The organism is Curtobacterium sp. Arg-1 (assembly GCF_025643395.1).
GTDB classification, from domain to species: domain Bacteria; phylum Actinomycetota; class Actinomycetes; order Actinomycetales; family Microbacteriaceae; genus Curtobacterium; species Curtobacterium poinsettiae.
In genome coordinates, this window is record NZ_CP095731.1 from 3,638,929 (window position 1) to 3,685,167 (window position 46,239).

Annotated in this window: 54 protein-coding genes (1 of these 54 only partly in view); 18 read left to right on the forward strand and 36 right to left on the reverse strand. The window is 69.4% G+C overall.

Going from position 1 to position 46,239, the window contains the following annotated elements; all coding sequences use genetic code 11:
- A protein-coding gene (locus MXD64_RS17475; RefSeq protein WP_159556161.1) for a (R)-mandelonitrile lyase crosses the window boundary here: on the reverse strand, positions 1-23 show its start. It extends 376 nt beyond the left edge of the window; only the first 23 of its 399 coding nucleotides appear in the window; it begins with the start codon at positions 21-23; the stop codon falls past the left edge of the window.
- 110 nt (positions 24-133) lie between these two features.
- Between MXD64_RS17475 and MXD64_RS17480 the strand changes: the two genes are divergently transcribed.
- Positions 134-1,147, forward strand: a complete 1,014-nt coding sequence (locus tag MXD64_RS17480) for a PQQ-dependent sugar dehydrogenase (protein WP_317629842.1) — start codon at positions 134-136, stop codon at positions 1,145-1,147.
- A gap of 255 nt (positions 1,148-1,402) precedes the next feature.
- Here the strand turns inward: MXD64_RS17480 and MXD64_RS17485 are convergent, their stop codons facing one another.
- Positions 1,403-2,287: an aldo/keto reductase gene (locus MXD64_RS17485; RefSeq protein ID WP_214518525.1), complete on the reverse strand. Its 885-nt coding sequence runs from the start codon at positions 2,285-2,287 to the stop codon at positions 1,403-1,405.
- Positions 2,288-2,373: 86 nt separating this feature from the next.
- On the opposite strand from MXD64_RS17485, the gene MXD64_RS17490 reads away from it, so the two are divergent.
- From MXD64_RS17490 to MXD64_RS17500, 3 genes are all read left to right on the forward strand, one after another.
- The gene (locus tag MXD64_RS17490; protein WP_081612321.1) at positions 2,374-3,294 is read left to right on the forward strand and encodes a helix-turn-helix transcriptional regulator; all 921 of its coding nucleotides are present in this window, start codon (positions 2,374-2,376) and stop codon (positions 3,292-3,294) included.
- Positions 3,291-3,494 (forward strand): hypothetical protein, encoded by a 204-nt coding sequence (locus MXD64_RS17495; protein WP_017887867.1) that lies wholly within the window; start codon positions 3,291-3,293, stop codon positions 3,492-3,494. Before MXD64_RS17490 ends, MXD64_RS17495 begins: the two co-directional genes overlap by 4 nt.
- A 154-nt stretch (positions 3,495-3,648) precedes the next feature.
- Positions 3,649-4,842: an MFS transporter gene (locus tag MXD64_RS17500; protein ID WP_194589934.1), complete on the forward strand. Its 1,194-nt coding sequence runs from the start codon at positions 3,649-3,651 to the stop codon at positions 4,840-4,842.
- Positions 4,843-4,851: 9 nt separating this feature from the next.
- Here MXD64_RS17500 and MXD64_RS17505 read toward each other — a convergent pair whose 3' ends face one another.
- Together MXD64_RS17505 and MXD64_RS17510 are read right to left on the reverse strand one after the other, a co-directional pair.
- Positions 4,852-5,823 (reverse strand): NAD-dependent epimerase/dehydratase family protein, encoded by a 972-nt coding sequence (locus MXD64_RS17505; RefSeq protein WP_263136884.1) that lies wholly within the window; start codon positions 5,821-5,823, stop codon positions 4,852-4,854.
- A 252-nt stretch (positions 5,824-6,075) separates the two neighbouring features.
- Complete coding sequence (locus MXD64_RS17510) at positions 6,076-6,561, reverse strand: DUF4126 family protein (protein ID WP_017887863.1); 486 nt, start codon at positions 6,559-6,561, stop codon at positions 6,076-6,078.
- A gap of 125 nt (positions 6,562-6,686) precedes the next feature.
- Here MXD64_RS17510 and MXD64_RS17515 point away from each other — a divergent pair, with 125 nt between their 5' ends.
- Positions 6,687-7,337 carry an NAD(P)H-binding protein gene (locus MXD64_RS17515; protein WP_042539941.1) on the forward strand — a complete coding sequence of 217 codons (651 nt, stop codon included), beginning with the start codon at positions 6,687-6,689 and terminating at the stop codon, positions 7,335-7,337.
- An 87-nt stretch (positions 7,338-7,424) separates the two neighbouring features.
- On the opposite strand, the gene MXD64_RS17520 is transcribed toward MXD64_RS17515, so the two are convergent.
- Together MXD64_RS17520 and MXD64_RS17525 are read right to left on the reverse strand one after the other, a co-directional pair.
- Positions 7,425-8,408 carry a matrixin family metalloprotease gene (locus MXD64_RS17520; RefSeq protein WP_159556166.1) on the reverse strand — a complete coding sequence of 328 codons (984 nt, stop codon included), beginning with the start codon at positions 8,406-8,408 and terminating at the stop codon, positions 7,425-7,427.
- Between the two features lie 121 nt (positions 8,409-8,529).
- Positions 8,530-9,231 (reverse strand): SDR family oxidoreductase, encoded by a 702-nt coding sequence (locus tag MXD64_RS17525; RefSeq protein ID WP_042539945.1) that lies wholly within the window; start codon positions 9,229-9,231, stop codon positions 8,530-8,532.
- A 95-nt stretch (positions 9,232-9,326) separates the two neighbouring features.
- On the opposite strand from MXD64_RS17525, the gene MXD64_RS17530 reads away from it, so the two are divergent.
- On the forward strand, positions 9,327-9,722 hold the full coding sequence (locus tag MXD64_RS17530; RefSeq protein WP_017887859.1) for a MerR family transcriptional regulator: 396 nt from the start codon (positions 9,327-9,329) through the stop codon (positions 9,720-9,722).
- On the opposite strand, the gene MXD64_RS17535 is transcribed toward MXD64_RS17530, so the two are convergent.
- The 3 genes from MXD64_RS17535 to MXD64_RS17545 all read right to left on the reverse strand — a co-directional run bounded on the left by MXD64_RS17535 (position 9,652) and on the right by MXD64_RS17545 (position 12,431).
- A complete protein-coding gene (locus tag MXD64_RS17535) occupies positions 9,652-10,776 on the reverse strand; it encodes a LacI family DNA-binding transcriptional regulator (protein ID WP_259553163.1) in 1,125 nt (374 codons plus the stop codon). The genes MXD64_RS17530 and MXD64_RS17535 overlap by 71 nt on opposite strands.
- A gap of 142 nt (positions 10,777-10,918) precedes the next feature.
- Positions 10,919-11,611: a DUF6766 family protein gene (locus MXD64_RS17540; RefSeq protein WP_263136885.1), complete on the reverse strand. Its 693-nt coding sequence runs from the start codon at positions 11,609-11,611 to the stop codon at positions 10,919-10,921.
- Between the two features lie 97 nt (positions 11,612-11,708).
- Positions 11,709-12,431 carry an SDR family NAD(P)-dependent oxidoreductase gene (locus MXD64_RS17545; RefSeq protein WP_263136886.1) on the reverse strand — a complete coding sequence of 241 codons (723 nt, stop codon included), beginning with the start codon at positions 12,429-12,431 and terminating at the stop codon, positions 11,709-11,711.
- Positions 12,432-12,570: 139 nt separating this feature from the next.
- Between MXD64_RS17545 and MXD64_RS17550 the strand changes: the two genes are divergently transcribed.
- A complete protein-coding gene (locus MXD64_RS17550) occupies positions 12,571-14,016 on the forward strand; it encodes a hypothetical protein (protein ID WP_263136887.1) in 1,446 nt (481 codons plus the stop codon).
- Between the two features lie 29 nt (positions 14,017-14,045).
- Here the strand turns inward: MXD64_RS17550 and MXD64_RS17555 are convergent, their stop codons facing one another.
- On the reverse strand, positions 14,046-14,402 hold the full coding sequence (locus MXD64_RS17555; protein WP_140448609.1) for a hypothetical protein: 357 nt from the start codon (positions 14,400-14,402) through the stop codon (positions 14,046-14,048).
- An 85-nt stretch (positions 14,403-14,487) separates the two neighbouring features.
- Between MXD64_RS17555 and MXD64_RS17560 the strand changes: the two genes are divergently transcribed.
- On the forward strand, positions 14,488-14,823 hold the full coding sequence (locus tag MXD64_RS17560; protein WP_017887855.1) for a DUF4190 domain-containing protein: 336 nt from the start codon (positions 14,488-14,490) through the stop codon (positions 14,821-14,823).
- An 89-nt stretch (positions 14,824-14,912) separates the two neighbouring features.
- On the opposite strand, the gene MXD64_RS17565 is transcribed toward MXD64_RS17560, so the two are convergent.
- The 4 genes from MXD64_RS17565 to MXD64_RS17580 form a co-directional block, all read right to left on the reverse strand.
- Positions 14,913-15,482 (reverse strand): manganese efflux pump MntP, encoded by a 570-nt coding sequence (locus MXD64_RS17565; RefSeq protein WP_017887854.1) that lies wholly within the window; start codon positions 15,480-15,482, stop codon positions 14,913-14,915.
- A gap of 230 nt (positions 15,483-15,712) precedes the next feature.
- Entirely contained in the window at positions 15,713-16,570 is an 858-nt protein-coding gene (locus MXD64_RS17570) for a LamG domain-containing protein (protein ID WP_071250004.1), read from the reverse strand.
- Positions 16,567-17,451: a S26 family signal peptidase gene (locus MXD64_RS17575; protein WP_214584699.1), complete on the reverse strand. Its 885-nt coding sequence runs from the start codon at positions 17,449-17,451 to the stop codon at positions 16,567-16,569. Before MXD64_RS17575 ends, MXD64_RS17570 begins: the two co-directional genes overlap by 4 nt.
- 105 nt (positions 17,452-17,556) lie before the next feature.
- Positions 17,557-18,210 (reverse strand): hypothetical protein, encoded by a 654-nt coding sequence (locus MXD64_RS17580; RefSeq protein ID WP_017887851.1) that lies wholly within the window; start codon positions 18,208-18,210, stop codon positions 17,557-17,559.
- A 174-nt stretch (positions 18,211-18,384) separates the two neighbouring features.
- Between MXD64_RS17580 and MXD64_RS17585 the strand changes: the two genes are divergently transcribed.
- Complete coding sequence (locus tag MXD64_RS17585; RefSeq protein ID WP_317629843.1) at positions 18,385-18,831, forward strand: MarR family winged helix-turn-helix transcriptional regulator; 447 nt, start codon at positions 18,385-18,387, stop codon at positions 18,829-18,831.
- A gap of 23 nt (positions 18,832-18,854) precedes the next feature.
- Here MXD64_RS17585 and MXD64_RS17795 read toward each other — a convergent pair whose 3' ends face one another.
- Genes MXD64_RS17795 through MXD64_RS17605 form a run of 5 tightly spaced genes read right to left on the reverse strand, consistent with a single transcriptional unit; the run spans position 18,855 to position 21,370 of the window.
- The gene (locus tag MXD64_RS17795; protein ID WP_317629844.1) at positions 18,855-19,472 is read right to left on the reverse strand and encodes a reductase; all 618 of its coding nucleotides are present in this window, start codon (positions 19,470-19,472) and stop codon (positions 18,855-18,857) included.
- A gap of 42 nt (positions 19,473-19,514) precedes the next feature.
- The gene (locus tag MXD64_RS17800) at positions 19,515-19,823 is read right to left on the reverse strand and encodes an NAD-dependent epimerase/dehydratase family protein (RefSeq protein WP_317629845.1); all 309 of its coding nucleotides are present in this window, start codon (positions 19,821-19,823) and stop codon (positions 19,515-19,517) included.
- Positions 19,823-20,383 (reverse strand): MOSC domain-containing protein, encoded by a 561-nt coding sequence (locus MXD64_RS17595; RefSeq protein WP_017887848.1) that lies wholly within the window; start codon positions 20,381-20,383, stop codon positions 19,823-19,825. Before MXD64_RS17595 ends, MXD64_RS17800 begins: the two co-directional genes overlap by 1 nt.
- A gap of 48 nt (positions 20,384-20,431) precedes the next feature.
- Positions 20,432-20,851: a DoxX family protein gene (locus tag MXD64_RS17600; RefSeq protein ID WP_017887847.1), complete on the reverse strand. Its 420-nt coding sequence runs from the start codon at positions 20,849-20,851 to the stop codon at positions 20,432-20,434.
- A 54-nt stretch (positions 20,852-20,905) separates the two neighbouring features.
- Complete coding sequence (locus MXD64_RS17605; RefSeq protein WP_263136890.1) at positions 20,906-21,370, reverse strand: hypothetical protein; 465 nt, start codon at positions 21,368-21,370, stop codon at positions 20,906-20,908.
- A gap of 283 nt (positions 21,371-21,653) precedes the next feature.
- Between MXD64_RS17605 and MXD64_RS17610 the strand changes: the two genes are divergently transcribed.
- The 3 genes from MXD64_RS17610 (at position 21,654) to MXD64_RS17620 (ending at position 24,408) form a co-directional block, all read left to right on the forward strand.
- Positions 21,654-22,088, forward strand: a complete 435-nt coding sequence (locus MXD64_RS17610; protein ID WP_263136891.1) for a hypothetical protein — start codon at positions 21,654-21,656, stop codon at positions 22,086-22,088.
- Positions 22,089-22,912: 824 nt separating this feature from the next.
- Positions 22,913-23,380: a tetratricopeptide repeat protein gene (locus MXD64_RS17615; protein ID WP_017887842.1), complete on the forward strand. Its 468-nt coding sequence runs from the start codon at positions 22,913-22,915 to the stop codon at positions 23,378-23,380.
- 209 nt (positions 23,381-23,589) lie between these two features.
- Positions 23,590-24,408 (forward strand): hypothetical protein, encoded by an 819-nt coding sequence (locus MXD64_RS17620; protein WP_263136892.1) that lies wholly within the window; start codon positions 23,590-23,592, stop codon positions 24,406-24,408.
- Positions 24,409-24,477: 69 nt separating this feature from the next.
- Here MXD64_RS17620 and MXD64_RS17625 read toward each other — a convergent pair whose 3' ends face one another.
- Together MXD64_RS17625 and MXD64_RS17630 are read right to left on the reverse strand one after the other, a co-directional pair.
- Positions 24,478-24,852, reverse strand: coding sequence for a DUF3021 family protein (locus MXD64_RS17625; RefSeq protein WP_017887839.1), 375 nt, complete (start codon positions 24,850-24,852; stop codon positions 24,478-24,480).
- A gap of 134 nt (positions 24,853-24,986) precedes the next feature.
- Complete coding sequence (locus MXD64_RS17630; protein ID WP_017887838.1) at positions 24,987-25,556, reverse strand: GNAT family N-acetyltransferase; 570 nt, start codon at positions 25,554-25,556, stop codon at positions 24,987-24,989.
- Positions 25,557-25,624: 68 nt separating this feature from the next.
- Between MXD64_RS17630 and MXD64_RS17635 the strand changes: the two genes are divergently transcribed.
- Complete coding sequence (locus tag MXD64_RS17635) at positions 25,625-26,110, forward strand: GNAT family N-acetyltransferase (protein ID WP_017887837.1); 486 nt, start codon at positions 25,625-25,627, stop codon at positions 26,108-26,110.
- A gap of 280 nt (positions 26,111-26,390) precedes the next feature.
- On the opposite strand, the gene dnaB is transcribed toward MXD64_RS17635, so the two are convergent.
- From dnaB to MXD64_RS17665, 6 genes are all read right to left on the reverse strand, one after another.
- Entirely contained in the window at positions 26,391-27,755 is a 1,365-nt protein-coding gene (gene dnaB / locus MXD64_RS17640) for a replicative DNA helicase (RefSeq protein WP_031260130.1), read from the reverse strand.
- Positions 27,756-28,323: 568 nt separating this feature from the next.
- On the reverse strand, positions 28,324-28,776 hold the full coding sequence (gene rplI, locus MXD64_RS17645; protein WP_017887835.1) for a 50S ribosomal protein L9: 453 nt from the start codon (positions 28,774-28,776) through the stop codon (positions 28,324-28,326).
- A 14-nt stretch (positions 28,777-28,790) separates the two neighbouring features.
- Positions 28,791-29,048: a 30S ribosomal protein S18 gene (gene rpsR / locus MXD64_RS17650; protein WP_017887834.1), complete on the reverse strand. Its 258-nt coding sequence runs from the start codon at positions 29,046-29,048 to the stop codon at positions 28,791-28,793.
- Positions 29,049-29,148: 100 nt separating this feature from the next.
- Positions 29,149-29,718, reverse strand: coding sequence for a single-stranded DNA-binding protein (locus MXD64_RS17655; protein ID WP_017887833.1), 570 nt, complete (start codon positions 29,716-29,718; stop codon positions 29,149-29,151).
- 3 nt (positions 29,719-29,721) lie between these two features.
- Complete coding sequence (gene rpsF, locus MXD64_RS17660; protein ID WP_056072707.1) at positions 29,722-30,111, reverse strand: 30S ribosomal protein S6; 390 nt, start codon at positions 30,109-30,111, stop codon at positions 29,722-29,724.
- Between the two features lie 176 nt (positions 30,112-30,287).
- Positions 30,288-31,745, reverse strand: a complete 1,458-nt coding sequence (locus tag MXD64_RS17665) for a CCA tRNA nucleotidyltransferase (protein WP_194589903.1) — start codon at positions 31,743-31,745, stop codon at positions 30,288-30,290.
- 127 nt (positions 31,746-31,872) lie between these two features.
- Here MXD64_RS17665 and MXD64_RS17670 point away from each other — a divergent pair, with 127 nt between their 5' ends.
- From MXD64_RS17670 to MXD64_RS17690, 5 genes are all read left to right on the forward strand, one after another.
- Positions 31,873-36,006 (forward strand): murein biosynthesis integral membrane protein MurJ, encoded by a 4,134-nt coding sequence (locus MXD64_RS17670; RefSeq protein ID WP_263136893.1) that lies wholly within the window; start codon positions 31,873-31,875, stop codon positions 36,004-36,006.
- A 94-nt stretch (positions 36,007-36,100) separates the two neighbouring features.
- The gene (gene trxB, locus MXD64_RS17675; RefSeq protein ID WP_017887829.1) at positions 36,101-37,099 is read left to right on the forward strand and encodes a thioredoxin-disulfide reductase; all 999 of its coding nucleotides are present in this window, start codon (positions 36,101-36,103) and stop codon (positions 37,097-37,099) included.
- 66 nt (positions 37,100-37,165) lie between these two features.
- On the forward strand, positions 37,166-37,492 hold the full coding sequence (gene trxA / locus MXD64_RS17680; protein WP_017887828.1) for a thioredoxin: 327 nt from the start codon (positions 37,166-37,168) through the stop codon (positions 37,490-37,492).
- A 150-nt stretch (positions 37,493-37,642) separates the two neighbouring features.
- On the forward strand, positions 37,643-38,947 hold the full coding sequence (locus MXD64_RS17685; protein WP_263136895.1) for an aminotransferase-like domain-containing protein: 1,305 nt from the start codon (positions 37,643-37,645) through the stop codon (positions 38,945-38,947).
- A gap of 60 nt (positions 38,948-39,007) precedes the next feature.
- Positions 39,008-39,970: a D-alanine--D-alanine ligase family protein gene (locus MXD64_RS17690; RefSeq protein ID WP_263136897.1), complete on the forward strand. Its 963-nt coding sequence runs from the start codon at positions 39,008-39,010 to the stop codon at positions 39,968-39,970.
- 111 nt (positions 39,971-40,081) lie between these two features.
- Here the strand turns inward: MXD64_RS17690 and MXD64_RS17695 are convergent, their stop codons facing one another.
- The 9 genes from MXD64_RS17695 to rpmH all read right to left on the reverse strand — a co-directional run bounded on the left by MXD64_RS17695 (position 40,082) and on the right by rpmH (position 45,725).
- Positions 40,082-40,570, reverse strand: coding sequence for an RES family NAD+ phosphorylase (locus MXD64_RS17695; RefSeq protein WP_263136899.1), 489 nt, complete (start codon positions 40,568-40,570; stop codon positions 40,082-40,084).
- A 164-nt stretch (positions 40,571-40,734) separates the two neighbouring features.
- Positions 40,735-41,703 carry a ParB/RepB/Spo0J family partition protein gene (locus tag MXD64_RS17700; RefSeq protein ID WP_263136901.1) on the reverse strand — a complete coding sequence of 323 codons (969 nt, stop codon included), beginning with the start codon at positions 41,701-41,703 and terminating at the stop codon, positions 40,735-40,737.
- On the reverse strand, positions 41,703-42,596 hold the full coding sequence (locus MXD64_RS17705) for a ParA family protein (RefSeq protein WP_017887823.1): 894 nt from the start codon (positions 42,594-42,596) through the stop codon (positions 41,703-41,705). Before MXD64_RS17705 ends, MXD64_RS17700 begins: the two co-directional genes overlap by 1 nt.
- A gap of 81 nt (positions 42,597-42,677) precedes the next feature.
- Positions 42,678-43,337 carry a 16S rRNA (guanine(527)-N(7))-methyltransferase RsmG gene (gene rsmG, locus MXD64_RS17710; RefSeq protein ID WP_071249963.1) on the reverse strand — a complete coding sequence of 220 codons (660 nt, stop codon included), beginning with the start codon at positions 43,335-43,337 and terminating at the stop codon, positions 42,678-42,680.
- On the reverse strand, positions 43,334-43,834 hold the full coding sequence (locus tag MXD64_RS17715; protein ID WP_017887821.1) for a Jag family protein: 501 nt from the start codon (positions 43,832-43,834) through the stop codon (positions 43,334-43,336). The genes rsmG and MXD64_RS17715 overlap by 4 nt, the downstream gene beginning before the upstream one ends.
- A complete protein-coding gene (gene yidC, locus MXD64_RS17720; protein ID WP_017887820.1) occupies positions 43,835-44,803 on the reverse strand; it encodes a membrane protein insertase YidC in 969 nt (322 codons plus the stop codon). It lies immediately after the preceding gene.
- A gap of 8 nt (positions 44,804-44,811) precedes the next feature.
- The gene (gene yidD / locus MXD64_RS17725; RefSeq protein WP_017887819.1) at positions 44,812-45,192 is read right to left on the reverse strand and encodes a membrane protein insertion efficiency factor YidD; all 381 of its coding nucleotides are present in this window, start codon (positions 45,190-45,192) and stop codon (positions 44,812-44,814) included.
- Positions 45,189-45,539, reverse strand: a complete 351-nt coding sequence (gene rnpA, locus MXD64_RS17730; RefSeq protein ID WP_017887818.1) for a ribonuclease P protein component — start codon at positions 45,537-45,539, stop codon at positions 45,189-45,191. Before rnpA ends, yidD begins: the two co-directional genes overlap by 4 nt.
- Before the next feature lie 48 nt (positions 45,540-45,587).
- The gene (gene rpmH / locus MXD64_RS17735; protein ID WP_022889115.1) at positions 45,588-45,725 is read right to left on the reverse strand and encodes a 50S ribosomal protein L34; all 138 of its coding nucleotides are present in this window, start codon (positions 45,723-45,725) and stop codon (positions 45,588-45,590) included.
- Between the last annotated feature and the right edge of the window lie 514 nt (positions 45,726-46,239).

The following is a 46,239-nucleotide window of genomic DNA, read 5'->3' on the forward strand; positions in this document are numbered from 1 at the left end:
GGCTGCTTCGGTTCGATCTGCATGCCGACGACGGTAGGCCGCTGTGCGCACCGTCGAGAGGTGCCGACAGACCCCCTCAGGGGTTTCCCGAACGCAGCGTGTGTGATCGACCCACGACCCCGGGAGGATCATCGTGGACACACCCGCCGGAACACCCCGCAGCCGCCGCCTCTGGTCGGTGGCCGGCCTCGCCGCGGTCGCCGCCCTGGTCCTCTCCGCTTGCACGAGTGGCGACGGAGCAGAGCGGGACGGATCCGGCAGCGGCGGCGCACCGACGGCGCGCGCGTCCGCACCCGCCGATCTGGCGGCCGGTCAGGTGGCGCTCGACGGTGACACCACCGACGTGGTCACCGGCCTGGAGGCCCCCTGGTCGGTGGTCCTGACGGGTGACGACGGCGACGCGCTGGTCAGCGAGCGCGACTCGGCCCGGGTGCTCGAGCTGCGGTCCGACGGCACCACCCGCCAGGTCGGCACCGTCGACGGTGTCAGCCACGGCGGCGAGGGAGGACTGCTCGGGCTCGCACTGCACGACGACGACCTGTTCGTGTACTCCACGGCCGACGACGGCAACCGGATCCAGCGGTACGAGCTGACCGGGGACACCGGGTCGTGGGGGCTCGGCGAGGCGACGACGATCATCGACGGCCTGCCGAGGAACTCGTTCCACGACGGCGGCCGGATCGCGTTCGGCCCGGACGACATGCTCTACGCGAGCGTCGGGGACGCCGGTGCGAGCACGGACGCGCAGGACGAGGACTCGCTCGCGGGCAAGATCCTGCGGCTCACGCCGGACGGCGACGTCCCCGCCGACAACCCGATCAACGGGTCGCCGGTGTGGAGCCTCGGGCACCGCAACGTGCAGGGCATGGGGTGGTCGTCGGACGGCACGATGTTCGCGTCGGAGTTCGGCGAGAACACGCACGACGAGCTCAACGTGATCGAACCGGGATCGAACTACGGCTGGCCCGAGGTCGAGGGCACCGGCGGCGAGGACCAGGGCTTCGTCGACCCCGTGCAGCAGTGGTCCACCGATGAGGCGTCCCCGAGCGGCCTCGCCGTCGTCGACGACACCGTGTTCGTCGCGAACCTGCGGGGCGAGGTGCTCCGGGCGGTCCCCGCCGACGAGCCCGGCACCGCGACCGAGTAGCTTCGCGGGTGACTTCGGCCGCATCCGGACGGTGCTCGAGGGGCCGTCGGACACGCTCTGGTTCGTCACGAACAACACCGACGGCCGCGGGACGCCGTCGAGCGGGGACGACCGGATCGTCTCCGTCCCGTTCACGCGCACGTGAACGGGAGGCTTGTGGCCCTTCGTTCGCACCAGGTCGCCTGACGCGGAGGTGGCGACCACCGCACGGCCGAGCGCGGCCCGCACCGCGCCTCCGGGCCGCTCGTGGTCGCGTCAGGCCTCCGGGATCACCCGGTCGAACCGGCTCGTGTCCGCCCCGTCCGGGTCCGGGCCGTTGCGACGGCCGGTGTCCAGCGCATCGAGCCGCGTGAGCTCGTCATTGGTCAGCGCGAAGTCGAAGACGTCGAAGTTCTCGGCGATGCGACCGGGGTTCGTCGACTTCGGGATCGCGTTCCGCCCCTGCTGCACGTGCCAGCGGAGCATCACCTGCGCCGGCGTCCTGCCGTGCGCCTCGGCGATCGACCCGATCGTCGGGTCGTCCATCACGCTGACCCGCTCGTCACCCCAGCCCGGGTAGAACGTGATGCCGCCGATGGGGGACCACGCCTGGTCGAGGATGCCGTGCGCAGCGTCGGCGCGCTGGACGTCCGGCTGGGTGAAGTACGGGTGCAGCTCGACCTGGTTGAGCGCCGGGATGACGTCGGACTGCTCGAGCAGGGAGCGCAGGTGGTGCGGCATGAAGTTGCTCACACCGATCGCGCGGACCCGGCCGTCGGCGTACAGGCGCTCGAGCGCCCGGTACGCCTGTACGGTCTGCTCGAAGCGGTCCGGCGCGGGCTGGTGCAGGATCAGCACGTCGATCGTGTCGAAGCCGAGCTTGCCGGTGGCCTTGTCGAAGGCGTGCAGGGTCTCGTCGAAGCCGTAGTCCGAGACCCAGATCTTGGTCTCGACCACGATGTCGTCACGGTCGACGCCCGAGGCACGGATGCCCTCGCCGACCTCGCGTTCGTTGCCGTACGCGGCGGCGGTGTCGATGTGGCGGTACCCGGTCTCGAGGGCGGTGCGGACGGCGTCCACGGTCTCCTCCGGGGCGCTCTGGAACACGCCGAAACCGATGGCGGGGATCTCGAGGCCGTTGTTCAGGGTGACTGTCTCCATGCCGACGACGCTACGACCGCCGGGCGCCACCTGACGGGTACCAGCAGCCCCTGCTTCCGCCACCCTGCCGGCCGTACCGTGGACGCATGGACACCAGGAGCGAAGTGCGTGACTTCCTGCGCACACGCCGCGAGCGCGTCACGCCGCAGCAGGTCGGGCTGCCCGACTTCGGCGGGGTCCGCCGCGTCAAGGGACTGCGTCGTGAAGAGCTCGCACTGATCGCGGGGATGAGCGTCGACTACTACGTCCGCCTCGAGCGCGGGAACCTGACCGGTGTGTCCGAGGGCGTCCTCGAAGCGCTGTCCCGCGCGCTCCGTCTCGACGACGCCGAGCACGCGCACCTGTTCGACCTGGCCCGCCTGCAGAACGCCTCGGGGGCCTCGCGCCGGACGACCCCGACGTCGAAGGTGCGGCCGAACGTGCAGCGGGTGCTCGACTCGATCAGCGCGCCCGCCTGGGTCCGCAACGGACGCTTCGACTTCCTGGCCGGCAACAGCCTCGCCCGAGCGGTGTACTCGCCGCTGTTCCTCTCGCCCTCCGGTACCCCGAACACCGCGCGCTTCGCGTTCCTCGACCCGCGGGGGCAGCAGTTCTGGCGCGACTGGGACTCGGTCGCCGGGGACGTGGTCGCCGCGCTGCGCGCCGAGGCGGCCCGCTCGCCGTACGACAAGGGGCTGACGGACCTGATCGGGGAGCTCTCCACCCGCAGCGACGAGTTCCGGCGACGCTGGGCCGCGCACGACGTGATGCGGCACCGGAGCGGCGTGAAGCGGGTGCACCACCCGGACGTCGGCGACATCGACATGACCTACGAGACGATGGAGCTCGTCACCGACTCCGGACTGACCATGGTCGTGTACGGCACCGAGCCCGGGTCGTCCTCCGAGGAACGGCTGCAGCTGCTGGCGAACCTCGCTGCGACGAGCGCGACGGCCGTGTCGACGGACACCATCTCCGCTGGTGCTGCTGGCGCTGCCGCCGCTGCTGCTGCCGGGGAGGACGCGTGAACGAGACCGAGTCCGTCGAGACCGTCGTCCAGGCTCCGACGACCGGGTTCCTCGGTCGACTGCGGTTCCGGTGGCGTGCCGAGCAGGAGATCCACGAACTCACCCGCGACCGCGAACTCGAGGAACGGGTCCGAGCCGAGGCAGCGGTGCGGCTCGCGCCCGGGCCGTGGCACCTGGGGGAGCTGTTCCGGCGGCGGTGACGGCTGAGGGGGAAGACAGCACCTGTCACGGCCCCGCGGTCGGCCCTAGCGTCGAGGTCATGCCGTTCGTCGACACCGACCCCGAGTTCACCCGGAACCACGCCGACTTCGTGGACGAGACCCTGCGGAACGCCTCGCTCGGAGCACCCGGAGCATGAGCACGGAGCACTCGATGTCGACGGGCCGGACACTGCTGTTCGCCGTCGCCGGGGGAGCGGCGGTCGGCAACCTGTACTGGTCGCAGCCGCTGCTCGACGACATCGCATCGTCGCTCAGCACCTCGGCGTCGCTCGCCGGACTGCTCGTCACGCTGACCCAGGTCGGCTACGCCCTCGGCATCCTGCTCGTCGTGCCGCTCGGGGACGTCCTCGACCGCCGGCGCCTCATCCCCTGGGTGCTCGTCGCCTCCGCCGTCGCGCTGCTGCTCGCCGCGATCGCTCCGACCTTCGCGACGCTCCTGGTCGCCCTGGCGCTGGTCGGGCTGACCACGGTCGCCGGGCAGCTCCTCATCCCGCTGGCCGGGGACCTCGCCGACCCCGCACAGCGCGGACGCGTGGTCGGCACGATCGCGTCCGGGGTGCTCACCGGCATCCTGGTGTCGCGGACGATCAGCGGCCTGGTCGCGGACGCGTTCGGGTGGCGTGCGATCTACGTGCTCGCCGCTGTCGTCGCGATCGTCCTCGCCGTGCTGCTGCGCCGCGCCATCCCGGAGCTCGAAGCCCGCGGCGGGGTGCGGTACCCGCAGCTCATCCTGTCGGTGTTCCGTGCCATCGGGACCCACCGGACCGTGCAGGTCACGCTCGTGATCAGCTCGTCGGTCTTCGCCGTGTTCACGATGTTCTGGACCGCCCTGACGTTCCTGCTCAGCAGCGACCCCTACGACTTCTCCACCAGCAGCATCGGGCTGGTCGGCCTGGTGGGGCTCGCGGGTGCCGTGGCGGCGCAGCGGGTCGGGCGACTGCACGACCGGGGGCTGTCGGTACCCGTCACCGGGGGAGCGATCGTGCTCCTGCTCGTCTCCCTGGTCGTCGCCGGGATCGGTGCGCACTCGATCGTCGTGGTGCTGCTCGCCGTGCTGCTGCTCGACGTCGCCGTGCAGGCCGCGAACGTGCTCAACCAGACCCGGCTGTTCTCGGTCGACCCGGCCGCGCGGAGTCGGCTCAACACCGCCTTCGTCACCTCGAACTTCATCGGCGGGGCGATCGGCTCCGCGCTGGCGTCGGTGCTGTGGAACGCCGGGGGCTGGACAGCGGTCACGATCGGCGCCGCGGTGCTGACCGGGTTCGCGGCGACGGTCTGGGTCGTGCACCGGAACCGCGGGCTCGTGGTCGAGCCGGAGCGGGTGTGACCACGGTGCTCAGCGGACCAGGGGGTTCGCGACCTCGAGCTCCCCGTGGTCGACGAGCCAGCGCACGGCGTCGAGCACGGTCTCCTCGGCGGTGAACGCCGGGCCGTAGCCGAGCAGCCGGTTCGCCTTCTCGGTGCTGAAGACCTGGCTGCGGGACAGGTGCTCCCAGCTGGCGTCAGCGTGCTCCGGAGCCGTGGTCTCGCGGAACCGGTCCCACGTGACGGAGTCGAGCCGGGCCTCCTGGCCGAACCAGGACGCTGCCAGGTGGGCGTACCCGCGCGCGGTGAGCGCCGTCGGGGCCGTGATGAAGAAGTCCTCGCCGGCCGCAGCGTTGCGGTGTTCGACCGCCAGCTGGAACGCCTGCGCGACGTCGTCGGCGTGCACGTGTGCCATCGTCTCGGCACCGAGCCCGGGGACCTCGAGCGGTTCGCCGGCGGACAGCTTCGTCAGCACCGACGTGTCGAGGTTGCCGAGCGGACCGATCGGCGTCCAGCCCGGCCCGCTGATGTGCCCGGGGTGCAGGGACGTCGTGACCAAACCGCCTGATGCAGTTTCTTCCTTGAGCATCCGCGCGATGGCGTCCTTCTGGACGCCGTAGTCGCCGAACGGCTGGGTCGCGTTCTGCTCGGTGATCGGCAGCACGTGCGACACACCCGCGCGCCAGATCGAGCCGCAGTGCACCAGGTGCGTGCCGGTGCCACGAAGCGCGTCGACCATCGCTGCGGCCGAGGACTCGGTGAAGCAGACGAGGTCGACGACGGCGTCGGCACCGAGCGCGGCGATGCGGCTGCCGAAGGTGCCGTCGCGGTCCTCCTGCTCGCGGTCGGCGGTGATCCGCTCGACCTGCTGCCACTCCGGGGCATCGACGTACGGGTTGCTCGTGCCGCGGGTGACGGCGACGACCCGGTGACCCGAGCGGACGAGACGGGGGACGAGGAACGAGCCGATGTGGCCGGTGGCTCCGATGACGACGATGTGCATGGGGCCACCGTAGGCCGCGACCTGCGGATCGTGAGCAGGAACGGTCGGGTGTGGCGATCGGGAAGGCCCGTGGCGGTCGGGCACCGTGCCTACCGCTGTCGGGATGTCGGTCGGCCGGTCGGTCGGCGGGTCACGACACGTCGCGAGGCGAACGCCGACCGGTCACGAACTGTCGGCCACCGACCCGGCGACCGACAGATCGCGACAACCCCACGGGCCTGAGCGGCACGTCCTGACCGCCGCTCCCACCCCTCAGTCGGCGGTGATGACCTTCACCGAGCCCGCGACGACCGCGGCGTCCTCGGCGAGCGCGACGACCGGGTCGGGAAGTCCCGTGCTCCCGACGAGCTTGCGCACGCCCCAGCCGACGAAGCTGCCGACGAGGGCGCCGACGCCACCGAGGATCGCGCCCTCGATGCGCAGGTCGCGCTTGCCGGTGGTGCCGAGGGCCGCACCGGCGAGGGCACCGGACGCGACGCGACCGAGCAGCGCAGAGGGGGCGATGCGGTTCGGGGTCTTCGGCAGCTTGTCGCCGATGAGCTCACCGACCGCGGACGCCACGAGCAGCCCACGGCCGAGCGGGGTGCTGAAGACCTTCCACTGCTGCCACGACCCCTTCAACGAGGACCGGTCGTGGTTCAGTGCGAGGACGGCGAGCGGGGTGGCGCTCCGGCCGCCGCTCATGATGCCGAGGACCAGGGTGCGGACCAGGGTGTGCTGCTCGTGCTGCTTGCTCATCGTGACTCCTGTCGTGTTGCCCCCGACGGTACGCACGGTGCCCCCGGGTGTTCCGAGCATCGCGGGCGACTGGTCGACGTCCCGCGTTCCCCGGGTACGGAGCCGCCCCGAGTAGCGTCCGGACCATGAGCAACGTCATCGTCTTCGGCGGCCACGGCAAGGTCGCACTCCTCGCCACCCGCATCCTGTCCGAGCGCGGGCACACCGTCACCTCCGTCATCCGGAACGCCGATCAGTCCGACGAGATCCGGGCGCACGGCGGCGAACCGCACGTCGCGGACATCCAGCAGCAGTCCCTGAACGACTTCGCCGAGCTCGTGCGCGGGCACGACGCGGTGGTGTGGTCGGCCGGTGCCGGTGGCGGTTCCGTCGACCGCACCTGGGCCATCGACCGCGACGCCGCGGTGCTCTCGATCCAGGGGGCGGAGCAGGCCGGGGTCGACCGCTACGTGATGGTGTCGTTCTCCGGCTCGCAGCTCGACCACGGGGTCCCGCAGGACCAGGACTTCTTCGCCTACGCGCAGTCCAAGATGATCGCCGACGCCGTGCTCCGCGACTCCGGGTTGCAGTGGACGATCGTCGCCCCGAGCACCCTGACCGATGACGAGCCGACCGGGTCCGTCGACTGGGACGGCACGTCGAGCCAGGTGCCGCGCGGTGACGTGGCGCACGTGGTCGCGGACGTGGTCGAGAACCCGGGCACGGCCGGCAACACCTTCCGGTTCAACGAGGGGTCGACCCCGGTGGCGGAGTTCCTGCGCGCCGACGCGGTCTGAGCAAGACCTCCAGCCCCACAGACAGACGAACGGGGTCGCGGCGGTTCTCCGCCGCGACCCCGTCGTTGTCCCAGGAGCGCATCGAGCTCAGTAGAGCGTCGAGATGCCCGTCATGTCGCCGCGGCCGAGCGTGCGGCCGCCGAGCTCGCAGTAGCCGCCGGACGGCTCCATGACCTGACCGGTACCGGTGGCGACGTGGTCGAGCCCGTACAGGTGGCCCCACTCGTGCGTCGCGACGACCTGGGTGTCGAAGCGGGCGCCCGAGCAGGTGGCCGTCGAGCTCCACTTGAAGCCGGTGGCGTAGCGCTGGTCGGCCTCACGGGCGTTGCCGTTGCCGTCGAACCAGACGCACGTGACCCCGAGGGTGCCGGTGGGGAGCTTGCCCCAGCCCATCACGTTGTACCCGTTGTTGCGCGAGCAGCCGCCCTGGTCGGTGAGGTTCGGCTTCTGGGTCGCGAGGCGCAGGTAGTCGTTCTTCGCCGTCGACGTCACCGTGCGGTCGCAGGCCGAGATGGTGCCGTTCCACGCGTTCGCGCCCTTGCGCAGGGCGTCCTTGGCGTAGGTCGACTTCTGGCCGGTCTGGTTGTAGTACCACTTGACCGTGCTCGCCCAGCTGTAGCCGGACGCCTTCCACGCCGTGCTCGTGCACTTCGTGGTCGCAGCGGTCGTCGCGGCGGGCTCCTGCGCGGTCGCGGCCTGGCTCTGCGCACGTTCCTGCTGGACGGCGGGAGCGGACCCGCGCCATGCCTCGTCCACGCGGACGGCGACGCCGGCGGAGCCGTTGTTCGCGATGAGGACGTCGGCGAGCTCGGGCGCGCCCGGCGCCGAGGTGCTGCTCGCCATCACGCTCTCACCCGGTGCGGGGAGCGCGAAGGTGCGGCCGTCGGGCGTGACGACCGTGCCGGACGTCGCGGTGCAGCCGCTCTCGAGGGTCTGCACCGACAGGGTCCCCGGGGCGCAGCTCGCGCCGGTCCCCGGGGTCGCCGCCTGGGCGGGTGCTGCGGTGATGGTGAGCCCGGCGAGGATCGCGACGATCGCCCCGGTGCTGAGTGCGTTCCTGACAGGACGCATGGTTCCCTTCCAGCGGCGGGCGACGTGCCCCCCGTTCCTGATCCGGGTCCATGGTCGCTGATGACCCAGCGCCGGGTCCAGGACTGCGCTGCGGGGACATGCCCCCAGTCAGGGGCGACGCTCAGGCGAACTGCGCGTAGAAGCGCTCCGGTGCATCGGCGAGCGATGCCTTCACCATCCGGCTCCAGTCGTCGACGACGACCTCGGCCGCACCGCGCTCGACGCCGTCCAGCGCGGCCCGCGCCACGTCGGCCGGGTCGACCTTCGGCCCCTCGTAGCCGTCCATCATGTCGGTGTCCGCCGCCCCGAGGTGCAGCCCCTGCACGCTGATCCCCTTGCCTGCGAGCTCCAACCGGACGGCGTTCGTCAGGTTCCACTCGGCAGCCTTCGCCGCCGCGTACGCGCCGGATCCCGGGTAGACGAACCAGGACAGTGCGGACAGGACGTTCACGATGCCGCCGCCACCGTTCCGCTCGATCACCGGCGCGAACGCCCGGATCATCGCGAGGTTCCCCCAGTAGTGCGTGTCCATCTCGCGGCGCGCATCGGTGAGGTCGTCGGTGAGCAACGAGCCCGTCGTCGAGATGCCGGCGTTGTTCACGAGCAGGGTGACGTCGCCCGCGGCGGCGGCCGCCGCCTCGACCGATGCCTGGTCGGTGATGTCGAGCGGCAGCGCCACGACGCCCTCGATGTCCACGAGCTCGGGTCGACGTGCGGTCGCGTAGACCTTGGTGGCGCCGCGCTCCAGCAGCTGCAGCGCGAAGCGGCGTCCGATGCCCCGGTTCGAGCCCGTGACGAGTGCGACCGATCCAGCGATGTCCATGGTGTCTCCTCCTGCCGCGCGGGTGTCTCCCGCAGCGGCTCGGCTACGCTAAGACCTCACATTCATGTCAGGGGCAAGCCCGGATCGGAGTCCACATGCGCATCGGTGACCTCGCAGCCGCGACCGGCGTCAGCGTCCGCTCGCTGCGGTACTACGAGGAGCAGGGACTGCTCACCGCGTCGCGCACCGCGAGCGGGCAGCGGATCTACACGGACGCAGCCGTGGAGCGGGTCCAGCTCGTGCAGCAGCTGTTCGCCGCCGGGCTCGCGAGCCGCACGATCGTGCAGCTCTTGCCGTGCGTCGACCGCGGGGAGTCGACGCCGGAGTCGTTCGCGCTCCTCCTCGCGGAGCGGGACCGGATCACCGCGCAGCTGGCCGAGCTCGAGGCGGTCCGCGGGCGCCTCGAGCAGGTCATCGCGATCACCGAGCACCCCACCGCCGAGCACTGCCCGGCACTGCGTGACCGACCTGCGGAGCCGGTCGCGGCCTGAGACACCACCCCAGGACGGACGGGAGGCCCGTGGCGGGTCCGCCACGGGCCTCCCGTCCCGAACGGGTCGCTGACGACGCCCGCACCACCAGCGCGTGGCGCGAGCGCAGCACCCCGGGTGTCGCCGGGGCACCCTCCTCGAGCTGGGCGACGAGCACCCCGACGGCCGTCGCCGCCGTGCGGTCGAAGTCGGCCGACACCGTGGTCAACGCCGGGGTGGAGTACGCCGACTCCTCGATGTCATCGAACCCGACGACCGCGACGTCATCCGGCACGGTCCGGCCCGCCAGCTGCAGCGCGCTCATCGCCCCGAGCGCCAGCGCGTCGTTGCAGCAGACGATCCCGTCGACCGGCACGTCGGCTTCCAGGAGCTGTCGTGCAGCCGCCGCCCCCTCGGCCCGGTGCCACAGCGCGGTCGGCACCACGCGGTCGGGCGCGAACGGCACGCCGTGGTCGTCGAGCGCCTCGCGGTAGCCCCGCAACCGCTCCTGCGCCGTGCGCACCGGGCCCGCCGGATCGGAACCGATGAACGCGATCGAACGACGACCGGCGTCGAGCAGGTGGGTGGTCGCGTCGCGCAGGGCGTCGGCGTTCGACATCGCGATGAACGGCACGGGGGCGTCCGGGATCGGCTCACCGAGCACGACGAGGGGGAACTTCACCTCGAGCGCGGCGGCGTCGCTCGGTCGGACGGTCAACGGGCTGTAGATGATGCCGTCGATGGAGTGCTCGCGCATCCGGGTGATCGCGTCCGCCTCGCGCACGCCGCTCGCGGTCTGCTCGATCAGCACCGTGTAGCCCACGGCGCCGGCAGCGCGGATGACGGCATCGGCGAGTTCGGCGAAGTACGCCTGCCGCAGCTCCGGCACCGCGAGGCCGAGCACCTTGGAGCGTCCGGCGCGGAAGTTGCGGGCCGAGACGTTGAGCTCGTAGCCGAGCTCGTCGACGGCGGCCATCACGCGGTCACGGGTGCGGACGGAGACGTGTTCGTAGCCGGACAGCACGTTCGAGACGGTCTTCTTCGAGACACCTGCAACGGCGGCGACGTCGCTCATCGTGGGTGGAGAGCGGTGCCCCTGCGCCATCGAGCGCCCCCTCTCACGTGTGCGGACTGCGTTGGGCAGGACGCTACCGCACCAGCGTGGTGCGGACCGGACGGGAGGCCCGTGGCGGGCCCGCCACGGGCCTCCCGTCCGGTCAGGCGCCGGTCTGCTCCGTCGGCGCGGCCACGGGCTTCGACTGGCTCGACCCTCGTTGCCGCAGGGACACGGTGGCGATCACCATCACGGAGATGACCAGGAACTCCGACTGCCAGTTCTGCATCGACTCGAACCAGAACTGGCTCGTGCCCAGGTAGCCCCACGCCGAGACCACGCTGTCACCGTGTTCGAGCTGCTCCTCGTTGTAGGCCGCAGCGCCTCCGATCACGTGCCCGACGACACTGCCGAGGAACAGCACCGCGAACAGGATCAGCAGGGAGTTCTCGTACAGCACGAGCACGATCCCGCCCCGGCGCACCGGCCACGGCGCCTTCGGGTCGTCGGCGTGCTCCCGGGGGTCCTCGTCCTGCGGGCCCTGTTCGTCCAGGGGCTCGGACTCGCTCGACCCCTTCTGGAACAGGAACACCGTGAACACGATGTACGCGCCCATCTGCAGGAACTCGCTCTCCCAGTTCTCAAAGGTGGCCTCGGCGAAGTCGCCGCTCGTCAGGAAGCCCCAGAGCGACACGGCCGCCTCGCCGTGCTGCATCGCGTCCGCCGCGGACACCCGCCACCCGGCGAACACCATGCCGACGAAGCACACGACGAAGACGGCGACGTTCGCGAGGAGCAGGCCGTGCCGTCGCACGCGCTGCCACCCGCTCGATCCGTTGTGCAGGCCGAGGGTCACCGGGTCCTCCGTTCGTCGTGTCGACGCCATCCTCGTCCGGGCGCGACGAACGCCTTCGCAGGAGCACCCGACCGGTCGCGGCGGTTCCGTCAGCGACTCAGAGCGTGATGCCGGTGGCCTCGGCGAGCGCGTCGAGCAGTTCGGTGCGGAACCGCTGGTCGGCGACCGCCGGGTGCGGTTCCTGCCGCTCTCCGTGGAACCAGTAACCACCCGTCACGGTTTGGTCCGGGTCGGTCGCGAGCGTCTCCTGCGTGCGGTGTCCCAGCTCGAAGTCGTCGGGAGCGCCGGCCCCGCCCATCTTGGTCGCCACCCAGCCCGGGTCGACGGCGTTGCTCAGCACGCCCGGGCGTCGGAGCGGCACCTCGGCGGCGAGCGCCGTCACGAACAGCTTCGTGTCGGAGTACGAGTTCGTCTCCGACGCGCCGGTCCAGTCGACGGTGTCCAGGCGCGGGCGGCCGCCCCGGTGCATCCCGCTGCTCAGGTACACGTGCCGCTCCGGCGAGCGCAGCAACGCGGTGAACAGGTACGGCGCCACGACGTTGACGGGCACCAGGGAACGGCCCGAGATCACGCCGGCGTTGTGCACGACGGCGTCGAGCGGGGTGCCGGCGTCGAGTTCCCGGGCGGTGGCGATCACGGCGTCGCGGTCCGCCAGGTCGGCGACGACGAGTTCGGCGCCGCGCTCCACCAGGTCGGCGACCGCCTCGGCGCGGGCCGTGGTGCGCGCGTGGACGACGACGTCGTGTCCGCTGCGGAGCAGCGCGTCGGCGGTTCCCCGCCCGAGGCCGTCGGTGGATCCGGTGACGAGGATGCGTGCCATCCGCCCATCATGCGCCCGGCCGCTGCGGCGGGTCCGGCAGGTGGACCGGCAACGGTCGGACGGGAGGCACGGTGCGGGCCCGCCACGGGCCTCCTGTCTGGTTCACGGGCCGGCCACAGGGCCGCGGTACGGTCGCTGCATGAGCAGCTTCCTCGAGCCGATCGACGCCGTCGGCGTCGGTGACGCGACGATCGTGCCGGACGCCACGCGACCGGTCGCGGCGGTCGTCACGGGCGACGACGTGCGGTGGGTGACGTGGCCGGACGCGCCGTTGCCGGACGGTGCGGTCGACGACGTCGAGGTCCTCGCGACCGCGGCCGGCGCCTGGGTCGTCTACCTGTCACGCGAGGACGCGGGAGACGACCTCGACACCGAGTCGCGGACGGCCGTGCACGTCACGCCGACCGGGGTGACGTGCGCGGTCGACCTCGGGGATCGACGCGTGCTCGGGGCGGACGTCGAGGGGCTGTGGATCGGCGACCCACGTGACGCGTCGATGTGGATGGGTGAGGACGAGGACTCCGAGGATCCGGAGGACGACGAGGCGGTCGAGGACGACGACGGGGACTCGGACGACCCGCTCGACGGCGTCGACCCGGAGACCCTGCCGTGGGCGCCGTCGGAGCCGTTCTGGCCGTCACCGGAAGAGTGGGCGGCGGCGCTGGCTGCCGGCGAGGAGCCGGAGGACGACGAGCCCGAGCTGCTGGACGACGATGACGACGATGGGCCCCGGTACTGGAGCGTCAGCTTCGGCGGTGTCGAGGGCGGCTTCGTCCCGCCGCCTGAACCGCAGGCGGAACCCGCTCCGCCCCTGCCGACCCCGCCGCCTGAACCGCAGGCGGAACCCGCTCCGCCCCTGCCGACCCCGCCGACTGAACTGGTGCTCGTCCGCAACGACGGCAGCCGGACGACGATCGCCGTCGACCACCTGGTCGAGGACGTCCGCCGCACGGGCTCGGTGCTCACCATCCGGTACGCACCGACCGGTCCGCGACGGGACCCCGACGCGTCCGTGTTCCGAAGCATCGTCTACGTGTCCCGGGAGGTCGACCTCGACGTCGCTGCCGGACTGCCCAGCGTCATCACCACCGATGACCTGCCGTCCCGCCCCGCGAGCGACGAGGACGAGACGTCGTCGGAGGACGAACAGGAGCGTCTGGAAGCAGCCCTCGCTCCGTGGACGGAGCGGTTCGACCTGACCGACGTCGAGGGCGCGCACTGGCCGCTGCACGACCTGGACGCTGCCGCACGGGAGCGCGCGGTCGCGGACCTCGTGGCCGTGTTCGAAGCCCTCGACCAGCCCGGCATCCTGTGGACCCGCGACCACCCCGAGCCCCGCCGGTCGGCGAGCGACTACCGGGCGGTCGACGTCACCGTCGAGGGGGAGTGGCCGGCGACCGAGCTCGTGGTGTCGTTCGAGCACCGCGCCGTGCCGTACCTGCGGCTCCGCCGGCGCTACCGGGTGTTCGACGACGCCGGGCACGTGGAGGACTGGACGTACGTCACGGTGCACCTGGAGGAGGAGATCGCCACCGGCCACATCGCTGACCGGTCGGACGCGGTGGACGGAGTGCTCGACATCTGACGGGTGTCGTGCTGCCGGTCAGTGCACCGTCAGACCTCGGCGACGGCGCGCAGCTCGCGTGCCACGGCGTTCAGGTCCGCGATCAACCCGTCCGCCCGGTCGGCGTCCTCCGGAGCAGGCGCCCCCGCATCACGCCCCTTGCTGCTCGGCCACGGTGCCCACACCGGGGCGGCGACCGTCAGCAGGTCGTCACGGGACCATCCGTGCTCGAGCAGCTCCCGCGCATGGTCCACGCGCGCCCGTACCCGCGCGGCGGACGGATCGCCGTGACCGGTGAGGAACGCGACGAGCCGGTCGCCCCGGACGACGTAGCGCCGGAGCTGGTCACGTCGATCACGCTCGTCGTACCGGCCGCCGTGCAGCACGTGTCGGCGCAGCCATCCCATGTTCCGATGATCCCACCCCCGTTCAGCCCGCTGGTCCTGTACGTTTCCTGTGTCGACAATCCCTGACCAGAGAGGACGCGGCGCCATGAGTGACGGCACGCCCCAGTTCAACCAGCAGAACCCGAACCCCTACGCCGGCGGCGGACCACAGCCGTACGGTGCGCCCATGCAGCCGTCGTCCGACCGCTTCAACGTCATGGCGATCGTCGGGTTCGTCCTGGCCTTCGTGGTGAACATCGCCGGCCTGGTCGTGTCGATCATCGCCCTCTCGCAGATCAAGAAGACCGGGGAGCGCGGCCGCGGCCTGGCCCTCGCTGGCGTCATCATCAGCGCCCTGTCGGTCGTGTTCGGCATCCTGTGGATCATCCTCGTGATCACAGCCGTCGCGAACGCCCCGGCGGGCAGCACCACCGGCTACTGACGCGCACCAGCACCAGCACCAGACCGGAGGCCCGTGGCAGCTCGCCACGGGCCTCCGGTGTGTCCGGGGTCGGTTCCGGAGACGCGGCCTCAGCCGATGACGCCGGTGTGCTCCAGCACGATGTTCAGGCCGATCAGGATCAGCACGACACCACCCGCGATCTCCGCCGGCTTGCCGAAGCGGGCGCCGACACGGCGACCGACCAGGACCCCGACGAACGACAGCACCGCGGTGGTGATCCCGATGAGCAGCACCGCGCCGCCGATCGACACGGGCAGGAACGCCAGGGTGACCCCGACCGCCAGGGCGTCGATGCTGGTCGCGACCGCGAGCACGAGGAGCTCCCGGACCGGCAGCCGATCGGTGTCCTGCTCGGTGTCCTCGTGCTTCGAGAACGCCTCCCACAGCATCTTCCCGCCGATCAGCGCGAGCAGCCCGAACGCGACCCAGTGGTCGAAGGCCGCGATGTACTGCGCGAACGCGGACCCGAGCAGCCAGCCGATCAGGGGCATCACCGCCTGGAACACCCCGAACGTCAGCGCGATCACGATCGCGTGCCGCACGTCGAAGCGCTTCATGTGCAGGCCCTTGCCGAGGGCGACGGCGAAGGCGTCTGCGGAGACGCCGAGCGCGATGAGGAAGAGGGCCCAGAACGACATGGGAACGGCGCCTTTCGAGAGGGTCGGACGGAGACGCCGACGTCTCAGGACCTGACGATCCTGGCACGGTCCGGGGCACGAAAAGGCCTGATCAGCGGGATTCGTCGCGCCGAATCTGGGGGTTGGTGGGCCCGGTCCGCCAACCCGGCCCACGTCGTCGACGTGACCAGTGGACGGACTGGAGGCCCGTGGCGGCGCCGCGATGCGCCTCCAGGCCGGCAGTCAGTGCGTCAGGAACCTGCGGCCGCGTGCGCGGCGATCTGGCTGGCCGTCAGTTCGGTGCTGTAGACGGCGGCGTACCGCATGGACCCGGTGAAGTACGGGTTGCTGGAAGCACCCGGCCAGCCGCTGACGACGTCGTAGCCGATGCGGAAGTACCCGGTGAAGTTCTCGGCGGTCGTGAAGGCCGCGTTCGACGCGACGAGCTTGCCGTCGACGGACAGGCGCATGCCGTTGGTCGGCGACATCGTCGTCACCACGTGGTGCCAGCTGCCGTCGGTGTACGACCTCGGCGACGTGAGCACCTGCGTGGCGCTGCCGGTGTAGGTACCGAAGGCGAGCTGCCCCGTGGTGGTCACGTAGAGCTTCCGGTCGTGCTGGCTCGACGCGCCGGTCTGGCTGCTCCCGAAGCCGATGAGCATGCCGCCCGCGACGGTCGTGCGGAACCAGACCTCCTCGCTGAAGGTCGTCGGGTTCGCGACCGAGCGGGGGGTCGAGACGTAGCTCGTGGAACCGTTCAGCGCGTAGGCGCTGCCGCTGTCACGTGGGCAGGCGTTCGGACTCGGCGTGGTCGCGGTCATGGTGCCCTGGTAGGTGCCGTTGGAGCCGCGACCCGACCAGTCGGTCGCGGTCCTCGACCCCGAGGCCTCGGTCAGGCGGTAGGCGAACAGCGCGTTCGCGGTGTCGGCGCCGACCGCACCCGTGCACGTGAAGTACGGCGCGGTCGCCGCGGTGTTCGTGCTGTTCGTCACACGTGCGCTGAAGGCCGAGCGGGTCGGCGCGAACTGGTTGAGCAGGACGACGACAGCCAGGGCGACCACGAGCAGGACAGCGACGACGCGGCCGTCGCGCAGGCGACCGAGGATCACGAGGGACGCACCGCCTCGACACGGCCGACCGCCAGGCAGGCCACGAGCGGCACCAAGCACACGGCGATCAAGGCGACCCAACCCAGGGGGTCGAGGTCGATGTTCGACATGAGCTGGTAGTTCCCGTGCTCCGTGAGCTCGTGGATGACGACGCGCCCGACCTCGCCGTCGACCAGGTGGACGCTGTTGCCGCCGTGGGCGTCGATGCGGACCGGGAAGATCCCGGACGAGACCACGGTCGCCTCGACCCCGTTCGGGCTCGACGTGTTCGTGATCGTCGTCACGTTGACGAACGGCTTGAACACGAAGGCCGCGTACGCGGCCGTGAGGGCGCCGCCGGTGATCCGCAGGCATGTGCGGGTCACCCGGTCGGTGAACGCGCTGGTCAGGGTCAGGATGATCAGCGTGCCGATGAGCAGGACCGAGGCGGCCCGGAACAGCCACCCGAGGTGCGGGACCAGGAGCGCCGGGGTGCCGATGACGTCCGCCTGGGTGAGCGTCCACGGGTCGATCGCGCCGTTGACGTCACCACGGGTGTGGAGCCCACCGTCCGCGTCGATCGACACGATGCGGTGCGTGTAGACGACGTCCGGGTTGGCGGAGGTCTCGAACGAGACGATCTCGCCGACCCGCAGGGTGGAGGCGTCCACCGGCAGGTCGAGCACGAGGGTGCCGACCGGGGCAGCCTCGCCCATCGAGGGGGTCTCGACGACGAACCAGCGGCCGCCGGCGGAGAGGAACAGGACGGCGGCGGTGAGCAGGAGTGCAGCGATCGCGGCGACCGACCACGCCAGGACGGTCTCGGAGCGGGTGACCTGGCGGCCGCGCAGGACCGGGCGGTCGAGCATGCCGCTGAGCGGCATCGCTGCGGTCTGGCTCATGGGTGCTGCTCCGGGGGTTCAGGGAAACGGCGACGCTCGACCGGAGGGGGGTCGGCCGAGCGTCGCCGGTCTGGGGAGTGGTGATGGGGACCGGATCGGGCCGGATCAGGCCGTGAACGTCCAGGTCATCGGGACCGAGGCGGCGAGGCCCTGGTAGGTGTTGCCGGCCGAGGAGTCCAGGGTCACCGCGAAGTTGAACGGGACACTCGCACCGGCGGCCGGGGCCTGCGGCATCGTGATGGCCGACGCGGCCGCACCCTTGAAGCTGGCGAGGGTGCCGCTGAACACGGTGGTCGAGCCAGAGGTGACGACGAGGTTCATCTTGGCGCACAGGTCGGTCGCGGTGCCGTTGGCCGAACCGTTCGCCGACTGGGTGCACGTGGCGCCCGGGTTCAGCGTGAAGGTGCTGGCGTTCGCGGTGCCGGTGTTCTTGATCGAGATCGCGGTGTTGACCGTGTTGCCCGGGGTCATCGTCGTGCTGCCGCCGAACTTGTTGATCGTCGAGCAGGTCGCCGAGTTCGTCGAGACCGAGCCGCCGTCGGTGCTGAGGCAGGTGACGGTCGCGCCGGCGTTCTGCTCCTGCATGATCAGCGTGCCGCTGGCGGCGGTGTTGCTGCTGTTCGTGATGCTCGCGGCGAATCCTGACAGGGTGCCGGTGAGCGAGAGGGAGAGCAGGACGGCGGCGAAGATGCCTGCGAGGAGGGCCACGGGGGCGAAGCGGATCCGCTTCAGTGCGGAGGTGCGGAGCTTGGTGGACACGGGGTACCTCTTCGTTCGGTGATGCTCAGTGGTCGGGGGGGAGCAAGACATTCGGGCTGTTTTGCTTCAATGGTTAAGATAGTCAGTGATTGAGCATGTGTGCGACTCGTATACTTACCCCAGTGCGGGGGACGGCCCTCGTCCCCCCATCACCCCACCCGGAGGAAGACCGTCGTGACAGCAGCACGAAGCGGTGACAGCGCAGCCGAGCTCATGACCGCGTTCACCGCTGTGGTGCGCGCGAACGCGAGCCTGGTGAGTCAGCTGAGCGCTCGCGCGGGCGTGCACGAGAACGCGCTCCGGGCCATGGTGCTCATCAGCGACACCGGGTACTCCACGCCGACCGAGGTCGCCGGGTACCTGGGGCTGACCTCCGGTGCGGTGACGAACATGATCGACCGGATGAGCGCCGCCGGGCTCCTCGAGCGCGCACCGAACCCGGCCGATCGCCGAGGCTCACTGCTGCGGCTGCTCCCCCCGGGCCATGTCGTCGTGTCGGACTACCAGCAGCGGTACGCGGCGATGCTCCGGGCCGTCGACGGGGCGCACAACGGGGACCTGCACGAGGTGCTCAACGACTTGGCGACGAGTCTGTACGAGCAGGCTGCCGCTGCGTCCTGACCTTCCTGGTGGGGACCGCGGGTCTACCTGGCGAGGACCGCCCGTTCCTCGGTCGAGGTGAGGCCGGCACGGCGTTCCCGATCCGTCCCGCGGGCACGCTCGTCGTCGAGCACCCGCACGACGGTGTCCCGGAGGGGTCTGGTCACCGCGCCGGCGTCGGTGAACGCCACTGCGGAGCGCTGCGCGAACCCCGCGTCCGACACCGGGATCCACAGGGGGAGTGATCGGGGGCCCGCCCAGTAGGCCACGTCGTGTGCAAGCAGGACGTCGTCCTCCACCGCGACGAGCTCCTCTTCGAACCCGGTGACCTCGGCCACGCACCGCAGGAAGTCGTGCATCGGCACCGGTGCACCGACGGCGTTGACCGTGCCGACGAACCCGTCGCGCCCGGCCCGGACGAGCCAGGAGGCGAGGTCCGCGACGTCGATCACCTGCACGAAGCGCTCCGCCGTCGTCGGCACCAGCACGGGCCCGCCGCGATCGAGGCGTGCCGGCCAGTAGCCGAACCGGTCGCTGGAGTCACCCGGGCCGACGATCAGCCCCGGCCGTGCGATGAGCAGCCGCGACCCGAGCCGGAGCCGCGTGGTGCGCTCGGCGAGGACCTTCGCGTCGGCGTAGGCGGACGGGTCCTTCGGCTCCACCAGCCGGGCGGACTCATCGGCGCCCGGTTCGTCGTTCTCCGCTTAGACGGAGACCGTGGACACCAGCGTCCAGTGGGCGGCCCGGTCGGCGAGGGCGTCGAGCGCCGGGGCGACGAGCTCGGGGGCGTGAGCGAGTTCGATGACCTCGTCCCAGGTGCCGGTGGCCGGTTCGTAGGCGCCGGGCAGGGACCGATCCGCCTGGACGAAGCGTGCACCCTCGGGAATGCTGCCGGTGGTGCCCCGGGCGAGGCACGTGACGTCGGCACCCTCGATCAACAGCTCGTCGACGATCGTCCGTCCGAGCCAGCCGGTTCCACCGAGCACCAGGACGCGTCGCGTGGGCTGCGGCATCAGACCGGCTCGAGTGCTCGTCGCTCGCCGGTGGGCAGCTCCACCCGGATGCGATCGCCCGGTCGGACCGTGCCACCGGTGAGCACGACGCTCATCACACCACCCTTGCGCTCGACGGTGCCGTCCTCGGCTCGTCCGAGCACCGCGCGGAGCAGCCCCGGTTCGAAGCCGTTGATCTGCTGGCAGGGGTTCCGCAGGCCGGTGACCCGGACCGAGGCGTCGCCGCCGAGGTGCAGCACCGTGCCCTCCGGCAGCCCGAGCAGGTCGATGCCGCTCGTCGTGACGTTCTCGCCCATCTGGCCCGGCTCGACGCTGAACCCGGCCTCGGCGACCTCGTCGAACAGCTCGGCGTGGAGCAGGTGGACCTGTCGCAGGTTCGGCTGCGACGGGTCACGCGCGACCCGGGAGCGGTGCTGCACGGTCGTACCGGCGTGAGCATCCCCCTCGATGCCCCACCCGGCGACCAGGGTCACCGCGTCGACCAACGGTTTGCTGAACCGGTGCTCGCCGTCCTTGCTGACCGCGACCACGCGCGGCTGGTCCTCGTCGTCCCCGCTCATGGGGCCGATTCTGCACCCATCGTCCGCGCGGCGCGAGTGCGGCGTTGTTCAGCGGCGCTTGCGCAGGGCGTTCGTGGACCAGAGCGAGATCGCGATGAGCACGGGCTGGAACAGCAGGCGGACGAAGCGCTTGGTGTCAGTGTCCAGACCGAAGCCGTCGCGGTGGTGCATCCACTGCGCGATGTTGCCCGGGAAGACCGCCAGGAAGAACACCGCGACGACCCACCCCACGGTCACCTGTCGCCGCGCCAGGAGCATCAGCGCAGCGCCGAGCGAGATCTCCACCACGCCGGACGCGATCACCGTGACGTCCGTCGGCAGCGGCACGAACTTCGGCACCTGCGCCTGGAACTCCTCGCGCGCCACGGTCAGGTGGCTGATGCCAGCCCACGTGAGCATCGCGCCGAACAGGATGCGGACGATGGTCCGGGGGAGCGTTGAGCGGACTGCGGGGGTGCGGGTTGCCATCGGAGTGGTGCCTTTCACGATCGGGGTGGGGTTCGGTGGAGTGGGAGGACGAGGTCAGCGGCTGCGGAGGACTCGGCGTCGGCGTGCGGCCTCGAACGTGATCGCGGCAGCGGCGGCACCGAGCGTGAGGATCCGGGCGACCGGACGGCCGCGGGTCGAGGTGAGGAGTCGAAGCCCACCGGCGAGTGCGAGTGCCCCGGCAGCACCGGTTGTGGTCGTCACCGACTGGTCCTCGAGGTCGATCACGAGCCGGGTCCCGCCCAGGGCGGTCGCCGCGATGGCGGAGCCGGTGCCGACCAGGTCGCGCCCGGGCGCACGGCGGACCGCTGCGGCAGCGACTCCGAGCCCGGACAGGACCTGCAGCGCCGGGATGCCGAGTGCGTGCGGGACGCCCGGCTCGAAGCCCCGGCGCTGCATCTGCTGGGCTCGGGCGCGCAGCGAGGTGCGGCGAACCGTGGCGATGCCGTGCCCGGCGAGCAGGACGCCGGTGACGAGATCGAGCGAGCTGGTCAGTTTCACGATGTGCTCCATTAGGTTGTGCACAACCTAACACGTCGAGGTGTCCAGCGGGCCAGAGGCGAGAGCCCTACCGTCGGCGACGACGCCGCAGGACGATCACGACGAAGACCACGAGCACCGCGACGACCACGGCCGATGCGAGCCACGCCGCCGACAGCAGGTCGGTGGATGCGCTCATCGTGTCGTTGCATTCCGGAACTGACTCGACACACGACGCTGTTGCTTCGACGAGACCCATGAGCGCAGTGAACCCGAGAAGCCGGGCGAGGACAAGACTGAGGTGGTGATCCCTCAGTTCCTGACCGCACCCGCGATCCTCGCAGCGGCTGCAGTCGCACTCGTCGGCTGTGCCCAGCCCGATCGGGACGACGACTTCCTGACGCTCTCTGCGGGGGAAGCCACCTTGTCGCCCTGCACCACCGCAGCGATGGTCTCGGTCGAGCAGCTGGACACGACGCGCCTGCCGACTTGTGACCCGCTGGGTCAGGTGCTGGTCTTCCCCGACGGTGAGCAGCTGCAGCTTCCGGAGCAGCAAGGTGGCGGCGGCGCATCCTCGGGCTCGAGTTCCGACACCCGGTACTCGTGGCAGAGCGTCGGCAACTGGGGTCTCGTCGCAGCGCGCTCCTCCGCCGACTGCTCGGAGATCGACGAGTGGGGCAACCCCGAAGCACTCCGGCGCGTGCACGAAGCCTTCGGGACCGATTGGGCGTGCCGCTGACACGGCGAGCGACGAGCCAGTTGCCCGTCTTGTGAGCGATCAGGCTCAGGAGCGGAGCGACGGCCCGGCTCGCAGCGGCTTCGGAGCGTCGGAAGGGCGCGGGTTGAGCGGAGTTCCCAACTTCGGGGGCTTCCCTGGCACGCAGTGCCCGTAGACGAGAAGGCTGGCGAAGTCCGTGCCGGACTGGAATTCGACACCGAACCCATCGGCAGAAGTGCCGCCGTTGTAACCGTTCGGGTAGGCGATCACGGTTCGTGCGGGCTTGAGCGTGTCATCGTGCTCGACAGGGGCACCGTCCAACCCGACCGACGTCTTCAACGCTGCAGCAACTCGCCCGGTCACGACGGCTGGAGTGGCAAGCAGCGGGTGCTTGCGGATGGCTGTGAGCGTGAATTGCGCTCCGTCTTCGCCATTGGACGAACAGTCGTTCCACTCGAACTCGGTTCCCTCGTCCCAGCCCCCTCACCCACGACGGACTTCACCGCCTGGAAGATGTCTATGACGTTGTCGTGTGACTGTTCTGGGGTCAACGAAGAGTCCATGCTCGCCGGAGTATGCGGACCGTGATCGGCGCACGCAGTCATCAGAAGCGCAGCGGACGAGATCAACACACCCACCAGAGTCAAGCGCCTACGGTGTCGGATCACCCGTTGGTCCCGTCTGCCAGTCGAACATGAGCCAATTCTCCTCGGTCTGCTGCCGCATCCAAGACCGTCTTCGTACCGAAGGAGCTGTCCCGGTCGCCGCCACCCGGCGCATCACCACGATGTGTCCGGTCGCGAACAGTCCGGCCGGCAGCCACGACAGGCACCTACCCTCGTTGCATGGTGAGCGACGTCGACGGTGGACCCGGTTGGATCATCAGAGCTGCCGACCTCCGCCCCGCCGTCACCGACCTGGACGCCTTCCGAGCCGGCCTCGCTGGGGATCCACTTGCCGAGACGATCGAACTGCTGTGGACCGGGAACGCCCGCGCTGCTCTTCACGGCCTCGAATCGCTCCAGCAGACGCCCCGAGTGCGGGCGCTTGCTGCCGATTGCCGTCGCGATCTCGGGGACACCGCTCTTGCTGTGGGGGAGTATGACGTCCTTGTCGCAGAGAGCTTGGGCACGGCACGCGAGGCCGTGATGCGGCAACACCGGGGGAAAGCCCTCCTCGCGAACGGCGAAATAAGACGCGCGATCGAGGACTTCCAGCAAGCCGTCGAACTCCGACGAACAGCAGACCCGGTGCTCCTCGCCTCAGCAGAGCAGGGTTTGGCGGTCGCACGCAGTCGCGTGGACATCGGATGATCGCCGGCCGAACCGGTGTCGTGAGACCTCCGATCTCGGCGCCGTCAGCGCTCCGCGCGGTACCCGCACTCGCGTTCGCCCTATCGACGAGCCCGAGCGCGGGCTGACTGGTTCCGGTCGCCGCTCCTTCGGGGAGGCGCTCGGACAGGTCTGTCACCGGATCGTGAGATTCGAGCGCTTCAAGGGTTCTTGCCCCCGGCCCCTGCCGCTTGGCTGCCCAAGATGCCGAAGCGCTGCGCCTGTTCGACACTCACATCCAGGTACGGTTCGAAGGCCAGCCGAAGCTCGTCGACGGCACCACAGCGCAGGGTCAGAAGGACGCTGCAGACGCGGCTGCGGCTCATCGCGGACAGGCGACGACGACGCTCTCCTCGCTCCCGACAGACGTCTTCAAGGTCTGGGTCGTCAAGGTCAACACTCTGGACGGGTGGGAGTTCGGAGGCCACTGGAAGTTCGCGAACTACTTCGCTGGGCAGACCGATCCGGGAGACGTCGCGACCCTGGAGTTCGACATCAACAAGTGCGCGAAGCTGCAACACCTCGACATGGCGACGGACGACACCAGTGGCAAGTCGACCAAGCTCGGGTCGTTGCACGACGCCAATTTCGGTGCGAACGCGCCCATCTGGAACGTTGAGGACAAGGAGAAGGGCTCCGGCAACCAGGCCGACTCCGGCGCGGCGTTGGCGTGGCTGAACGCGGACAGTTGCAAGAAGAACCACAACGAAGCGCGCGGCATCCTCCTACCATGCTGTCGAGAACGGGGCAGTCGGCAACGTCTCGGCCGTCGTCTTCATCCGACCGAAGGAGCGGTACATGCAACCAGCTTTCGCGATCCTGGCATTGGTCGTGGGCGCGAGCATCATGGCCCTCACGCTGATCGCGTTGTCAACGCCGCTTCCGATCGCGCTTCTCGGCCCGGTCCTCGCTGCCGTGGGGCTCAGTTCTCTGGCGCGGCGAGCGCGCGATCGGCCCGACGACTGACAGGCCCGAGCGCCCACGCACACGTGGTGTGTTGCGTCCGGTAGCCGATCCCGGTCCGGACGACGCCGCGCGATGACGAGTCGAACGTATGCCGAGCCGCCAGTCAGAGAGGGCTACTGCACGCGCGCGGCCTGGCGGCGCTCGACAAAGCGCATGATGAGGAACAGCGACGACCAGAGGACCAAGCCCACGAGCGCGAACACCGCGACGACGAGGAGCACGCCGCCGACCGTGTCCACCGGGAACCAGCCGCTGAGCAGCAGCGCGGGGAGGACGGTGACGAGCATCATGGTGAGGTGCGTGAGCGACTGCCGCATGAGGGACCAACGGTCCACCTGGTAGATGACGGACGACGCGGACACAGCTGCAATGATTACGCCGACCGTGAAGGTGCTGCGACCGTCCTCGGCCTGTCCGTCGTGGAGGAGGAAAGCACCGATCGCGGACATGAGCACCAGCGGGATCGCTGCCAGGAGGACGGCGCGCAAAGCGATTCGCCTACGTGGTTGTTGCATGGTGCCCCCTGGTTTGCGCCCAGTCGACCACACATCAGAGTCCGCTCGTACAGCCCATTCAAAGGACGACCTGTCGACCGGCCGGCTGGTGTCCGATAGCGGATCGGCTATCGGACGGTCCGAGCGGCGGTCCACTCGCGATCGAGCATGGCGTACTGGTAGCCGTCGACCCAGCCCAAGTCAGCGTGCCAGGAGTCCTCGACGCCGTGCTGCTCACGTCGCATGCCGTTCTTCTCGAGTACGCGGGCGGAGGCTATGTTGTCAGCGTTACAGCTCGCGGTGACGCGTCTGAGCCGGAGCACGTCGAACGCCGCGGTCAGGAGACCGCGTGCCAGGTCTGTTCCCAGTCCCTGTCCGGCGAGGTCGGGTTGCAGCATGTAACCGATGACGCCTTGCGTCGCCAGCGGCATCCCCGGCTGTCCCAGGCCGTCTACGACGTCGAGGAAGCCCAGCCCGGCGAGCTGGCCGTCCAGCTCCGCGATGCAGGAGAAGTCGGTGTCGCTGTCGGGAATGCTGGCCCACTCTTGGGCGTAGGCGTCCGGATTGACATGAGTGCGGAGCATGAACCGGTTGACGACCGGGTTGTTCCGCAGGGCGACGAGCTGGTCTGCGTCCTCGGGCCGAGGATCGCGGAGGAGGAGAGCCCCGCTCTGAGCGGGCCACGGAGAAGTGCGCACCCCGTCATCCTCTCAAGAGTCAGGTTCGGTGACTGATCACCAAACGGACGCGATGGGATGATCGGCAGATGATTCTTCGAAGTGCTCGTCTATCGCTGGAGCCGATCTCTCCCGACCTCGCTCGGCGAATCATCGAGCGGGAGGAGCTGCCTGGGGACGACTGGCACCGTGAGTATCCCTTGGACGATGAGCTCAACCCGCTGAAATCCCTCGCGGCTGCAGAACCGACGAACACACCGTTCACGATGTACCTGCTCCGGCGAACTGAGGATGGGAGAGCAGTCGGAGGCTTCGGCTTCTTCGGTCCGCCAGATACGACGGACCAGGTGGAGTTCGGTTACGGTCTCGTCCCGTCGGCACGAGGGGTAGGTCTTGCAACCGAAGCGGTTCGGTTGGCGCTCGAGAGTGCGTCGTCGTGGGGGGCTCGCTTCGCCGTCGCCGACACCGACCTCGAGAACATCGAGTCGCAACGGGTCCTAATCAAGAACGGGTTCCTTGAGATCGACCGTGACGAGTCGCTTGTCTACTACAGGCGCAGCCTTGCGCCTCAATAGCCGATCGGCTGCCGGACTCAGCTGCTCGCACCGAACGCGGAGTCAGTTCCCGCGACCGAAGTCGCTGCATCGCTGAGATCCCCATCCTCGCGCTGGCTGCCGCGAGACTCCGTCTCACATAGGTGGTCCGCGGTCCCTCGCAGTGAAGGTGCGTCATACGGACGCTTCGCGCGAGTTGACAGGCCTAGGGCTCGCGCGGATGACCAGGGTGACCCCGCCCGCGCTGAACGGCGACAAGTTGTGCGCGAAGGAGACAAATTGTGTGCGCGACGACAGGCGCCTACTGCGGCATGTCGACGAACCGCGAGAACATCCCGTGGAACGCCACGGTGATGGTGTCCGTCGGCCCGTTACGGTGCTTCGCCACGATCAGGTCCGCCTCACCCTGACGTGGGTTGTCCTTCTCGTACGCCGACTCCCGGTGCAGCAGGATGACCATGTCGGCGTCCTGCTCGATGGAGCCGGACTCACGCAGGTCGGAGATCGCGGGCTTCTTGTCGGCACGCTGCTCGGGCCCACGGTTCAGCTGTGACAGGGCGATGACGGGCACCTGGAGCTCCTTGGCCATCAGCTTCAGGGCACGCGAGAACTCGGAGACCTCTTGCTGGCGGCTCTCGACCTTCTTGCCCGAGGTCATCAGCTGCAGGTAGTCGATGACCACGAGCTTCAGGTTGTGCTGCTGCTTGAGTCGACGGCACTTGGCGCGGATCTCGACGAGCGTCATGTTGGGGGAGTCGTCGATGAAGAACGGGGCGTCGTTGATGCGACCGCGGGTCTGCGCGATGGTGGTCCAGTCGCGGGAGTCCACGGTGCCCTTGCGCATGTTCTGCAGCGGCACGCTGGTCTCGGCGGAGAGCAGACGCATGGCGATCTCGGCGCGGCCCATCTCGAGCGAGAAGAACGCGGCGGTCTGGTCGTGCTTGATCGCGGCGGCGCGGCACAGGTCGAGCGCGAGCGTCGACTTGCCCAGCGCAGGGCGGGCGGCGACGATGATGAGCTGTCCGGGGTGGAAGCCGTTCGTCAGGCCGTCGAGCTGCGCGAACCCGGTCGGCACGCCGGTCATCTGGCCGTCGCGGCCCTTGGCGGCCTCGATCTCGTCGAGGGCGGCGGAGATGGCGTCGGTCAGCGGGACGTAGTCCTCGGTCTGCACGCCACCGGCGACGTTGTAGACCTCGGCCTGGGCGCTGTTGACGAGGTCGGTGACCTCACCTTCCGACGCGTAGCCCATCTGGACGATGCGGGTGCCGGCGTCGACCAGCCGACGGAGCACGGCCTTCTCGGCGACGATGCCGGCGTAGTAGCCGGCGTTCGCGGCGGTCGGCACCATGCTCGTGACGCTGTGCAGGTACTCGGCCCCGCCGGCACGGGACAGCAGGCCGGTCTTGGTCAGCTCGTCGGTGACGGCGATGACGTCGGTGGGTTCACCGTGCGAGTAGAGCGACAGGATCGCGTCGAAGATGACCTCGTGCTTGGGGACGTAGAAGTCCACGCCGCGTGCGGTCTCGATGACGTCGGCGACGGCGTCCTTCGACAGGAGCATGCCGCCGATGGTCGACTGCTCCGCGAGCATGTCGTGCGGCGGGGTGCGTTCCATGCCGCGCTCCGCGTAGTCCTGCGGTGCGGGCTCAAGATGTGCGATCGACACACGCTCTCCTCTGTTGACGACACGGACCGGAAGCGGCGGGTCAGCACCCACCGGCCGGAACCCGCACCCCTGTTTCTACCCCCGGCGACCGACATCCCCGAGTCGCTGGCCCAACGTACGGCCCGAGAGTTATCCCCAACAAACGGCCCTGTGGATAACTCTGTGGAGAGGTTGCGGAACACGCCGGACTGCTGTGTGGACAACTGTGGAGGAGCCTGTGGAAAAATGCCCGTACGAACACACTTTCGACCGATTGACCTGGGCTTTTGTGTTGCACACGGTGTGTGGAAAAGCGGGGTTCAACTACCCGTTGAAGGTTCCGATTTGACACGTTTCCACTGTGTAAAACGACTTGACAAGCACCCCTCCTGTGGGAAGAGTTCTCGGCCCGCTCCCAGCCAGCCTGACCCCGCCTGCAACGTAACCTGCCAGCCGAGTCGACCCGCGCCTCCAGGCCGGTGACCGTCTCGGCGACAGCCGTACGACAAGCCGCGCGACCGCCCCTGGAACGCAACGACGGGCGGGCCTCCCGGAGGAGACCCGCCCGTCGTGGAGCGGAACGTCAGTGCTACTTGGCAGCGACGACCTGGAGCGAGATCACGGCAGTGATGTCCTCGCGCAGGCGCACGGTGGCCTCGTGGTCACCGACGGTCTTGATGGTCGCGGGGACCTCGACCTTGCGCTTGTCGAGCGAGCCGACGCCCTGCGCCTGGACGGCGTCAGCGACGTCGCCCGGACGGACGGAGCCGAACAGACGACCGTCCTTGCCGGCCTTGACCGACAGGGTGATGGTCGCGTTCTCGAGCTTCATCTTGAGGTCCTGTGCCTCTTCGATGGTGGCGAGCTCGCGCGCGGTACGCGCGGCACGGATCGACTCGACCTGCTTCTCGCCGCCCTTGGACCACGCGACAGCGAAGCCCTGGGGGATGAGGTAGTTGCGGGCGTAGCCGTTCTTGACGTCGACGACGTCACCAGCGGAACCGAGGCCGGAGACCTCGTGGGTGAGGATGAGCTTCGACATGTGTCGACCTCCGATCAGCGGCCGGAGCCGGCGTAGGGGAGGAGCGCCATCTCACGGGCGTTCTTCACGGCACGGGCGATGAGGCGCTGCTCCTGGACGGAGACGCCGGTGATGCGACGGGCGCGGATCTTTCCACGCTCCGAGATGAACTTGCGAAGGGTCGCAACGTCCTTGTAGTCGATGACGCCGACCTTGATCGACTTCGCGGGAGCAGCGTTCTTGCCGCCCTTGCCGCGAGGCTTCCGGCGGTCGCCGGTGCTCTTTCCAGCCATAGTGATTTGTCCTTAGAAGAAAAGTTGTGTGTCCGTCGGAACCGGGAGGGTCAGTCCGGAACTCGCAGTTGCCGCTGTCAGGCGGCGCTGCGTGCTCCGATCAGAACGGGGTCTCGTCGTCGAAGTTGCCGCCGGGGGTGCTCCACACGTCGTTCGACTGTGCGTTGCCGCCACCCTGCTGGCCGCCCTGGGGAGACCAGGGCGCGTCCGACTGAGCGCCACCGTTGTTGTTCCAGTTGCCGCCGCCGTTGCCCGCGGGGGCGTTGCCGCCGCCGCCGACCTGGCCACGACCGCCGCCACTGCCACCCGCTGCGCGGGTGATCTGTGCGGTCGCGTAGCGGAGCGACGGGCCGATCTCGTCGACCTCGAGCTCGATGCTCGTGCGCTGCTGGCCCTCACGGTCCTGGTAGGAACGCTGACGCAGACGACCCTGCGCGATGACGCGCGAGCCCTTGGTCAGCGACCCCGCCACGTGCTCGGCGAACTCGCGCCACACACTCGCACGGAGGAACAGCGCGTCGCCGTCCTTCCACTCGTTCGCCTGACGGTCGAACGTGCGAGGGGTCGACGCGATGGTGAAGTTCGCCACGGCGAGCCCGTTCTGCGTGTAGCGCAGCTCGGGGTCCGCGGTGAGGTTGCCCACCACCGTGATGACGGTTTCGCCGGCCACGGGTTACTCGGCGCTCGCGGTCGCGGTTGCGGCCTGGGAGGCGTTGGCGGCCTTGCGGGCCGCCCGTGCCTCGTCACGCTGCTTCTGGGCGGCGACCTGCGCGATGCCCTCTTCAGCGCGGAGGACCTTCGTGCGGAGCACGGCCTCGGAGAGACCGAGCTGACGGTCGAGCTCCTTGGCGGCCTCGGGCGACGACGTGAAGTCGACGACGGCGTAGATGCCCTCGGACTTCTTCGCGATCTCGTACGCGAGCCGGCGACGGCCCCAGACGTCCACGTTGTCGACGGTGCCACCCGCGTTGCGGATCACGGCCAGGAACTTGTCCAGGCTGGGAGCGACGGTGCGCTCATCGATCTCGGGGTCGAGGATCGCCATCAGTTCGTACTGGTGCATGCGGAACCCACCTCCTCTGGTCTCAGCGGCCCCGGGCGGTTCCCGGGGCAGGAGGGTTGATGCATGTGCCCCAGACCACGCAGGTGCGCGTGGGGCAACCTGCGTAGCCTACCGGACTGCCTGGAGGCGCGCCACCGGCCTGTGGAGAACGGTTCCGCCCGTCAGGCGGTCGCGTCTCAGGTGCCGGTGGCGCCGGTGCCGCCGGTCTCGCCCCGGGCGGCCCACCACGCGCGCAGGCGCTCCTCGGCGGTCTCCTCGCCGAGGGGTCCTTCGTCCATCCGGGCCTCGAGCAGGAACCGGTAGGCCTCGCCCACGGCACGCCCCGGCGGGATGTCGAGGATGCGCATGATGTCGTCGCCGGTCAGGTCCGGACGGATCGACTCGAGTTCCTCTTGTTCCGACAGCACCCGGATGCGTTCCTCCAGGTCGTCGTACGCGAACGCCAGCCGGTCGGCCTTGCGGCGGTTGCGGGTGGTCACGTCCGAGCGGGTGAGCTCGTGCAGTCGCTCGAGCTGGTCCCCGGCGTCGCGGACGTAGCGGCGGACGGCCGAGTCGGTCCAGGCGCCCTCGGTGTACCCGAAGAAGCGCAGGTGCAGCTCGATCAGCCGGGACACCGCGGCGATGGTGTCGTTGTCGAAGCGGAGCGCACGGAGTCGCTTCTTCGCCATCTTCGAGCCGACCAGGTCGTGGTGGTGGAAGCTCACGGCGCCGCCGGGCTCGAGCTTGCGCGTCGCGGGCTTGCCGATGTCGTGCAGCAGCGCCGCGAGCCGGAGCACGGTGTCCGGGGGATCGCCGGCGTGCCGTTCGGCCTCGTACCCGATGGCCTGCTCGAGCACGGTGAGCGAGTGCTCGTAGACGTCCTTGTGGTGGTGGTGCTCGTCGACCTCGAGCCGCATCTCGGGCAGCTCCGGCAGGAACCGCTCGGCGAGGCCGGTGTCGACGAGCAGCCGGATGCCGGGGACGGGGTCGCTGGTGTTGAGGAGCTTGACGAGCTCGTCGCGCACGCGCTCGGCGGACACGATGTCGATCGACGCGACGAGCTCCTGCATCGCGGCACGCACGTCGTCGTCGACGGTGAACCCGAGCTGGGACGTGAACCGGGCCGCGCGCATCATCCGCAGGGGGTCGTCGCGGAACGAGACGACCGCGGTCTGCGGCGTCCGGAGCCGGGCGGCGAGCAGGTCCTCGACACCGCCGTGCACGTCGACGAGTTCGCGGGCCGGCAGCCGCAGCGCCATGGCGTTCACCGTGAAGTCGCGACGGAGCAGGTCGTCCTCGATGGTGTCGCCGAACGCGACCTCGGGCTTGCGGGTCTCGCCGTCGTAGACGTCGCTGCGGTACGTGGTGATCTCGACCTGCTCGCCGGCGACCCGTGCGGCGATGGTGCCGAACTGGCGGCCGACGTCCCACGTGGCGCTCGCGATGGGTTCGACGATCCGCAGGATGTCGTCGGGCCGGGCGTCGGTCGTGAAGTCGAGGTCGGTCACCGGACGGCCGAGGAACGCGTCACGGACGGGCCCGCCGACCAGGGCGAGTTCGTGTCCGGCGTCGGCGAAGGCCCGAGCGAGGAGGTCGACGGGCTCGGTGGTGGCGAGTGCGTCGAGTCGTTCGACGGCCTGGGCAACGGACTGCATGACGGTGCTCATCCTCCCAGATCGAGGCCCCGAGTTCTCCACAAGCCGCGCGCGCACGGGTCCTGTTCATGGTCGCGCCTCATACACTCGTGCTCGGCCCGAACCGACCCCGTGGCCCGCTCCCCGTATGCAGATGCTCCGCACCACGCTCGCCGCAGCCGCGTCGACCCTCGTCGCGCTCGGCCTGGTCGTCGCGCCCGTCACCACCGACCACGCCTCGGCCGCCACGGTCTCCGCACCGAAGAGCCACGTCGCCGACCCGGCCGCCGCCGACGCGGGGAAGGCGACCATCTCGATCGCCCCCGCGAACCGGGGGATCGTCCAGCGCGACCAGGACCTCACCCTGTCGGTCACCGTCACGAACGACACCGACGCAGCCCTGCCGGCGGGCACCGCGGAGTTCGACATCTTCCGCTCGGTGAGCACCCGGGACGTCCTGGCGAGCTGGCTCAACGACACCACCACAACCGGTTACCTCGGCGCCCCGATGGACTCCGTGGACATCCCGGCGGTCCCGGCGCACCGTTCGGTCACGATCGACTCGGTCGACATCGTCTCCGGCAACGTGGCACTCGGCGGGTACTCGTCGTTCGGTGCCCGGCGCATCGCGGCGGAGTACACGGCGGGTGACGCCTTCGCCGTCGACCGGTCCGCGATCACCTGGTACCCGGACTTCGAGCAGGCTCCGGTCAGCGTGTCCGTCGCGATGCCCGTCACGGTGCCGAAGTCCACCGACGGCATCCTCACCGCCCCGGTGCTGGCCGCCGCGACCTCGGTGGACGGCACCCTCACGCAGCAGCTCGACGCGGCCGAAGACCACAACGTCGCCGTGGCCGTCGACCCGCGGATCATCGCCTCGATCCGGATCCTCGGCGAGAACGCCCCCTCGAGCGCGGTCAGCTGGCTCCAACGCCTGCAGGCCATGCGCAACGAGACCTTCGCGTTGCCATACGCCGACGCAGACGTGACCGGGCTCCGGCAGGCCGGGTCCGACGGCATCCTGTCGCCGATCTCCCTCGACGAGTCCGTCAAGGCCGAGAACTTCCCCGGCGCCGAGACCCCGGCGCCGACGCCGAGCGCCACCCCGGGGCAGACCTCGTCACCGGCGCCCGCCCAGGCCCCGGACGACGCCACGACCGACCCGGGGACCGACCAGGCGCAGGAGACCCTGCCCACCACGGAGTCCCTGCTCGACTTCCCCTACTCGATGGACCCGATCGCCTGGCCGACCGACGGCACGGTGTCCTCCGACGACCTCCCCGCACTCCGGCGAGCCGGCACGAAGACCACCATCGTCTCGAGCGGCAACACCTCGGCCGGCGCGGACACCACGATCGCCGCGTCCGAGAAGATCGGCGGCGACCACGTGCTCGTCTCCGACCAGTCGATGTCGTCGATGCTCCGCCGCGCAGCGACCGCCCCCGACCGCCAGAGCTGGTCGTCGACGATGTCCGAGCTCACCGCGACACTGGCCACCTCGGCCCGTGAAGGCTCGGCGACGGGCCCGATCCTGCTCACCCTGGGTCGCGAGTGGCCGTCCGACTCCACGCGGCTCAGCCAGGCGCTGGACGCGCTCGAAGGCACGCCGTGGGTCGCTCCCGCCGACCTCTCCACCGCCTCGGACGCCACACCCGGGTCACTGACGCTCGCCAGCGCGTCCACCGGCGAATCCCGCATCGACCAGCTCCAGAAGCTCGTGCGGGGGGAGCAGGGCCTCACCGCGTTCGCGACGATCCTCGGCGACCCGAACCAGCTGACGGCCCCGGCACGGCTCCGCCTGCTCGCCCTCGCCTCGAACGCCTGGCGCGATGACGACCAGGGTCTCGCAGCCGCGGTGGAGGCCCGAGCGGCCGCGTGGGCGAAGAGCACGACCGAGGTCGGCATCGTCGACTCGAGCAGTCTCACCCTGCTCGGCGACCGGTCGTCGCTGCCGGTGTCCATCCGGAACAGCTCCGACTACCCGGTCACGGTGCACCTGTCCGTGCAGCCGTCCAACTCGGCGCTCCGGGTCGTCCGGAACGACATCGTCGTCGAGATCCAGCCGGACTCCTCCACCCGTGCCACCGTCCCGGTGCAGTCGGTCGCGAACGGCACGGTCGAACTGACGATGTCGCTCTCGAGTCCGACCGGTGTCGCCGTCGCCCAGCCCGCCACGGTCGAGCTCAACGTGCAGGCGCAGTGGGAGACCGTCATCACCGCGGTCGCTGCGATCGCCCTGATCGGCATCTTCGGCTTCGGCATCTTCCGCAGCATCCGCAAGCGCATCCGGCGCCGCAACGGCGAACTCGACGACGAGGATGACGACGACCCGAACCGCCCCCTGGCGGTCCAGCCGACGGTCGGGGGCGCGCAGGCGACGACGACCCGGCCTGGAGGCACGGATCACCCCTCCGGAGCAGCCACCGCACCCAGCGTGGCCGCGTCCACGGCCGCTGCGGCCGCAGGAACGCCGGCCGCCACGTCGACCACGGCGCCGGCCGCGGCGGTGGACCACGGCCCCCTGCAGGACGCCATCGCGCGCGCCGGGGCCGAGCCGCGCCTCCCGTCCGACGGCGCACGCACCACCGTCGCGGACGACCGCGACGCCGAGGAGCCGACCATCAGCGCCAGCCAGCCCCAGCCCGACGTCGACGCCGAGCCGGTCGCCGAGCGCAGTCTCGGCCGGGCGAGCGCGATGCTCGCAGCGGGCACGATGGTGAGCCGGATCCTCGGCTTCGCGAAGACGTTCGTGCTCGCGTACGCGATCGGGCAGAACGCGAGCCCCTCGGCCAACGCCTTCGCGGTCGCGAACCAGCTGCCGAACAACATCTACGCGCTCATCGCCGGCGGTCTGCTGTCCGCCGTGCTCATCCCGCAGATCGTCCGCGCGATGAAGACCGGCACGGACGGCGGCCAGGCGTACGTCAACAAGATCGTGACGCTCGGTGGATCCGTGTTCGTCGTCATCGCGATCGTGGCGACGGTGTTCGCACCGTTGCTGGTCCGGTTCTACACGAGCTCATCGGTCGGCTCCGGGCCCGAGGCGACCGACCTCGCCGTCGCCTTCGCGTTCTGGTGCCTGCCGCAGATCCTCTTCTACGCGATGTACTCGCTGCTCGGCGAGGTCCTCAACGCGAAGCAGGTCTTCGGGCCGTTCACGTGGGCGCCGCTGCTCAACAACGTCATCGCCATCGGCGGCCTCGTCGTGTTCATCGCCCTGTACGGCACCAGCGGCAGCCAGCTCGACCAGTGGACGCCGGCGAAGATCGCACTCCTGGCCGGCAGCGCATCGCTCGGTGTCTTCGCCCAGGCAGCGTTCCTGCCGTTCTTCTGGAAGCGCGCCGGCCTGTCGTTCCGCCCCGACTTCCGGTGGCGCGGCGTGGGCCTCAAGTCCACGGGGACCGCTGCCGGCTGGCTCTTCGCGATGATCCTCGTCACCCAGATCGCCGGCATCGTGCAGTCGCAGGTCGCGTGGCTCGGACGGGACGACGGTCCGGGCAACGCCGTGCTCGGAAACGCCTGGCTGATCTTCATGCTCCCGCACTCGATCATCACGGTGTCCATCGCGACGGCGTACTTCACCCGGATGAGCCACGACGCCGAGCGCGGTGACCTCGACGCGGTCCGCCGCAACCTGTCGCTGTCCCTGCGCATCGTCGGGCTGTTCACCGTCTTCGCCTCGGTGGCACTGATCGTCGTCGCGGTCCCGTTCGGCCGCCTGTACGAGGGCACGTTCGAGAGTGCCCTGCAGGTCGGTGCCGTGCTCGTCGCCTACATGCCGGGTCTCGTCCTGTTCAGCATGCTGTTCGTCATCCAGCGCGTCTTCTGGGCGATGCACGACCACCGCACCCCGTTCGTCATGCAGTGCATCCAGTCGGTGCTCTTCGTCATCGGGGCCCTGGCGGTCTCGACGTTCCCGACCTCGGTCATCGGCATCGGTGTCGCCGCCTGCACCACGATCGCCGGATCGGCGCAGACGATCGTCGCGCTCGTGGTCGTCCGCAAGCGGCTGGGGCACATCGAGGGGCCGGTGATCACCCGGTCGCACGTCCAGTTCGTCATCGCGGCGCTGATCTCCGGCGTCGTCGGGCTCCTCGTCGTGAACTTCTTCGGTGCCTTCTCGGAGTCCGGGTTCGCGATGTCCGACCGCACCGGGGCCCTCATCACGATCGTCCTGACCGGCGCCGCGATGGTCGCCGTGTACTTCGGAGCCCTGGTCGTCGCGAAGAACGGCGAGATCGGCAACGCCGTCCGGATGCTCCGCAGCAAGCTCGGCCGCTGATCCCAGCCGAGCACCGCACGCTCACGGGTCGTGCGGAATGCCACGCCGGTACGATGGGTTGACCCGGTCAGACGCAACGGAAGGGCAATCAGGCATGCGCCAGCTCATCATCATCGGTTCCGGTCCGGCCGGGTTCACCGCCGGCATCTACGCAGCGCGCGCAGAGCTCAAGCCGCTCATCGTCGCCTCCAGTGTCGAGACGGGCGGTGAACTCACCAAGACGACCGAGGTCGAGAACTTCCCCGGCTTCCCCGAGGGGATCCAGGGCCCCGACCTCATGATCAAGATGCAGGAGCAGGCCGAGAAGTTCGGTGCCGAGGTCCTGTACGACGACGCCGTCTCCGTCGACCTGACCGGCAAGGTCAAGAAGGTCACCGTCGGCTCGGGCGAGACGTACGAGGCCCTCGCGGTCATCTACGCCACCGGCTCGGCGTACCGCCACCTCGGTCTCCCCGACGAAGAGCGCCTGTCCGGCCACGGTGTCTCGTGGTGCGCGACCTGCGACGGCTTCTTCTTCCGCCAGAAGAACATCGCTGTCGTCGGCGGTGGCGACTCCGCGATGGAAGAGGCGACGTTCCTCACCCGCTTCGCCGACAAGGTGACGGTCATCCACCGCAAGGACTCGCTGCGTGCGTCGAAGATCATGCAGGACCGCGCGATGAACGACCCGAAGATCGAGTTCGCGTGGAACAAGGCGGTCACCGGCATCACGGGTGACTCCGCGGTCGAGGGCGTCACCCTCACGGACACCGTGACGGGTGAGGAGTCCGAGCTCGCACTGGACGGCCTGTTCATCGCGATCGGCAACGACCCGCGCACGCACCTGATCCACGGCCAGATCGACATCGCGCCCGAGGGCACGATCGCTGTCCAGGGCCGCTCGTCGAAGACCAACCTGCCGGGTGTCTTCGCCGCCGGTGACGTCATCGACCCGACCTACCGCCAGGCCATCACGGCCGCCGGTTCGGGTACGGTCGCCGCGCTCGACGCCGAGAAGTACCTCGCCGAGCTCGACGACGAACTGACGAACGAGGCCGAGGGTGTCGGTCCGACCGAACCCGCCATGGTCGACGTCATCGCCTCCCGGGCCTGAGCAGTCTCGGAATACCACGACGGCATCGCCGTTGTACCCCCTGAACGACTTCTCGAAGGAGCACACATGTCCAACGCCAAGGCTGTCACCGACGCCACCTTCTCGGACGAGGTCCTCAAGTCCGACAAGACGATCCTCGTCGACTTCTGGGCCGAGTGGTGTGGCCCGTGTCGCGCCGTCTCGCCGATCCTCGACCAGATCGCCGAAGAGCACGCCGGCAAGATCGAGATCGTGAAGCTCAACGTGGACGACAACCCCCAGTCGGCCATGAACTACCAGATCACGTCGATCCCGGCGATGAAGGTCTTCAAGGGTGGCGAGGTCGTCAAGACCGTCATCGGCGCCAAGCCGAAGCCCGCGCTCGAGGCCGACCTCGCCGAGTTCCTCGCGTAGGTCGCCCCGCACGAACGGCCCCGCTCTCCCCGGAGAGCGGGGCCGTTCTCGTCCGGAGCCACCGGATGCCGATCGGCCCCGTCGCGGAACCCGGGTTCCCCGGGCCGATGTCGTAGTGTGGCGGGAATGTCCCACTGAACGGAGCACTCGATGACGAACGGCAACAGCCTCGACCCCTGGTACGACTCCTACGCCCAGCGCACCGCCGGGCTGAGCGCCTCCGAGGTCCGAGCCCTGTTCGCCGTCGCCTCGCGCCCCGAAGTCGTCTCGCTGGCCGGCGGCATGCCGTTCGTCTCCGCGCTCCCCAGGGAGCTCGTCACGGGCTCTCTGGACCGTGTCATGAACGAGCACGCCGCCATGGCGCTCCAGTACGGCGGGGGACAGGGCCTGCGTTCCCTCCGCGAGCACATCGTGGACGTCATGAGCCTCGAGGGCATCCGTGCCAGCGCCGAGGACGTCGTGGTCACCACGGGCTCACAGCACGCGCTCGACCTCGTCACGCGGCTGTTCATCGATCCGGGCGACGTCGTGCTCGCCGAGTCGCCGTCCTACGTCGGTGCGATCGGTGTCTTCCGGTCGTACCAGGCCGAGACGGTGCACGTGACGACCGACGAGCTCGGGTTGGTCCCCGAGGCGCTGCGTGAGGCGATCGCGAACCTCCGCACCCAGGGCAAGCGGATCAAGTTCCTCTACACGATCCCGAACTTCCACAACCCGGCCGGCGTCACGATGAGCCGAGAGCGACGCATCGAGGTGCTCGACATCTGCCGGTCGAACAACATCCTCGTGCTCGAGGACAACCCCTACGGACTCCTCTGGTTCGACGAGCCGGCACCCCAGGCCATCCGCTCGATCGACGAAGAGGGCGTCGTGTACCTCGGCTCCTTCTCCAAGACGCTCGCGCCCGGGTTCCGCGTCGGCTGGGCACTCGCGCCGCACGCGATCCGCGAGAAGCTCGTGCTCGCCAACGAGTCGGCCGTCCTCGCGCCGAACTCCTTCGGCCAGTACGTCGTGAACGCCTACCTCGACGCCGCGGACTGGAAGGGTCAGGTCGACACCTTCCGGGGCATCTACGCCGAGCGACGTGACGCCATGCTGTCCGCGTTGGGGGAGTTCCTGCCCGACCTGTCCTGGACCAAGCCGAACGGTGGTTTCTTCGTCTGGCTGACGCTGCCGGGGTCGCTCGACTCCAAGGGCATGCTGCCGCGTGCCGTCAAGGAGCTCGTCGCTTACACACCGGGGACGGCGTTCTACGCCGACGGACGTGGCGGTGGACACATCCGCCTGTCGTTCTGCTACCCGACGCCGGAGCAGATCCGCGTCGGCGTCAAGCGGTTGGCGAACGTCGTCAACGACGAGCTCGAACTCATCGAGACCTTCGGGCCGACCCCACGCCCCAACACGGTGGTGCGAGCGACATCGTCCGTCAGTGGACCGCCGCCGAACATATCCTGATCAGCACTTTTGCGCGACGCTGATCGCACAGCACCGCAGTTCCACACCGGAGGACCCCGCATGGCCGAGCTCACCCGTCGTCACGTCGTCGTCGTCGCCGGAGGCATCTCGCACGAGCGGGACGTCTCCCTGCGATCCGGTCGGCGGGTCGCCGACTCACTGACCGGCTACGGCTGGCAGGTCGATCTCCGCGACGCCGACGCGCTCCTGTTGCCCGCCCTCGCGGAGTCCCGCCCGGACGTCGTGTGGCCGGCGCTGCACGGCGCCTCCGGTGAAGACGGGGCCCTGCGGGGCATCCTGGAGGCCGTCGACATCCCGTTCGTCGGCTCGCGTTCGACCTCGGCTCGGCTGGCATGGGACAAGCCCACGGGGTCCGCACTGGTCGCCCGCGCCGGCGTGCGGACCCCTCGTTCGGTGACGCTGTCCCACGACGTCTTCCGTGAGCTCGGCGCCGTCGGCGTCCTCGAGTCGATCGCCACCGAGCACCCGGTGCCACTTGCCGTGAAGCCCGCACGTGGCGGGAGCGCCCAGGGCGTGACCCTCGTCGACGACGTCAACGACCTGCCACGCGCCATGGTCACTGCCTACACGTACTGCGACGACGTCGTGGTCGAGCAGCTCATCCGCGGGACCGAGGTGGCCGTGGGGATCATCGACACCGGCGACGGCCCGGTCGCCCTCTCCGCCGTCGAGATCGTGCCCCGCAACGGTATCTACGGCTTCGAGGCTCGCTACAACGCGGGGGAGACGACCTTCTACACGCCGGCGCGGCTGTCAGACGAGTTCGCGGCGGCAGCGGCAGAAGCCGCAGTCGCCGCGCACACGGCCTTGGGACTCCGTCACCTGTCGCGCGTCGACCTGATCATCGACGGCGCCGGAACACCGTGGTTCCTCGAGGCCAACGTACTCCCCGGGCTCACGGAGACGTCTTTGCTGCCGCAAGCGCTCTCGGCGTCGGGCTTCGACCTCGGTTGGACCTACGCCGAGCTCGCCGAGCAGGCCATCCGGGACCACCGCGCCTGATCAGTGTCGCGCGATGTTCCACGTGGAACACCGCGCGCTCGGGACCACGCTGGCGTGATTGACGGGCTTCGATGTTCCACGTGGAACGTCGCACTGCTCGTCCGGCCGATCTCATCGACGGATCACAACGGTCGGCGCGTCGTCCTCGTTCCACCGGAACAGCACCAAGTGCCACAGGCCGGGGCTCGTCCGAGACGGATCGATGAGTCCGTGGGCGCCGATCTCGAGCAAGCGATCGCGCACCTGCCACGAACCGGGCGACCCACCGGCGGCGGCGATGTCCTGCCATGGAGCAACAGCGTCCTGCAGGTCGATGCCGATCGAATCGAGCGTGCCTGGATCACGCAGGTCGACGATTCGTGCAGCGTCGACATCGATCGCGACGATCTCCAACGTCTCCGCACGGACGTCCCTGTGCGCGACCATCGCAGCTTCGACTCCTTCGACCGACGCACTGCGGTACAACGTCGGCTCATCGGCCCTGGAATACCGGCCCACGGAGCGCGATCCCGCGATCGCGAACTCTCGGAACCTCGGATCCACGGCGCGGAAGAACGTTCCCCGGATCGCTGGCGTGAAGGGCGAGCCGCTGGTGGTCACCACACCACCATCTCAGCTGAGGCCGATCGCGTCCGCCAACGGCGCAGCATCGTGCGGAGCGCTGCGTTGCCGCCAGAGCGTGCCGCAGGAGTCGCGCGTCCGTGGACCCCGGCTCGGGCGTCCCAGAGGCTCACAGCGTCTCACAGCGCCGCGTACGGCCTGCTTCAGCCCTCGAGGTCCCGCACGCCGAGCTCGGCGAGGATCCGGTTGAGATCGTCACCGTTCGCGAAGTCGATGGTGACCGAGCTCTTCCGGGCTCCGACCGCGATCTTCACCCGGGTGTTCAACCGGTCACCGAGCCGCTCTGCGAGGTCGTCGAAGTGCGCCTGACGCTTCGACGGCTCGGGCTTCGGCTTCGTCTGCGGGGTCTTCGAGGCGAGTTGCTGCGCAATCGCCTCAGCCGCCCGGACCGAGAGGTCTTCGTTGACGATCTTCTCTGCCAGGTACTCCATCGCCTCTGCGTCAGGCGCAGCGAGGATGGCGCGGGCGTGCCCGGCAGAGAGGACACCTGCGGCCACTCGGCGCTGGACGGGGGAGGGGAGGCGCAGGAGCCGGATGGTGTTGGTGATCTGCGGTCGAGACCGACCGATGCGCTGACCGAGCTGCTCCTGCGTGATGCCGAAGTCCGCGAGGAGCTGCTGGTAGGCAGACGCTTCTTCGAGGGGGTTGAGCTGTGCCCGGTGGAGGTTCTCGAGCAGTGCATCCCGGAGCATCGCGTCGTCAGGGGTGTCCTTCACGATCGCAGGGATCGTGCTCAGCCCGAGTTCCTTGGTGGCTCGCAGACGACGCTCACCCATGATGAGCTCGTACTGCGGGTCCGTCCCAGTGGCGCCAGCGATGGGACGCACGACGATGGGCTGTAGGACGCCGATCTCGCGGATGGAGTGAACGAGCTCCTGGAGCTCCTCTTCGCGGAACTCCTTCCGCGGCTGCTGCGCGTTGGGGATCACGTCGAGCGGGTTGAGGTTCGCCAGACGGGCGCCCGGCACTGCCACGAGATCGTCCGCCGTCGGCGCGGAGGCGGGGGAACCCCCGGTCGGGAAGAACACATCCACGGGACGGTCCTGCTGGTCCGTCGCCGTGGGGATCAGGGCGCCGATGCCTCGGCCGAGCCCGGTTCGCTTCGGTGCCATCAGTGCTTTGCTCCTCGTGCTGCGATCTCGGCGGCCGCTTCCAGGTAGGACAGCGACCCGGTGGAGTTCACGTCGTACGCGACGACGCTCTGACCGTAGCTGGGTGCCTCGCTCACTCGGACGGAGCGGGGGATCATCGCCTTGAGTACCTGGTCACCGAAGTGCTCCCGGACGTCGTTCGCCACCTGGTTCGCCAAGTTCGTGCGGCTGTCGTACATCGTGAGGAGGATCGTGGACACCCGGAGGTTCGGATTGAGGTGGCGCTCGATCAGCTCGATGTTCCGCAGGAGCTGGCTCAGCCCTTCGAGCGCGTAGTACTCGCACTGGATCGGGATCAGGACCTCTTGTGCCGCGACGAACGCGTTGATCGTCAGCAGACCGAGCGACGGCGGGCAGTCGATGAAGACGTAGTGGTACGGCTCGTCGAGCGATTGCAGGTACATGTCGAGCGCGGTCCGCAGGCGTTGCTCACGTGCAACGAGGGAGACGAGCTCGATCTCTGCACCGGCGAGGTGGATCGTTGCCGGCACGCACCAGAGCGTGTCCGACTCGGGGGAGGCCTGGACAGTGTCGGCCATCGGTGCCTCATCGACGATGACGTCGTAGATGCTCGCGACCTCGGCCTGGTGATCGACGCCGAGTGCGGTCGACGCATTGCCCTGCGGGTCAAGGTCGATCACGAGCACTCGAGCGCCACCGTGGGCGAGTCCCGCTGCGAGGTTGACCGTCGATGTCGTCTTGCCGACGCCACCCTTCTGGTTCGAGACGGTGATGATCCGCGTCTCAGCAGGCAGCGGGAACTGCTGCGTCGCAATCGCGCGGCGGCGACGGTTGAGGTCGGCGATCTCGCGAGCGAGCGGTGTCGACGCGTCGTAGTCGGTCGATGAACTCAACGAGTGCCTCTTCCCCGGTTCGATGTTTCACGTGGAACGCGGAGCCACTGGCGGCCGGATGACCCGGCCCGAGCCGCAGCGTCAGTCAACTGTAGCCCGGAAGACGCGAGTGGTCTCGTCGACCACACCGTCTCCGAGCTCGAGCACCTCGACGTCGGAGAGGCGCTTCCGGAGGATCACCTTGCGGGCCTTCTCGATCTCTTCGTCGACACGCGCACCCTTCATCAGGATGAGCTGGCCACCGGACCGAACCAAGGGCACGGTCAGGGGGATCAGCTTCGAGAGCGCGCTGACGGCCCGAGCGGTGACCTGGTCGACCACCACTTCGTCAGCAACGTCCTCTGCACGGCCACGGAGCACCGTCACGTTCTGCAGGCCGAGCCGGTCGGCCTCAGCGCGGAGCCAATCCGTCCGACGCTCCATCGGCTCGATGAGCACGAACTCGACGTCGGGGCGGGCGATGGCGAGCACGAGGCCTGGCAGTCCTGCCCCGGAACCGACGTCCGCAACCCGGCCACGCGCCTCCAGGAGGGGCGCCAGCAACGCAGAATTGAGGATGTGTCGAGTCCACAGCCGGGGGAGTTCGAGCGGGCCGATCAGGCCCAGCTCCTCACCTCGTCGCGCCAGCTCGTCCGTGAACGACCGCGCCACCTCGATCTGGTCGCCGAACAGCGTCACGGCGGCAGCAGGCTCGGTCTCCAGCACCGGTGCGGCCGTGGGGGCCACTGGCTCGTCCGTCATCGGGTGACGACCGTGTGGCGGTCCCGACCCTCACCCTCGGACTCCGAGTGGAAGCCCTTCTCAGCGACCAGGTCGTGGACGAGCTTGCGCTCGTACGACGACATCGGGGGGAGTGCTGCCGTCGACGAACCGGCTTCGATCCGCTCGACCGCGGTGTCGACGAGACGCTGGAGTTCCTCGGCACGGGCGTCGCGCGAGCCGCCGACGTCGAGGATGAGCCGACTGAACTCGCCGGTCTCCGCCTGAACCGCGATGCGGGTGAGTTCCTGCAGTGCGGTCACCGTGTCGGGCTTCGAGAGGACACGAAGTGCCTCTCCGTCGTCGGTGACCGACAAGTACACGCGACCGCCGCGTTCCTCGATCTCGATGTCGCCATCGAGATCACAGATGTCGAGGAGTTCCTCGATGTAGTCCGCTGCGATGTCCGCTTCGTCGCGGACGTCTTCGGTCTCGGTGTCCGTCGTCTCGACGGCGGCCGCGGTGTCCTGCTCGGTCACTTACTTCTTCCCGTTCTTCTTCTGGCGCTGCTTGCCGACCGGCTGCTGACGCTGGGTGGTGACGCGCACGGGCTCGATCTCCGTCGCGCCGACGCCGGCGCCGGCCTCGGCGAGGACCGGAGTGGCGGTCCCGCGACGCTGGGCCTTCTTGGCCAGGCGGGCTTCACGAGCCAGAGCAGCTTCGGAACCCGGGGTCGGCATGCTGCGGATGACGAAGTACTGCTGCGCCATCGTCCAGAGGTTCGAGGCGAGCCAGTAGAACATGACGCCGAGGGGGAAGCTGAGGCCCGAGATCACGAAGACCAGCGGGAGGATGTACAGCATCATCTTCTGCTGGCGGTACATCGGAGACTCCTTGGTCTCCGGCGACATGTTCTTGGCGACGAGCTGCAGCTGCGTGATGAACTGCGACGCGGTCATGACGACGATCATGAAGCCGGCGATCGCGCGGACCTCCCAGCCGGAGGCGTTCGTGAACGTCTCGTGCAGGGGAGCGCCGAACAGCGCCGCGTTGCCGAACGAGGCCGCGAGGTCGTTCGTCAGCAGGCCGATGCCGGTCTTGTTGATCTGCGCTTCGTGCAGCACGGAGTACAGCGAGAAGAAGATCGGCATCTGCAGGAGCAGCGGCAGGCAGGAGCTGAGCGGGTTGGTCCCGGTCTCCTTGTAGAGCGCCATCGTCTCGCGGCTCATGGCCTCGCGCGAGAACTGGTCCTTCTTGCCCTTGTACTTGTCCTGGATCTTCTTCAGCTGCGGCGCGACCTCGAGCATGCGACGCTGCGACTTGATCTGCCGGACGAAGATCGGGATCAACGCGGCGCGGACGACGAACGTCAGGAAGATGATCGAGAGCACCCAGGTGATGCCCGCGCTCGGGTCCATCCCGATGCTCTCGAAGATCCAGTGGAAGCCGACGAGGATGGCCGAGACCACCCATTTGAGCGGCCAGAGGATCGTTCCGATGATGTCCATGGGGACGGCTACGCCTTTCGAGTGCGCTGGGGGAGCAGGACCGGCCGGGCCGTTCCGACCGCGGGGTGCGGCTGCTGCGGGATCGGCGCGAGGACGAACCCGAACCGGTTGACGACGAACGGGTGACGACGTTCCTTGACGTCGTCGATGCCGCCGGCAGCCCAGGGGTTGCAGCGGGCGATGCGCCAGGCGCCCATGGCGGATCCGCGCACGACGCCGTACTGCTGGATCGCGTCGAGGGCGTACCGGGAGCACGACGGGTGGTAGCGGCAGACATTGCCGTACAGCGGGGAGATCACCGCACGGTAGGCCCGGAGCACGACGACGCACGCGTTGCGTGGGAGCAACGCGATGACCCAGGCCAGCCGGGTCCACAGAGTGCGGTTCATGCTGCCTTCTCCACCCCGCGCGCGAAGGAGCGCGTGACGTCTTCGAGCAGGGTAGGCCATCCGGCCTGCGATGCGGCTGGCAGTACACGGACCACCACGTCGAACCCTTCTGGGCACTCGACGAGCAGGTCGTGCGCGATCGCCTTGAGCCGCCGCCTGATCAGGTTCCGGGTCACGGCGTTGCCCACCGTCTTCGCGACGATGAAGCCGAAGCGTGTCGGTCCGTCGCGGTCGGCCGGTTGACGGACCACGGACACGACGACGTGCGCCGTGGCGCTCTTGCGACCACGACGCACGACGTTCCGGTAGTCGTCCCCGCGCACGATGCGGTTGGCGCTGGCCAACACTGCGACGCCGGGGTCAGACCGAGGACCGGATCAGGCGGATGAGCCTGATCAGGCCGAGAGCTCGGTGCGGCCCTTGGCGCGACGCGCCGACAGGATGGCGCGGCCGGCACGCGTCCGCATGCGGAGGCGGAAGCCGTGCTTCTTGGCGCGGCGACGGTTGTTCGGCTGGAAGGTGCGCTTGCTCATGATGTTCTCCACACGGCTGCTCGCGGCGAGCCGTCACGTATGTGTAGTCGTCCGGGTGCGGACGACGCAGATGGGCGCGACCAAAGGGCCGCAGTCAACTGGTTAACGGTACGTGACAGCGGCGGGCAGGTCAAACCCCGCGCGGACAGGTGGTGCCGTCACACCCGTGGCTGGTGCCGCTCGAGCCCATTCTCCACATTGGGGACAACTTCCGTTCGGTGGGACTCGGTCCGGTCCTTTACAGTGGTGTGATCGATCGCCTCGAAGGCCCGGTACGACAGGGAAGTACTCCTGTCGGACGACTCGGAGCGGTCGTGGACAACACTGTGGACAACCCTGTGGGAACCTCCGTGGCAACGAGGCTTCGGAGAACTCTCCGGAGCCACCGACGATCCGCCGGAGACGACCCTGTCCCGAGTGCGGTCGCCGAGGACGCCACGGCATGTCCGACCCCGCGGGACGCACTCTCGTCCGGCAGCGAACGCACGACACGACCCCTGGAGACGAGCGCGAC

Bases quoted from the DNA above. Each gene is read 5' to 3' on its own strand.
- yidD (WP_017887819.1), bottom strand. From the start codon at position 45,192: ATGAACCGCACTCTGTGGACCCGGCTGGCCTGGGTCATCGCGTTGCTC.
- MXD64_RS17670 (WP_263136893.1), top strand. From the start codon at position 31,873: ATGCAGATGCTCCGCACCACGCTCGCCGCAGCCGCGTCGACCCTCGTC.
- MXD64_RS17500 (WP_194589934.1), top strand. From the start codon at position 3,649: ATGAGCACGGAGCACTCGATGTCGACGGGCCGGACACTGCTGTTCGCC.
- MXD64_RS17515 (WP_042539941.1), top strand. From the start codon at position 6,687: ATGAGCAACGTCATCGTCTTCGGCGGCCACGGCAAGGTCGCACTCCTC.
- MXD64_RS17690 (WP_263136897.1), top strand. From the start codon at position 39,008: ATGGCCGAGCTCACCCGTCGTCACGTCGTCGTCGTCGCCGGAGGCATC.
- MXD64_RS17545 (WP_263136886.1), bottom strand. From the start codon at position 12,431: ATGGCACGCATCCTCGTCACCGGATCCACCGACGGCCTCGGGCGGGGA.
- MXD64_RS17520 (WP_159556166.1), bottom strand. From the start codon at position 8,408: ATGCGTCCTGTCAGGAACGCACTCAGCACCGGGGCGATCGTCGCGATC.
- rpsR (WP_017887834.1), bottom strand. From the start codon at position 29,048: ATGGCTGGAAAGAGCACCGGCGACCGCCGGAAGCCTCGCGGCAAGGGC.
- MXD64_RS17635 (WP_017887837.1), top strand. From the start codon at position 25,625: ATGATTCTTCGAAGTGCTCGTCTATCGCTGGAGCCGATCTCTCCCGAC.
- MXD64_RS17560 (WP_017887855.1), top strand. From the start codon at position 14,488: ATGAGTGACGGCACGCCCCAGTTCAACCAGCAGAACCCGAACCCCTAC.
- rpmH (WP_022889115.1), bottom strand. From the start codon at position 45,725: ATGAGCAAGCGCACCTTCCAGCCGAACAACCGTCGCCGCGCCAAGAAG.
- MXD64_RS17530 (WP_017887859.1), top strand. From the start codon at position 9,327: ATGCGCATCGGTGACCTCGCAGCCGCGACCGGCGTCAGCGTCCGCTCG.
- MXD64_RS17490 (WP_081612321.1), top strand. From the start codon at position 2,374: ATGGACACCAGGAGCGAAGTGCGTGACTTCCTGCGCACACGCCGCGAG.
- MXD64_RS17595 (WP_017887848.1), bottom strand. From the start codon at position 20,383: ATGAGCGGGGACGACGAGGACCAGCCGCGCGTGGTCGCGGTCAGCAAG.
- yidC (WP_017887820.1), bottom strand. From the start codon at position 44,803: ATGGACATCATCGGAACGATCCTCTGGCCGCTCAAATGGGTGGTCTCG.
- MXD64_RS17600 (WP_017887847.1), bottom strand. From the start codon at position 20,851: ATGGCAACCCGCACCCCCGCAGTCCGCTCAACGCTCCCCCGGACCATC.
- rplI (WP_017887835.1), bottom strand. From the start codon at position 28,776: ATGTCGAAGCTCATCCTCACCCACGAGGTCTCCGGCCTCGGTTCCGCT.
- MXD64_RS17510 (WP_017887863.1), bottom strand. From the start codon at position 6,561: ATGAGCAAGCAGCACGAGCAGCACACCCTGGTCCGCACCCTGGTCCTC.
- MXD64_RS17505 (WP_263136884.1), bottom strand. From the start codon at position 5,823: ATGCACATCGTCGTCATCGGAGCCACCGGCCACATCGGCTCGTTCCTC.
- MXD64_RS17555 (WP_140448609.1), bottom strand. From the start codon at position 14,402: ATGGGATGGCTGCGCCGACACGTGCTGCACGGCGGCCGGTACGACGAG.
- MXD64_RS17550 (WP_263136887.1), top strand. From the start codon at position 12,571: ATGAGCAGCTTCCTCGAGCCGATCGACGCCGTCGGCGTCGGTGACGCG.
- MXD64_RS17665 (WP_194589903.1), bottom strand. From the start codon at position 31,745: ATGCAGTCCGTTGCCCAGGCCGTCGAACGACTCGACGCACTCGCCACC.
- MXD64_RS17800 (WP_317629845.1), bottom strand. From the start codon at position 19,823: ATGCCGCAGCCCACGCGACGCGTCCTGGTGCTCGGTGGAACCGGCTGG.
- MXD64_RS17615 (WP_017887842.1), top strand. From the start codon at position 22,913: ATGGTGAGCGACGTCGACGGTGGACCCGGTTGGATCATCAGAGCTGCC.
- MXD64_RS17685 (WP_263136895.1), top strand. From the start codon at position 37,643: ATGACGAACGGCAACAGCCTCGACCCCTGGTACGACTCCTACGCCCAG.
- MXD64_RS17575 (WP_214584699.1), bottom strand. From the start codon at position 17,451: ATGAGCCAGACCGCAGCGATGCCGCTCAGCGGCATGCTCGACCGCCCG.
- MXD64_RS17525 (WP_042539945.1), bottom strand. From the start codon at position 9,231: ATGGACATCGCTGGATCGGTCGCACTCGTCACGGGCTCGAACCGGGGC.
- rpsF (WP_056072707.1), bottom strand. From the start codon at position 30,111: ATGCACCAGTACGAACTGATGGCGATCCTCGACCCCGAGATCGATGAG.
- trxA (WP_017887828.1), top strand. From the start codon at position 37,166: ATGTCCAACGCCAAGGCTGTCACCGACGCCACCTTCTCGGACGAGGTC.
- MXD64_RS17535 (WP_259553163.1), bottom strand. From the start codon at position 10,776: ATGAGCGACGTCGCCGCCGTTGCAGGTGTCTCGAAGAAGACCGTCTCG.
- trxB (WP_017887829.1), top strand. From the start codon at position 36,101: ATGCGCCAGCTCATCATCATCGGTTCCGGTCCGGCCGGGTTCACCGCC.
- MXD64_RS17700 (WP_263136901.1), bottom strand. From the start codon at position 41,703: ATGGCACCGAAGCGAACCGGGCTCGGCCGAGGCATCGGCGCCCTGATC.
- rsmG (WP_071249963.1), bottom strand. From the start codon at position 43,337: ATGACGGACGAGCCAGTGGCCCCCACGGCCGCACCGGTGCTGGAGACC.
- MXD64_RS17485 (WP_214518525.1), bottom strand. From the start codon at position 2,287: ATGGAGACAGTCACCCTGAACAACGGCCTCGAGATCCCCGCCATCGGT.
- MXD64_RS17565 (WP_017887854.1), bottom strand. From the start codon at position 15,482: ATGTCGTTCTGGGCCCTCTTCCTCATCGCGCTCGGCGTCTCCGCAGAC.